Origin of the sequence: Massilia soli, assembly GCF_016809835.1 — a bacterium.
GTDB lineage: Bacteria > Pseudomonadota > Gammaproteobacteria > Burkholderiales > Burkholderiaceae_D > Telluria_A > Telluria_A soli.
The window spans coordinates 56,926-113,131 of sequence record NZ_JAFBIL020000004.1 but is presented as its reverse complement, the minus strand read 5'-3'; the positions used below and the strand labels follow the sequence as shown (position 1 = coordinate 113,131).

Genomic DNA, 56,206 nt, shown 5'->3' with positions numbered 1-56,206 from the left:
ATTCGGGCGCGCGCCTGCTCGAGCTGTTGACCCGCGTGGCCGATCCTTCGGCCTTGATGAACGCACTGCCGCAGTCGGACAGCACGCCCGAGCTGCACCTGCACCTGGCGGAAGGCGAGAACGTCGAGCTGATCGAAAAACTGCGCACCGGCGCGACCTTCACCGGCGCCGAGCGCATCATCACCATCGACGGCCTGCGCGTGGAATACGCCGACGGCTTCGGCCTGGCGCGTTCGTCGAACACGACCCCGGTCGTGGTCATGCGTTTCGAGGCGGAGTCGCCGCAAGCGCTGGACCGCATCCAGGCCGAGTTCCGCCGCGTGATCGTGGCCGCCAAGCCAGACGCGCAATTGCCGTTCTGAGCGCAGCGTGGCGTTGAATATCCTTCTGGTGCGGGTGTCGTCGCTGGGCGACGTCCTGCATAACCTGCCGATGGTGGCCGACATCCTGCGCCGCCACCCCGACGCCAACGTCGACTGGGTGGTGGAGGAGGGCTACGTCAGCCTGGTGCGCCTGAACCCGCGGGTGCGCAAGATCATCCCGTTTGCGCTGCGGCGCTGGCGCAAGAGCCTGGGCGACCAGGCCACGCGCGCCGAGATCCGGGCCTTCTTCGCGCAGCTGCGCGAACAGCGCTACGACTACGTGTTCGATACCCAGGGCCTGCTCAAGACCGGCATCATCATGGGGGCGGCGCGCATCGGCCGGGGCGGGCAGAAAGTGGGCCTTGCCAACGGCAGCGAAGGCTCCGGCTACGAGGGAGTCTCGCGCCTGTTTCACACCAGGAGCGTCCCGCTCGACCAGCGCACCCATGCGGTAGCGCGCGGCCGGCTGGTCGCCGGCGCGGCACTCGGATACCCGGTCGATACGGCGCCCGACTTCGGACTGCCGGGGCCCGACACCGCCAACCGTCCGCACTGGATGCCGGCGCAGGATTACGCGGTGTTCTTCCACGGGACTGCGCGCGAGGCCAAGAAGTGGCCGACCGCGCACTGGATCGCCACCGCCAATGCACTGGCCCCGATGCCGGTATTGCTGGCATGGGGCTCGCCCAACGAACAGCGCGAGGCCGAGGCGATCGCCGCCGGCGCGCCGAACGCGGTGGTGCTGCCGAAGCTGTCGATGGATGAAGCGATCGCACTGGCGCGGAATGCTGGCCTGGCGATCGGCGTCGACACCGGCCTGACGCACATCGCGGCCGCCTTCGTGCGCCCGACCATCGAACTGTACTGCGACTCGCCGAAGTGGAAGACCGAAGGCAACTGGTCGCCGCGCATCATTAACCTGGGTGACAAGAATGACCCGCCGCAGGTGGCCGAGGTATTGGCTGCGGTGGCGCGCCTGAAGGGCCAGCCTTGACGCGCGGCGTGTATTCCGCGCTGTGGCTGCTGGCGCTGCCGGTGGTGCTCGGGCGCCTTTGGTGGCGCGGCCTGCGCGAGCCAGGCTACCGCCAGCACCTCGGCGAGCGCCTCGGCATGTATGGCCACCGCGACGCCGGCTGGCACACGCTGTGGGTGCACGCGGTATCGGTTGGGGAAACGCGCGCCGCCGAACCCCTGATCGACGCGCTGATGAAGGCCTACCCGGACAGCCGCATTGTCCTGACCCACATGACGCCGACCGGCCGCGCCACCGGCAAGGCGCTGTACGCCAAGCATGGCGCGCGGCTGGTGCAAAGCTACCTTCCTTACGATCTCGAATGGCTGGTGCGGCGCTTCCTGCGCTTTTTCGCGCCGCGCATCTGCATCCTGATGGAGACCGAGGTGTGGCCGAACATGGTCGCAGCCTGCCGGCGGCAGCAGGTGCCGGTAGCACTGGTCAACGCACGCCTGTCCGAACGCTCGCTGCGGCGCGGCCAGCGCTTCGGCGGCCTGATGACGGAAGCGGCGCGCGCCATCACGCTGGTGGCCGCTCAGACCGACGAGGACGCGCAGCGCGTGCGCGCGCTTGGCGCCACCGAGGTGGCCGTCACCGGCAGCATCAAGTTCGACGTGGTGGTGCCGCAGGCGGCGCTCGATACCGGCGCATGGCTGCGCACGCGCGCCGGCGAGCGCCCGATGCTGCTGTGCGCCAGCACCCGCGAAGGCGAGGAGGCGCTGATCCTCGACGCCTGGCAGGCGATGGCGTCGCGTCCCGAAGGCATGCTGCTGGCGATCGTGCCGCGCCACCCTCAGCGCTTCGACGAAGTGGCCGCGTTGGTCGGCGCCCGTGGCCTGTCGCTGCAGCGCCGCTCGCAGCTCGGCGAGGCGGAAGTCAGCGCCGACGTGCTGCTGGGCGATTCGATGGGCGAGATGTTCGCCTACTACGCGGCGTGCGACTGCGCCTTCATCGGCGGCAGCCTGCTTCCGCTGGGCGGGCAGAACCTGATCGAAGCCTGCGCGCTGGCGCGACCGGTACTGGTCGGGCTGCACACCTTCAACTTTTCACAGGCGACCGACGAGGCGATCGCCGCCGGCGGCGCATTGCGCGTGCGCGACGCGGCGCAGATGCTCGAACAAGGCGCGCGATTGCTGCAAGACCGTGGCGCGCGCGCCACGATGGGACAACGCGCCGCAGCCTTCGCAGGGGCGCACAAGGGTGCGACCCTGCGCACGCTTGAACTCGTGATGCCGTTAATTCACTAACAATTTGTTACCATGTCCCCATAAGAAAAGCAGGGGAAGTTCATGTTAGGGTACAACCAATCCAAAATGGCGGGCGCCGAGCCGATGACAGTGGCCGAACCGCGCGGCGCGCTTCACATTGCGATGCCGGCGCTCCAGGAACCTGACGCTTGCCTACCCATTCTGCATGACGATCCTGCGCGCGCGCCGATGATCTTCACGGTCCGCTACTCACTGATGGAGTACTCGGGTTTCATGTGGGAGCATGGCGGCTACCTGATTCGGCGCCGCCGCCTCGGCATGCTGCGCACCTACCTGATGCTGCTCAAGACCACCGGTTCGGCGGCGCTGCATTTCGCGGCGGCCGGCCGCGGCAAGCTGACCTATGAATTCACCATCGACGACCATGGCATCGTGCGCAGCTGCGCGCGCGGCGTGACCCTGATATCGTGGGACGACGTGGTGCGGATCCGCCGCTACCGGCGCGGCTACCTGATGGTGCTCAAGCGCGGCACCCTGCCGATTCCTTACCGCTGCCTTGGCGACGCCGAGCGCGCCGGGATGGAGCGCTACACCGAGATGCTGAAGATCGCGGCGCAAGCGGGGCACGCCCTGACGGGCGCCCCGGCTTAATCGAACAGCACCGGCAGCTCCTGCGAGCGCTGGCGCAGCGCCGCGCGGGCGCCGTCATAGTCCGGATACACGGAACCGACCTGCGCCCAGAAGCGCGGGCTATGGTTCATTTCAAGCAGGTGCGCCAGTTCGTGCGCAACCACATAATCGACCAGCGGCAGCGCGTAGTGCACCAGGCGCCAGTTCAGGCGGATCGCGCCGTCAACCGTGCATGAGCCCCAGCGCGTGCCCGCCGACGACAAGCTCATTGCGCTGTAGCGCACCCCGAGCCGGGCAGCGTACAGGTCGAGGCGCTCGGCAAACAGCCGCTTCGCTTCGCCCTGGTACCAGATCTTGACGCGCTCCTTGAGCTGCCATTCGGAAAGGCCTGGCACCACGCCAATGCGCAATTCGCGCGCCTCGGCATCGAAGACGCAGTGGCTGCGCGCGGCGTCTTCGATGCGCAGGGTGATGTCGGCGCCCAGGTAAGGCAGCTGGGCGCCGTCGATCCATTGCACTGGCGGGCGCTCTTCGCGGGTGGCGCGGCGCTCGCCGCGTTCGTGCAGCTTGTTCAGGATCCAGCGCTGCTTGGCGCGGATGGCGGTGTCGATTTCGGCCAGCGTGATGCGGCGCGGCGCGGTGACGCGCAGGCCGTTATCGTCGATCATGAAGCCGATCGAGCGGCGCGTGGAGCGGCGCAGTTCGAATTCGAGGGTGTGGGCGCCAAGCTGGATACGGCGCAGCGGCGGCCCTGCTGGATCGCGCGGCGGCGTGGGAATGGCTGGCCGCGGCGGAACTGGCGGCGCCTTGAACAGCGGTTGCGGCGGCGTAGGCGGGTTTTTCGCGGCCGGTTCAAGCGACGCGAAAAAATCCTGCGCAAATAATTCGAGTTGGTGGCCGTTGATCTTTGGTGACGCCGTGTTCTGCTGCGGTGCCGATGCGCGGATCAGGGCGCCCATCTCGCTTAGCCAGCGTTGTAGACGTGGGGTGAAATGACGCGCATTTCTGATTCTATCCAATTTTCCACCTCTTCCATCATGCTGTCGGCCGTGTGGCCATCCGGAGATATTGGTTTTCCGATCGATACCGTGATGAGGCCGGGCCGCTTGATGAAGGAGTTCTTCGGCCAGCACTCGCCAGAATTATGCGCGATCGGAATGACAACCGTGCCGGTTTCGATGGCGAGGCGGGTGCCGCCGCTCTTGTACTTGCCCTTCTGGCCAACCGGTATCCGTGTCCCCTCGGGGAACATGATAATCCATTGGCCGTCCGCCAGCCTGCGTTTGCCCTGAGTTACAACATGTTTGAAGGCGTTTTTTCCCTGGCTGCGGTCGATCGGGATCATGCGCAGCAGCGCCATGCCCCAGCCGAAGAAAGGTATATACAAGATCTCTTTCTTGAAGACGTAGACCAGCGGGCGTGTCAGGCTCGGAAGCAGCGCGATGGTCTCCCATGCCGACTGGTGCTTCGACAGCACGATGGCTGGCGCGTCGGGCAGGTTCTCGTAGCCTTTGAATTGATAGCGGATGCCGCAAATGACCTTGGCGCACCAGACCACGAACACATTCCAGCGCGAGGTGACCCAGAACCGTTTGGCATAGGGAAGGGGGGCGGCCAGCATGCAGACCCATACCCAGATGACGGTGGCCAGCACCATCACGACGGTGAACAGCAGGGAACGCAGGAACAGGGTGAAGTTACGCAAAATATCTCCGGACTTTTTATGTTGTTATACGGCGCTGGCGTCAGGTGCCGCCTTGAGGAAGGCGTCGACCATGGCGGCCAGGTCGGGGAAGACCTGGGTGCCCGGCGGCAGGCCGCCGGTCTCCAGCGTCTTCTGGCCTTTGCCGGTCAGGACCAGGTAAGGCGCGCAGCCGCTGATGTAGCCGGCCTGCAGGTCGCGCAGCGAGTCGCCCACCGTCGGCATGCCCTTCAGGCTGACCTTGAAGCGTTTCGAGATCTCTTCGAACATGCCGGGCTTGGGCTTGCGGCAGTCGCAGTTGTCGATCGCCGCGTGCGGGCAGAAGAAGATCGCGTCGACGTCGGCGCCGACCTGCTGCGCGCAGCTGTGCAGCTTGTGGTGGATGGCGTTCAGGATCGACATGTCGAACAGCTCGCGCGCGATGCCCGACTGGTTCGATGCGATCACCACGCGGTAGCCGGCCTGGTTCAGGCGCGCGATCGCTTCGAGCGAGCCGGGGATCGGAATCCATTCGGCAGGCGACTTGATGAAGTCGGGCGAGTCATGGTTGATGACGCCGTCGCGGTCGAGGATGACCATCTTCATGACTGCTCCAATCACGATGCCAGTTTCGAAATGTCGGCTACGCGGTTCATCATGCCGTGCAGCGACGACAGCAAGGCCAGGCGGTTATTGCGCAGCGCCAGGTCCTCGTCCATCACCATCACGTCGAGGAAGAACGCGTCGACGTCGTCGCGCAGGCGCGCCAGCGTCTTGAGCGTGCCGGTGAAGTCGCCGGCGGCAAAGGCGGCCTCGACGTCCGGACGCACGCGGCTGATCGCGCCGAACAGCTTGCGCTCCGCTTCTTCCTTGAGAAGGTCTTCCGACACGGCGCCGATGGCGGCGTCGGTCTTCTTGAGGATGTTGGTGATGCGCTTGTTGGCGGCGGCCAGCGAGGCGCTCTCCGGCAGCGCGGCAAACGCCTGCACCGCTTCGAGGCGCTGGACGATGTCGTCGAGGCGGTCCGGGTTCTGCGCCAGCACCGCTTCCACTTCGTTCGGCGTGAAGCCGCGCTCGCGCAGGATGCCGCGCAGGCGGTCGATGATAAAGGCGCTCACTTCCTGCGACGGGTCCTTGAAGCCGGCCCGGGTCTCGAACTGGGCGGCGGCGAACGCCAGCAGTTCGCTGATGCCGACCGGCAGGCGCTTCTCGATCATCATGCGCAGCACGCCGAGGGCGTGGCGGCGCAGTGCGAACGGGTCCTTGTCGCCGGTTGGCTGCAAGCCGATGCTCCAGATGCCGACCAGGGTCTCGAGCTTGTCGGCCAGCGCGACGGCGGTGCCGGTCCGGGTCGCGGGCAGCGCGTCGCCGGCAAAGCGCGGCTGGTAGTGTTCGGAGGCGGCCAGTGCGACTTCCTCGTGCTCGCCGTCGTGGCGCGCGTAGTAGCTGCCCATGATGCCTTGCAGCTCAGGGAATTCGCCCACCATGTCGGTCAGCAGGTCGGCCTTGGCCAGCATGGCGCCGCGTTCGGCCAGCAGCATGTCGTAGCCGAGGCGCCTGGCGATGGCGCCGGCCAGCGCTGCCAGGCGCATGGTGCGTTCGGCCTGCGTGCCCAGCTTGTTGTGATAGACGACGTTGGCCAGCAGCGGCAGGCGCGCTTCCAGGGTCTTCTTCTTATCCTGCTCGAAGAAGAACTTGGCGTCGGCCAGGCGCGGGCGCACCACGCGCTCGTTGCCGCCGATGATGTGCTGCGGCGAGTCGGTGGCGATGTTCGAGACGATCAGGAAGCGCGAGCGCAGCTTGCCTGCCGCGTCGGTCAGCGCGAAGTACTTCTGATTGGTCTGCATCGTCAGGATCAGGCATTCCTGCGGCACCGCCAGGAACTCGTCTTCGAAACGGCATTCGTAGACCACCGGCCATTCGACCAGCGCGGCCACTTCGTCGAGCAGCGATTCAGGCATCAAGACCTTGTCGGCGCCGGCTTTTTCAAGCAGCGAGGCGCGGATGCGGTCCTTGCGCGCGGCCGGGCTGGCGATGACGCGGCCTTCGGTCTCGAGCGTCGCTTCGTAGTGCTGTGCGTGCGCGATGGCGATGTCGCTGCCGTCGGTCAGGAAGCGGTGGCCGAGCGTGATGTTCGATGCCGACAGGCCGAGGGCGCTCAGCGCGATCACCTGGTCGCCATGCAGCGCGACCAGTTTATGCGCCGGGCGCACGAACTGCACGGTATCGCCGTTGGGCCGCTGGTAGCTCATCAGCTTAGGGATCGGCAGCTTGGCCAGGGCATCGGTCAGCGCGGCCTGCAAGCCGGTCGCCAGCGCGCTGCCCTGCGCGGTGTGGGTGTAGAAGAAGCTCTCGGCCTTGCCGTCGACGGCGCGCTCGAGACGCTCGACGGTAACGTCGGCAAAGCCCATCGCGGCGAGCTTCTTGGCCAGCGGCGCAGTCGGGTTGCCGTCGGCGTCGAGCGCGACGCTGACCGGCAGCACCTTGTCGCGGATCGACTTGTCGGGCGAGGTGGCGCGCACGTTGGTGATCGATACCGCCAGGCGGCGCGGGGTGGCGTAGGTGGTGGCGGCGCTGCCGTCATCGAGGAAATCGCGCGACTTGAGGCCGTTGACGATGGCGGCGGCGAAGGCGTCGCCCAGTTTGACGAGGGCCTTCGGCGGCAGTTCTTCGGTCAGCAGTTCGACTAGTAATGTCTGGTTCATGGTTCTTTTCTTGTCGTTCAGGCGGCGGCGTCGAGCGCCTTCGGGGCCATCGGGAAGCCGAGCTTTTCGCGCGAGTCGTAGTAGGCCTGGGCGACCAGGCGCGAGAGCGTGCGCACGCGGCCGATGTAGGCGGCGCGTTCGGTCACCGAAATGGCACCGCGCGCGTCGAGCATGTTGAAGCTGTGCGACGCCTTCATGATCTGCTCGTAGGCCGGCAGGGTCAGCGCCAGTTCGACCAGGCGCTTGGCCTCGGCTTCGTGGTTGGCGAACTGCGCGAACAGCAGCTCGGTGTTGGCGTGCTCGAAGTTGTAGGTCGACTGCTCGACTTCGTTCTGGTGGAAGACGTCGCCGTACGACAGCGATTTTTTCACGCCCTGTTCTTCCCACTCGGTCCACACCAGGTCGTACACGTTCTCGACGCCCTGCAGGTACATCGCGAGGCGTTCGATGCCGTAGGTGATCTCGCCCAGCACCGGCTTGCAGTCAAGGCCGCCGACCTGCTGGAAGTAGGTGAACTGGGTCACTTCCATCCCGTTCAGCCAGACTTCCCAGCCCAGGCCCCAGGCGCCCAGGGTCGGGCTTTCCCAGTCGTCCTCGACGAAGCGCACGTCGTTCTGCTTCAGGTCCAGGCCCAGCGCTTCGAGCGATCCGAGGTACAGGTCGAGGATGTTTTCCGGGGCCGGCTTGAGCACCACCTGGTACTGATAATAGTGCTGCAGGCGGTTCGGGTTCTCGCCGTAGCGGCCATCCTTCGGGCGGCGCGATGGCTGCACATAGGCGGCGCGCCAGGGCTCCGGCCCGATCGCGCGCAGGAAGGTACCGGTGTGGAAGGTGCCGGCGCCCACTTCCATGTCGTAGGGCTGGAGCAGTGCGCAGCCCTGCTTGTCCCAGTAGGACTGCAGGGTCAGGATAATTTGTTGAAATGTGAGCATCGTGAGTGGCCGTCACGCCGGGGCGCGAACGATTGTGAGGTTTGCCAAAAGACCAATTTTAGCGGGTTTTGAGCGGGGACTGGGGGCGTTGTGGCGACGAAGTCACTTTTAAGCCGCCTGCGAACGGGTTTGGCGGTATTTTCTGCCCATCAGCCAGGCCGCGCCCGCCGCCAGCGCGCACCACGCCAGGAACAGCGCGTTACCAAAGCGGATATACGGGGTGGCACCCTGCATGCCCTGGACCGTGGCGGACAGGGTGCCGCGGCTGTGGGTCGGCAGGCTGGCGCTCACGCGGCCCTTGGCATCGATGACGGCGGTGGCGCCGTTGTTCGTCGAGCGCAGCATCGGACGCCCGGTTTCGAGCGACCGCATTTGCGAAATCTGCAGGTGCTGCGGGATCGCGACCGATTTGCCGTACCACGCCAGGTTCGACACGTTGAGCAGCATGGTGGCCGGCGTCGGCGAGGAGCGCAGCTGCAGCGCGATCTCTTCGCCAAACGCGTCTTCGTAGCAGACGTTCGGCAGCACCATCTGGTCCTTGACGGCGAACGGCGCCTGTACCTTGGCGCCGCGGGTGAAGTCGCCCAGCGGGATCGACATCAGGTCGACGAACCAGCGGAAGCCTGCCGGGACGAATTCGCCGAACGGCACCAGGTGCTGCTTGTCGTAGCGGTAGGTGCGGCCGTCCGGCGCAACGCCGGCGACGCTGTTGGCGTACTGGGTCGGGCTGTCGGCCAGCGGTATACCGTAGATCAGGTGGCTGCCGGTGTCGCGCGAGAATGCGGCCAGGCCGTCGAGGTAGCCGGGCGGAAGCTGCTGCGGAAACAGCACGATCGCCGTTTCCGGCGTCGCGATCAGGTCGGCCGGCGCTGCGCGGATCATGCCGTCATAGAGCGTGAGGGCGCGGTCGATATGGGCCGGGCTGAATTTCTCGTCCTGGGCGACGTCGCCCTGCAGCAGGCGCACCGTGATCGGGGCGCCGTTGGGGCGGGTCCAGTCGACGTAGGTCAGGCCGAAGCCGGCGGCCATGATCGCGGCCAGCATGCCGAGCGCCGGCAGGCGCGCGCGCTGGGTCAGCATCACCAGGCAGGCGGCGCACACCGCGACCAGCACGCCGATGCCGAACACGCCGACGATCGGCGCGTAGCCGGCCAGGGGGCTGATGTTGTGCGCGTAGCCGGACGAGGCCCACGGGAAGCCGGTAAACAGCCAGCCGCGCGTCCACTCCGACAAGCCCCAGCAGGCCGGCAGCACGAGCAGCAGGAAGGCCGGCACCGGCAGCGACCAGCGGCGGCGCAGCCAGGTGGCGGCGCCGGTGGCTAAGGCGGAGAACATGCCCATGTAGACTGCCAGCAGGGCGATGGCGAGGGCCGCGACCGGCGCTGGCATGCCGCCATGCACGGTGATGGCGACATACAGCCAGTGCATGCCGGCGACCGACCAGCCGAAGCCGAAGCCCCAGCCAACCAGCAAGCTGCGCCTGGCCGAGGTGTCCATGCCCACCTGGTAGAACAGCCAGGCCAGCGCAAGGATCCCTACCGGCCACCAGGCGAACGGTTCGAACGAGAGCAGGCTGCTGAAACCGGCCAGCGCGGCGGCCAGCATCGGCAGCGCGGTGGCGCGCCGGGTACGGCTGGCCGGGGCCGCGGCCTGGCCTTGCGGGGTGGCGCGGCGACGCAACATCAGTCCTTGTCGTCTTCGGCCGGAGGCAGTTTTTCCACCAGCACCACATGGACCTGGCGCGCATCGGCGCGCAGCACTTCGAAGCGCAGGTGGGCGATGTCGATGACGTCGCCCTTGTGCGGCATGCGTCCGAGCTGGCTTGCCACCAGGCCGCCGATGGTGTCGGCGTCGGTGTCGGGCAGCGAGGTGCCCAGTTCCTCGTTGAACTGTTCGATCTCGGTCAAGGCCTTGACGCGCCAGCGCGGGCCAAGCTGGCCTTCCTTGATCGACAGGATGTTGTCTTCTTCTTCGTCGAAGTCGTATTCGTCCTCGATGTCGCCAACGATTTGCTCGAGTACGTCCTCGATGGTGATCAGGCCGGCCACGCCGCTGTATTCGTCGACCACGATCGCCATGTGATTGTGGTTGGCGCGGAAATCGCGCAGCAGCACATTGAGGCGCTTGGACTCAGGGATGAACACCGCCGGGCGCAGCATGTCGCGCACGTCGAACGATTCTTCGGCGTAGTAGCGCAACAGGTCTTTGGCCAGAAGGATGCCGACCACGCGGTCGCGGTCGCCCTCGACGGCAGGGAAGCGCGAGTGGGCTGTTTCGAGCACATTCGGCATCCAGTCTTCGATCGGCTTGGAGATGTCGATGACATCCATCTGCGAGCGCGGCACCATGATGTCGCGGGCGGACAGGTCGGACACCTGGAACACGCCTTCGATCATCGACAGCGCGTCGGCGTCGATCAGGTTGCGTCCGTGGGCTTCGTGCAGCACCTCAAGCAGCTCGATGCGGTTCTCGGGCTCAGGGGAAATCAGTGCGGTCAGGCGTTCAAACAGTGACCGGTGGGGTTTGGCGTCCGGGCGGACGTCAGTAGGATGCTCTGGCATAGTTGGCATGACGCCGTTGTTACGATGGGGTGTAGGATACACCAAAAGCCGGATTGCCTGTTTTTTAAGCACGCACTCGCGTGCCGTGGACAGGGGCCGGCGGCTTATTCGGGGTAGGGGTCGGGGTAGCCGAGCGCTTCCATGATGTCGCGTTCCAGCTGCTCCATCTCGTCGGCGTCCTCGTCGTGCTCGTGGTCGTACCCTTGCGCGTGCAGCACGCCGTGCACCACCAGGTGGGCGGCATGTTCCTCGACGGTCTTTTCCTGCTCGGCCGCTTCGCGTTCCAGCACGTCGATGCACAGCACGATATCGGCGCGGGTCGGCTCGTCGTCGGCGATGGTCTCGCCTTCGTTGTAGGCGAAGGTCAGCACGTTGGTGGCGTAGTCCTTGGCGCGGTACTCGCGGTTCAGGGTGCGGCCTTCTTCTTCGCCGACGAAGCGCACCGTCAGTTCGGCCGGCGCGAACAGGGCGCCATGCACCCAGCGTTCGACCAGCTCGGGGGTGATGGTCTTTTCGAGGCGTTCGTCGGGGTACTGGACCTCGAGGTCGAGTTTATTTTTTTCGGACATTTTTAGCGGCGGGACGTTTCGGGAGGACGGCGGCCAGGTCGTCAATCGACGCGGCCGATTCATAGGCGTCGACGATGCGCGCCACCAGCGGATGGCGCACCACGTCGGCACTGGAGAAATGGGTAAAGGCGATGCCGCGCACGTCTTTCAGGACGTGGGCCGCGTCGACCAGGCCGCTGCGCAAGGTCTTGTGCAGGTCGACCTGGGTGACGTCGCCGGTGACCACGGCCTTGCTGCCAAAGCCGATCCGGGTCAGGAACATCTTCATCTGCTCGACCGTCGTGTTCTGCGCTTCGTCGAGGATGACGAACGCGTGGTTCAGGGTGCGCCCGCGCATGTAGGCCAGCGGCGCGATCTCGATCACCTGTTTCTCGAACATCTTCTGGGTGCGGTCGAAGCCGAGCAGGTCGTACAGCGCGTCATACAGCGGGCGCAGGTAGGGATCGACCTTCTGCGCCAGGTCGCCCGGCAGGAAGCCGAGGCGCTCGCCGGCTTCGACGGCGGGGCGGGTCAGCACGATGCGCTTGACGGCGTCGCGTTCGAGCGCGTCGACCGCGCAGGCTACTGCCAGGTAGGTCTTGCCGGTACCGGCAGGGCCAACCCCGAAGCTGATGTCGTGCTCGAGGATGGCGCGCAGGTACTGGATCTGGTGGGGCGTGCGGCCGCGCAGGTCGGTGCGGCGGGTCTTGAGGACCGGGCTGTTGATTTCAATCTCGGGCAGGATGTCGGCCGGTTCGGATTCCGGCGTCGACGGGCGCAGGCCGCTGCGCTGCTCGACCAGGGCCAGCTGCACTTCCTCGATCGGCACCACCTTGTTGGCCACCGCGTAGAAGCGCTCGAGAATCTCGACCGCGCGGGCGGCGTTGGCGCCGCTGACGATGAATTTTTCGCCGCGCCGGAAGATGGTGACGTCGAGCGCGGCCGAGATCTGGCGCAGGTTCTCGTCGAGCGGCCCGCACAGGTGGGCCAGCCGCGTGTTGTCGAGCGGCTCGGGGACAAAGTATTCGGGCTGGATAGGAGTCTTGGTTTTCAACGGTGCCTGACGGATGGTGTTGTCTACGTAAATAGATGATTTGACAATGCGTTGGGCCAGTTTACCGCAAATCCTTTTTCGAGGCCGAGACGGCAATAAACACGTGCGTGAGCATTCGCGTTATTTCCATTTGAAAATATTAATTGCTCGTCACCTTTAGTTGCATATTGCCATATGAAAAGATTAACATTCAATGGATTGTGAACTAAGTATTTCCTGTTGCAAATCAATGAGTTCCGAAAGAATCGTCAGGTCGTGAGTGAATCAAATTTATTTCTTCTGTGCGACACAAATCTGATTCATGTGTTGAAATAATTATGTGACAAGCTTTCCGCACGTTAGCTTGATTTCAAACAATGACGGTTATGCGCTGGTCGGATGTACTGATGGCGTATGAGTCTGATAATTTGTTTGAATTACAAGTGGTCGTTGGAAGGCGCGTAGCGCAGGGAGCCTACGAACCGGTCGCGTTGCTTGGACGGATGATCGGACTTGTTCTGTTAATCACGTTGAAGGGCGTTTTCCGGGAACTTCTATGGGCGAATCAAGGTCTTTAGCAAAGTTCGTAACGGAATCATTTCAACCACACTCACGAGGTAAATCATGGCACACCATGCTCTGGCATCACAAGAAAGCTACAACCCCAACCACCTGCTCGATATTCTGCTGGGTAAGATGCAGCTGAAAAACGACGCAGCGCTGTCGCGCATGCTGGAAGTCGCGCCGCCGGTCATCAGCAAGATCCGCCACCACCGCTTGCCGGTCGGCGCCTCGCTGCTGATCCGTATGCACGAAGTCACCGGGATGAGCATCCGCGACCTGCGCGACCTGATGGGCGATCGCCGGACCAAGTATCGTCTGTCCGACGCGCAAGGTCGTCCGAAGCCAGAAGACAAGGCGGCGGCAGAAGCGGCAGCACAGCAACAGCAGCAAACACCTGGCAATTATGCGCACTGACGCCGTTGGCGTGACCGCGATCGCAGTCATGCCTTCGGACCGTGCCGGCGACGGCCCGCCGCATGCTGCGACGGGTGTTGCCGGCGCCTGATTGCTGGTGCAATGCGCCGGCGCTCGCCAGGCGCTCAGCCCATCAGGACAGCAGAAATTTCTTCAAACTGCATTTCCGTTTCGCGAAACGCGTGCAGGTAAGACTCTTCAGTCAACCCCAGCGCGGTCCAGGCGACCGATGAGACTGCGGGGACGAGTTCATCCTCGTCGCGTGCGAGGTCCAGTGCATGGACGATCGCATTCGCCACGTGAACGATCGTGGCAAGAAAGCCCGCGCCGGGCTCTTCTGGATCATGGTGGTGGGCAATGGCCAGCCGCATGGTATCGGAGAAATTCCAGTGTCCGGCCAAGGCGATTCCCGCCGCCACATGGTCGACCCCCAGCACTTCCCGCTCCGCCTCGATCAATTCGCAGTCGCGTTCCTTGCGCAGCGCCAGCGCCTGCGCGTACAGCTCGGGGAAACTGGTGACCAGCACCAGCCTGCCGATGTCGTGCAGCAGCCCGGCGGTAAACGCGTAATCCTGGTTGAACTTCATGCGCCGCGCCAGCACCTTGGCGCACGCCGCGGTAGCGATCGAATGGCGCCAGAATCCCTTGAAGTCGAAGCCGGCGCACTTGCCTTCGGCGAAGCAGCCGGTCACCGCGGCGGCGATGATCAGGTTGCGCGTGGCCTGGAAGCCGAGGAAGGTGATGGCCTGGGTCAGCGTGGTGACCTTGACTTGGAGCCCATACACCGGCGAATTGGCCAGCCGCAAGGTCTTGGCCATCAGCGCCTGGTCATGCGAGACTTTCCGGGCGAGCACCGAGATATCCACGTCCTCGGCGTCGATGCTGCTGAGCAGCTCCATGACCACATCGGGCAGCGACGGCAGCTCAAGCAGGTTGCGCACCACGTCGTCGATCGATAAGGCGGTCATTCTTCCACTCCCCGTTTCAGGCGGTAGTCTTCGACATAGCGGCGCAGGATGCCGGTCGCCCAGTCGTTCTGGTCGTCGATGTCGTTCTTGCGGAACAGGTGCGCCAGGCGCTGCTCGACCGCCGCCAGGTCGGCCTCGGGCTCCTCGGCGCCGCCGGCCACTTGCACGGATACCGATTCGATTCCGTGGCGCAGCAACTGGGCGATGCTCGCCGCCGTCAGCACGGTGCCGTGCGGCAGCAGAACGTGGCCCTGCTCGTCTAGCAGCTCATCATAGAGAATCATTCCGGGCCGTAACTCGGCCAACGCTTGGTGCTGGTACGCGACGCTCATCAATTTCTCCAAGTGAAGTTTCAATACTACCATCGACCTGATGGGCTATTTGAGGCGGCGTAAGTGACCGTCGCGGTTTTGTTGTATTCTCGGCATTTCGCGATCGCCCCGCACAACCTTCTGTCAAAGGACCATCATGAAACTGTATTTCAGCCCTGGCGCCTGTTCGCTGTCGCCCCGTATCGTCCTGCGTGAAGCTGGCCTCGACTTCAGCACCGAGCAAGTCGACCTGCGTACCAAGCAGACCGCCGGGGGCGCCGATTATCGGCTGGTCAATCCGAAAGGGGTGGTCCCGGCGCTAATGCTCAAGGATGGCGCGGTGCTGACCGAAGGCCCGGCGATCATCCAGTTCCTGGCTGACCTGGTCCCGGAAAAAAACCTGGCGCCGGTGGCCGGGTCGTTCGAGCGCTATCGCCTGGCTGAATGGCTCAATTACATCGGCACCGAAGTACACAAGAGCTTCAGCCCGCTGTTCAACCGTGCCGCCAGCCAGGACACGCGCGAGGCGGCGATCGCCGTGCTGGCAACCCGCTTCGATTTCCTGGCGCGTTCGCTGGAAGGGCGCGACTACCTGATGGGCGAGCGCTTCACGGTCGCCGACGCCTATTTGTTTACCGTACTGGGCTGGTGCGGCTTCACCAATGTCGACCTGGCGCAGTGGCCGGTGCTGCACGCTTTCCACGCCCGTGTCGGCATGCGTCCAGCCGTCCAGCAAGCCTTGAGCGACGAAGGCCTGAACAAATGATGATTCCAACCCGAAGGAGAGCACCTGAGATGTCACTGAAACTTCGCGCCCTGTGCGCCAGCCTTGCCATGTTTGCATCCACCGCGATCGCGGCCGACACCAATCCGGCGGTCTCATCGCTGCGCCTGTACGTGTTTGATTGCGGCACCATCAACGTGACGGACATCTCCTTGTTCAGCCCGGGTATCGACAAGGGCAAGAAAAAAACGCTGACCGATTCGTGCTACCTGGTGGCGCATCCGAAAGGCACGCTGATGTGGGATGCTGGCCTGCCTGACGAGATCGCCAAGGAAAAAGGCGGCAAGAAGCTCGACGATGCCTTCCATGTGCGCCTGCGCAAGCCGCTGGCGCAGCAGCTCAAGGAAGCCGGCTACGCCCCGGACGCGGTGACCTACCTCGGGCTGTCGCACATGCACTTCGACCATATCGGCAACGTCAGCCTGTTCCCCAAGGCGACCCTGCTGATGCAGACCGAAGAACATGCGGCCGCCTTCGGTCCCGACAGCGCCAAGTTCGGCAACGACCCGAAGACTTACCCGACCCTGGCGGCCAACCCGGTGACCAAGCTGTCGGGCGACCATGACGTGTTCGGCGACGGCAGCGTGGTCATCAAGCGCGCCATCGGCCACACGCCGGGACACCAGGCGCTGTTCGTCAAGCTGCCGAAGACCGGCAACATCCTGCTGTCGGGCGACCTGGCGCACTTCACCAAGAACTGGAACAACCGCCGGGTGCCAAGCTTTAACTTTGACAAGGAATTGTCGGTGAAGGCGATGGAAGAGCAGGCGCAGTTCATGAGGGCGAACAAGGCAACCCTGTGGATCCAGCATGACCTGGAACAGAACGCCAAGATCCGGCATGCACCGAAGTATTACGAGTAACCCAGCCGCACAAATAACAATCCCGCTCTGGCAGCGGGATTTTTTTCGTTCTGGCTATTCGAATTTTTCATCGCTGTGCCTGCTGGCGCGCCAGCCGATCAGCACCAGTCCCAGCAGCATCATCGCGAACACTTCCGGCTCGGGAAGTTCCGACATCTGGCCCGGCGCAGCGACAGCGCCGCCGGCAACCATCAGGTCGGCCCGCGAGGCGACGCCGGCGATCGGCGCGGCGGTGACGGTGGTGCGCTCGAATTCGACAAGGGCGGCCTGGGCGGTGCCGGTGAGGCCTGCAGCCAATGCAAGACAAAGGGCGAAGTTTTTCACGATGACTACCTCTTGTTGATCTTGGTCGCGCGCCACGCATGGTGCGACGCAGCGAAAAATACCGAAATCGCGTGTCTTTTCTTCGTCGTATTTAACCATAGGGTTTCTGGTTCTCCTACGGCGATTCGATTGAATCCGACGATTTTTCGTCAGAGTTTGCGAGCGGAATTTTTACGCCACGCGCATCGATGATTCACGGGAAAAATCACGGCAGCGTTACTCGCTATCCCGGGTCAACAAGCCGAGGCAGTAGGGGATGTCCGACAAGTCGATCGGCCCGCCCAGATGGTCTTCCTTCGTGGAAATTGGTGTGCCAAACAAGCGTTGAAAAAAGGCGAGAAAGTAAATCATGACAATCGTCCACGAGGTAGTTTCAAGCATGATGAAACGTCATTGCCAACTCATCAACTGCTGAAACAGAGTGTTACGAATGGCGTCAATTTTATCGGTTCGCCAACGAAGTTTGCCACCTTCATAACGCATTCAATTAGCACCTTGCCATGAGGTGTTGCGACGCGCAATTTTTTTGCGAAAACTGTTTGCGTGCGCCTTTTTATTGGGGGTATAGTCTCCATATCCCTCTTGCCTCCAAGCACTAATTTGATGGCAAATGATCACGACAGGCAAAACCTTCCTGTCATTAGCGTGATCTGTATAGCGACGTTGATGAACCAATATCGAGCGTTGCTGTCGCTACCGCGCCCGACGACTGCGCGTTGAAACAGAACTTTTTACGATGTTGCGGTTGCTGCGTCCACTATTCACAAAAGTACACCATGCCTAATCTCGCCAAACTCCAGATAGCCTTCAAGAATGTTTATGTGCGCATCAGCGCCGGTATCCTGCTTGCCACGGTGATCGCGCTGGCGGTCTACAAGAATGACGTGCCGCAAACGACCAGCCCGATCGTGTACTCGCAGAACATTTCCGAGATCACCGGCCTGGCTGCCCAGAAAGGCAAGCTCGAGTACCTGATGGTGGCCCAGCCGCTGTCGGAAACGCCGCGCTATATCTACAAGTTCAAGAATGCCGAGCAACTGCACGTGGTCAAGGTACCGAGCACCTCGCACCTGAGCCTGGAACGCGAAGTGCTGCTCAAGAACGCCATCCCGTATTCGATTGCCAAGGATGACTACCTGGCATCGCACAAGGCGGTACTGCTCGACGAAGGGCAAGACTCGACCAGCGCCGAAGCGCTGGCCTTCCTCAAGCGCCACGCGCTCGACATCACCATCATCCTGCTGCTGATCTATGTGCTCAAGTTTGGCATTCCCGGCATGGGCGTCAGCGCCAACGTGCTCAGCCCGGACAAGCTCAAGGGCAGCATGGACGACCTGATCGGCATGGAAGACATCAAGCAGGAAGTCTTGCACCTGGAAGACATGATCCGCAACCGCGCCGAATACAAGTCGCACAACATCGACAAGCCGTTCAACGTGATGCTGACCGGGCCTGCCGGCACCGGCAAGACCAAGCTGGTCGGCTACCTGGCCAAGCGCCTCAACGTGCCGCTGATCCAGGCCTCGGGATCGGCGCTGGAATCGGGCTATGTCGGCGGCGGCTCCAAGGCGCTCAACGCGCTGTACCGCAAAGCCTGCAAGCAAGGCAGCTGCATCATCTTCCTTGACGAAGCACAAACCCTGTTCACGCCGCGCGGCCGCGGCGAAAAGAAATGGGAAGACGACACCGCCAACACGCTGCTCGGCCTGCTTGACGGCGTCAAGAGCGACAAGGGCGCCAACGTCATCTGGGTGGTGGCCTCCAACTTCGACGACGCCTCGTCCGAGATGGACGAAGCGATGCTGCGCCGCTTCTCGGTCAAGATCAACTTCCGCCTGCCCAACAAGAGCGAGCGCACCGAACTGCTGCGCAGCTTCCTGAAGCGCAAGAAAGAAGGCCTGGTCGACTGGAACAACCTCGACCTCGACCAGGTGGCCGAGATGACCGCCAACCTCAGTCCGGCGCTGCTGGAGACCGTGGTCGAGCGCGCCAGCATGATTTCGATCCAGGAAAAAGCGATCATCGACACCGACCTGATGTTCCGTGCTTTCGAGCGCTCGACCCTGGGCCTGACCGACCGCGCCACCACGGCAGAGAAAGACAAGCAGCGCGAACGCGTTGCGCTGCACGAGCTGGGCCACTTCTTCATGCAGATCGACCCCTACCTGCGCGCCGGCATGACCTTGGCCGAGGTCAAGGAAAAGTCGCACCTGCTCAAGATCAGCACCGAATCGGTGTCGAAGCTGGGCGCGCTCGGCTACGTGCTGCAATCGGGCGACGACGTATCGCTGCGCACGCTGGAAGAACTTGAGCGCGACGTGATCCAGCTCTACGGTGGTGTAGCGGCCGAAGAACTGTTCTACGGCGCGCGCGGCATTTCGGTTGGCAGCCAAAACGACATCGAAAAAGCCACCAAGATGCTGAACCTGATGGTCAACCGCCTGTCGATGTACTCGCGCTCGAAGATCGACTACTCGCAGCTCAAGCAAGAAGGCAGCGACAACCCGACGATCCGCCAGGTGGAAGAAAAATCGGACGAGCTTTACAGCTACACGCTCGGCGCGATCCGCGACTACAAGGCGGTGATTGAATCGCTGAAAGACACCTTGCTGGACCAGTACGTGCTGTCGAAAGACGCGGTGTTTGCGCTGCTCGAAGAGCGCCGCGAACTGCTGATGGCGCACATCCACGTCCCGCGCGTTGGCGGCCTGAAGCTCTGCACCGAAGGCACCGCCGCCTAAGGCCATCCGCCAACGACCAAACGTTCCAAAATCGGGGACAGACCACCATTTTAGAATCTTCTAAAATGGTGGTCTGTCCCCGATTTTGGAATTGTCACTTTTTGAGGCGATTTCGAACGTTGCTTAGCGACCGGCGTCGGTATCTCTCAGGCCTTCAAGCACATGGCGCGCCATGCTGGCGGCGAGCTCGGTTTCGCCGAGGAAGGTCTTGCCCGACGTTTCTTCGCGCAGCAACTGAGCTTCTTCTTCGTTGTGGGTCCGGATTACGATGCGTATCTGCGGATTGAGCGCGCGCGCGGTCTCGCACATCGCCCGCACGTGGAAGGTGTCCGGCGTCGCGATGACCAAGGTGCCGGCGCGCGCGATGTGGGCCTGGATCATCACCGCCGGCTCGCCAGCGTTGCCGGCAACCGCGGGAATGTTGCGCTTGCGTAGCTGGTCGACCAGTTCGCGGTTCTGTTCTGCCACTACGTAGTGCACGCCGTTCGCTTCGAGCGCCTCGGCAATCTTGCGCCCGACCTGCCCGTATCCGACCAGCACAACCTGGCCACTGAGCTTGTGTTGCTCGACCGTCATCGGCAGCTCGGCCAGCGGGTCGGTCGAGCGCTCCAGCTTCCGCGACAGGTGCGACTTGCTTCGCAACCAGCTCTGCAGCGGCGCGATCGCCTTGAAGATCAGCGGATTGAGCGCGATTGAAATGATGGCGCCAGCCAGGATCAGGCTTTGCCCTTCCGCCGACAGCAAGCCGAGCGACATGCCCAGCGCCGCCAGGATGAACGAGAATTCGCCGATCTGCGCGAGGCTGGCCGACACCGTCAGCGCCGTATTGAGCGGGTAGCGCAGCGCGATCACCAGCAGGAAAGCGGCCAGCGACTTGCCGAACATGATGACGGCCACCACCAGCGCGACCCGGCCCGGGCTCTCCACCAGCACCATCGGGTCGAACAGCATGCCCACCGAGACAAAAAACAGCACCGAGAACGCGTCCCGTAGCGGCAGCGATTCCTGCGCGGCGCGGTGGCTCAGCTCGGATTCGCGCAGCACCATGCCGGCAAAGAACGCGCCCAGCGCGAACGACACGCCGAACAATTCCGATGATCCGTAGGCGATCCCGACCGCGGTGGCAACCACGGCCAGCGTGAACAGTTCGCGCGATCCGGTGGCCGCCACGCGCCACAGAAACCACGGAAACAGCTTGCGCCCGATCAGCATCATGAAGGCGATGAAAGCCGCCACCTGGCCCAGCGTGATTGCCAGCGCCGTCCAGAAATTGCCGTCGCCTCCGGGCGCCGCCGTGCCGCCGAGCGAGCCGGCGATGGCCGGCAGCAGCACCAGCATCAGCACGGTGACAAGGTCTTCGACCACCAGCCAGCCGACCGCGATGCGGCCATTGATCGAGTCGACGATGCCCCTGTCTTCCAGCGCCCTCAGCAGTACCACGGTGCTGGCCACCGATAGCGCCAGGCCGAACACGAGGCCGGCGCCGATGCTCCAGCCCCACATGCTTGCCAGTCCGATGCCCATGCCGGTGGCCGCGGCAATCTGCAGGATCGCGCCAGGCACCGCGATCTTCTTTACCTCCAGCAGGTCTTTCAGCGAGAAGTGCAGCCCGACGCCAAACATCAGCAGCATCACGCCAATTTCCGCCAGCTGGCTGGCCAGTTCAATGTCGGCGACAAAGCCTGGCGTCGCCGGGCCGATCACGATGCCGGCTGCCAGGTAGCCCACCAGCGCGGGCAACTTGAAGCGCACGGCGATCATGCCGAAAATGAGTCCGAAGCCGAGCGCGGCCGCGATGGTGGTGATCAGGGTGATGTTGTGGGGCATGCAGGCAGTTCCTCGTGCGCGTCACTTGAAGGTCAAGTATAAGCGCCAGCGCTGTGCCCGATATTTTTTAGCTAGGGAATGGTCGCGAGCGCGGCCAGCGCCTTGCGCACCGAGGCGCGCACCAGCAAGAATTCGTCGGGACGCGCGTTGCGGTCGAGGCGGAACAGCATCAGCCCTTCGACCTGCGCGACGATCAGGATCGCGCGCTGCATGGTGTCGTCGTCGCTCAGGCCAGGGGCCAGCCCGCGGATCAGGTGATAGATGGTTTTGCGTTCGCGCGCCATCATCTTGTCCATCAGCTTCGAGGCAAACGCGTTGCGCGAGGCCAGCGCCCAGATTTCAAAGAAGATCGCGTGCGTGACCGGGTCGGTGAGCTCGTCGAGGAACATGTCGACCGTCGACAAAAAACGGTCGATCGGCGACTCTTCCCCCATGGCCGCCGAAATGGCGTCGATCTTGGCCTGGAACACATCCATCGTGTACAGCAGCACCGCTTCGAGCAAGGCGTCCTTGCTCTGGTAATAGTGCTGTACATTGGACAGGCTGATGCCGACTTCGCCCGCCACCCGGCGCATCGACAGCCCGGCATGGCCTTCCGCGGCCAGCACGGTGCGCGCCGCCTGCAAGATTTCGTGCGCGCGCCCCAGCCCCTTGCCGGTCGTGTTCGACGGCTTGTGCTTGAGTGCGGTAGCGAGGGAGGCGGGCATGGGCGGATTATCGCATGCTGCTTGGAAAAATAGTACGACTGACCTATAATCGTCGCGATAGGTCGCGCGACCTAATCCATTCATTCAGGAGACTTCGATGAGCCGCAACGTTTATGTAACCGGTGTGGGCATGATCCCGTTCGCCAAGCCAGGCGCCAGCGCCCCGTACGACGAGATGGGCGCGCTGGCCGTCCGCCAGGCACTGGACGACGCCGGCCTGTCCTACGACGATATCGAGCAGGCCTACGCCGGCTACGTCTACGGCGATTCGACCAGCGGCCAGAAGGCCTTGTACAAGGTCGGCATGACCGGCATCCCGGTCGTCAACGTCAACAACAACTGTTCCACCGGCTCGACCGCGCTGTTCCTGGCGCGCCAGGCGATCGCCAGCGGCGCGTGCGACTGCGTGCTGGTGCTGGGCTTCGAGCAGATGAGCCCCGGCGCGCTCGGCTCGGTGTTCAACGACCGCCCCAGCCCGTTCGACCCGTTCGACGCGGTGACCGATGAACTGGTCGGCATGCCGGACATCCCGCTGGCGCTGCGCTACTTCGGCGGCGCCGGCCTGTCGCACATGAACAAATACGGCACGCCGTTCGACGCCTTCGCGAAGATCCGCGCCAAGGCCAGCCGCCACGCGGCCAACAATCCGCTGGCGCTGTTCAAAAAAGTCGTGACGCCGCAAGACGTGCTCGATTCGCCGGCCATCTGGCCGGGCGTGATGACGCGCCTGATGGCATGCCCGCCGACCTGCGGCGCCGCCGCCGCGGTGCTGGTGTCGGAAGACTTCGCGAAAAAGCGCGGCCTGAAAGCCGACGTCTACATCGCTGCCCAGGCCATGACGACCGACCGCCCGGGCACGTTCGATTCGAACGACATGATGCGCGTGGTCGGCTACGACATGAGCCGCGAGGCCGCACAAAAAGTCTACGCGCAGGCCGGCATCGGCCCTGACGACCTTGACGTCGTCGAACTGCATGACTGCTTCGCCCATAACGAACTGATTACCTACGAAGCGCTTGGCCTGTGCCCTGAAGGCGGCGCCGACAAATTCATCAACGACGGCGACAACACCTACGGCGGCAAGGTAGTCACCAACCCGTCGGGCGGACTGCTGTCGAAAGGCCATCCGCTCGGGGCGACCGGGCTGGCGCAGTGCTACGAGCTGACCCACCAGCTGCGCGGCAGCGCCGGCGCGCGCCAGGTCGACGGTGCGCGCACCGCGCTGCAGCACAACCTGGGCCTCGGCGGCGCCTGCGTCGTCACCATGTACCGCGCGGCGTGAGCACCATGGAATACACCTCGCCCTGGATGAACGCGGAGCTGGAAGGCTTCCGCGATGCGGTACGCCGCTTTGTCGATACCGAAGTCGTACCCAACCAGGAGCACTGGCGCAAGCAGCAGCACGTCGGCCGCCGGGTATGGGAGAAGGGCGGCGAGATGGGGATCCTGCTTGCCGACATTCCCGAAGAATACGGCGGCTCGGGCGGCACCTTCGCCCACCAGTCGGTGGTGTTCGAGGAGCTTGGGTACGCCGGCGACATGGCCTTCGGCATCCACGTGCATGCGATCGTCGCGCACTACATCCTCAATCAGGGCACCGAGGAGCAGAAGCGCAAGTACCTGCCGAAGCTGGCCAGCGGCGAGATGGTCGGCGCCATTGCGATGTCCGAGCCGGGCGCCGGGTCCGACCTGAAAGGCATCCGCAGCACCGCGGTCGCCGGGGCCGATGGCTACAAGGTCAACGGCTCGAAGACCTTCATCTCGAACGGCTACCTGGCCGACCTGATCCTGGTCGTGGTCAAGACCGATCCGGCCGCCGGCGCCAAGGGCGTCTCGCTGCTGCTGCTCGAAACGAAGGACAACCCGGGCTTCCGGGTCGGCCGCATCCTCGAAAAAGTCGGCCAGAAGGGGCAGGACACCTGCGAGCTGTTCTTCGACGACGCCCACGTCCCGCTCGGGAATGTGCTGGGCGGCGCCGAAGGCAAAGGCTTCGCCCAGCTGATGACCGAGCTGCCCTACGAGCGCACCATCCTCGGGGTGTCCGGGGTCGCCGCCATCGAACGCGCCTTGAAGCTGACGGTCGAACATACCAAGGAGCGCAAGGCCTTTGGCCAGGCGCTGTTCGAGATGCAGAACACCCGTTTCGTGCTGGCCGAGATCAAGACCGAGGCGACCATCGCCCGCATCTTCATCGACCGCTGCATCGACGACATGATCAACGGCCGCATCGACACCGTGCAGGCGTCGATGGCGAAGTACTGGATCTCCGACCTGCAGTGCAAGGTCATCGACCAGTGCGTGCAGCTGTTCGGCGGCTACGGCTACATGCTCGAGTATCCGATCGCCCAGATGTACGTGGACGCGCGCGTCCAGCGCATCTACGGCGGCGCCAATGAGATCATGAAAGAAATCATCGCACGTTCACTGTAGGAGCACATCGCATGGCAGGACCGCTGGCTGGCGTAAGGGTTGTCGAGATGGTTGGGCTGGGGCCGTGCCCCTTCGCCGCCATGATGTTGGCCGATATGGGCGCCGAGGTGATCCGCATCGACCGCAAGGCGGCGCCAGGCGCCGCCAACCCGTTCCCGATGCTGGGCACGAAATTCGACGTGATGGCGCGCGGGCGCCGCTCGCTGGCGCTCGACCTCAAAAGCCCGGAAGGCATCCAGGTGCTGCTCGAACTGGCCGGCAAGGCCGACGTGATCATCGAAGGCTTCCGCCCCGGCGTGATGGAGCGGCTCGGCGCGGGCCCCGAAGCCTGCCATGCGCGCAATCCAAAGCTGGTCTACGGCCGCGTTACCGGCTGGGGCCAGGACGGCCCGCTGGCGCAGGCGGCCGGCCATGACCTGAACTACATCGCGCTGACCGGCATGCTGCAGGCGATGGGCCGCAAGGACGAGCCGCCGGCGCCGCCACTGAACCTGGTCGGCGACTTCGGCGGCGGCGCCATGATGCTCGCTTTCGGCGTGGTGTGCGCGGTGCTTGAAGCGCGCAAGTCCGGGCAAGGGCAGGTGGTCGATGCCGCGATGACCGACGGCGCCGCCCTGCTGGGGGCGATGATGTACGGTTTTCGCGCCTATGGCTCGTGGGACCTCGAACGCGAAGCCAACCTGCTCGATGGCGGTGCGCCGTTTTACGACACCTATGCCTGCGCCGACGGCAGGTTCGTGTCGATCGGTTCGATCGAGCCGCAGTTCTACGCGCTGCTGCTGCGCCTGGCCGGGGTTGCCGACCCCGCGTTCGACGACCAGATGGCGCGCGCCGAATGGCCGTCGCTGAAGCACAAGTTCGCCGCGCTGTTCAAGAGCCGTACGCGCGACGCGTGGTGCGCGCTGATGGAAGGAACCGACGTGTGCTTCGCGCCGGTGCTCGACATGGACGAAGCGCCGCAGCACCCGCACAACCGCGCGCGCGCCACCTTCGCCGAGGTCGACGGCGTCATCCAGCCTGCGCCTGCGCCGCGCTTTAGCCGCACGGCGCCCGAACTTGGCTTGCCGCCAGCGGCGCCGGGACAGCATGGCGGCGATATCCTGGCCGACTGGGGCTGGAGCGGCGAGGCCGTCGCCGCGCTGCGCGCGCGCCAGGTCATCGGCTGACCAAAACCCACAATCCGGGCCGGATGAGGCGCGCACGCTTGGAGCTTGGCATCAAGTTGTGCTAAACATAAGTCTTTGTCAACCCAGGCATATCGAAGGGGGTCACATGGATGGACTGATGCGTATACACCCGGCCGCCCACGCGGGCCAGCGCGAGGCCGACGCGATGCCCGGTCGCGACCTGTTCGCGGTCGCCAAATGCCTGGTGCCGACCGACGCCTTCGTGATCCAGGGCTGCCTGATGGCCTCCGGCATACCGGCGGTCGTGGCCGACGCCAACCACGTGCAGGCCGACCTCTTGATCGCGCCGGCGCTGGGCGGCGTGCGCATCCTGGTTCCGGCCGAGCACATCGACGATGCGCTGCGCGTGCTCGACGATTTCGAGCGCGGCGCCTTTGCGCTGGGCGACGACGCCGACGTCGGCCAGCCCGAATGACCAAGGAACTCGAACTGCGCAAGGCCAAGCGGCTGGCGCTGGCCTTCCTGCTCGGGGCGGCAGGGCTGTTCGTGCTGACGCTGTTCTTGCCGCGCGTGTGGTGGGCCGAGCTGCTGGCAGCGTTTTCCGAAGCGGCGATGGTGGGCGCGCTGGCCGACTGGTTTGCGGTGGTGGCGCTGTTCCGGCGCGTGCCGATACCGCTGGTGTCGCGCCATACCGCCATCATCCCCAAGAATAAAGAGAAAATTGCCGACAACCTGGCGCTGTTCGTGCGCGAGAAGTTCCTCGATACCGAATCGATCGTCGGCCTGGTGCGGCGCCACGACCCCGCCGCCAAGGTGGCGGCCTGGCTGGCGCTGCCCGAACACACGCAGCAGCTGGGCGCCTACCTCGTCAAACTGGCCTCCGGGATGCTCGACTTCATCGACGACGCCCCGGTGCGCGCCTTTATCAGCCGCGCGGTCCGTTCGGCGATCGGCACGGTCGACCTGTCGCGCAGCGCCGGCGTGGTGCTCGAAGCGCTTACCCGCGACGGCCGCCACCAGGCGCTGCTCGATGCCGGCATCGGCCAGCTGGCCGCGGTAATGAGCAACGAGGAGACCCAGGGCTATATCGCCGACGGCATCGTCAACTGGATGAAAGACGCATATCCGTTCGCCGAAAAGGTGCTGCCGTCCGACTGGCTGGGGCGCAAGGGCGCTGAAGTGGCGGTGGCCACCGCCAACCGCATCATCAACGATATCCACAACGATCCCGAGCACCCGGTGCGGATCAACTTCAACCGTTTCACCGCCGAGTTCATCGAGCGCCTGCAGGCCGACCCGGAGTTTGTCGACAAGGGCGAGGAGATCAAGCGCCACCTGCTCGACGACGAGAGCATGAACACCTATATCGGCGCGCTGTGGGACGAGCTGCGCGAGTGGATCCGCAAGGACCTGCACAGCGAAGACTCGGTGCTGCACCGCCGCGTGGCCGGGGCCGGCGCCTGGGTTGGCAAGGTGCTGCAGGAGGATGAGCGCCTGCGCGCCTCGCTCAACGCCCATCTCGAAAGCGCTGCGCGCGGCGCCGGCCCAGAGTTCGCCCAGTTCCTGACCCGGCATATCGCCGACACGGTCAAGAACTGGGACAGCGGCGACATGTCGGCGCAGGTAGAGCTCAACATTGGCAAGGACTTGCAGTTCATCCGGATTAACGGAACCATCGTGGGGGGGATGATCGGCGTGCTGCTGTATCTCGTCTCGCACCTGGCCACGCTGATGCGCTAGCTGGTCAGCGGCGACACATCTGATGGGTTTGACACAAGTTACATTTAACAAACCGGATATAATTGCCTCGGCATCTGATAAGTTGCGGGGCTAGCGCCGTTCCACCTTCTCAGAACCCATCTATAACGAAAACCAGCCTGCATGGAAAAATACGAAGACAAGCGGCCCTCATTGCTGGATGTGGCAATCAGCGAGAGCGCTCCGGGCACTGTCGAGCGCCTGCTGCAACGCTGGCATTGGCTGGCCGAGAAACTGACGCCCCTTGTGGGCGAGCGCGGCTTTTGCGCCTTGTACAGTCGCGCCGTGCGCCTGGTTTTGCCCAGTTTTGGATGGCTGAACACCAGCAAGTCCTGCACCTCCACCACGGTACTGCTCGACAACTTGCGAAGCGACCTGACTTCCGTCGATAGCGGTACCGCCGACGCCGGCAACACGGCTTTATTTACAACCTTTACCAAGCTGCTGACCGCCTTAATCGGCGAAGCGCTTACGAATCGGCTTCTCGCTTCGGAACCTACCGAGCAAAAGCATGTACAGGAGCACAAGTAATGACCGATAAAGTTACCCTGGGAACGTTATCCACCGGCGTTCCAGGGCTGGACATTCTTCTCGGCGGCGGCTTGAGCGAGTTTTCGTTCAACCTGATCGCCGGCGCCCCCGGCAGCGGCAAGACCACCCTGGCGCACCAGATGATGTTCGCGCTCGCCAACCCGTCGCGCAAGGCGCTGTTCTTTACCGTGCTGGGCGAGCCGCCCCTGAAGATGCTGCGCTACCAGCAGCAATACTCGTTCTTCGAGCTCGACAAGGTGGGCGAGTCGATTCGCTACGTCAACCTTGCCGAAGACTTGCGCGCCGGCGACTTCAGCCATGTGCTCGAACGCATCATGAAGGAAGTCGAAGCGTTTTCGCCGAGCCTGGTGTTTGTCGATTCCTTCCGTTCGGTCGCCCAGACCGCCAAGAGCGGCTACGAGGGCGTGGCCGACCTGCAGTTCTTCATCCAGGAGCTGGGCACGCGGATGACCAGCTGGCAAGCCACCACATTCCTGATCGGCGAGTACGCGCACGCCGACCAGGAAGCCAATCCGATCATGACGGTGGCCGACGGCATGCTGGCGCTGGGCCAGGCCCATGAGCAGAATTCCGTCGTGCGCAAAATTCGTGTCGTCAAGATGCGTGGCCAGGCCCATATGGCCGGCTCGCATACTTTCCGTATCACCGGCGACGGGCTGCGCGTGTATCCGCGCCTGCTGCCGCCGATCGCCGAATCGCTGGCCGAAGAGCGCGATGAGCCTGCAGAGGTGCCCCGCTTGTCAACCGGCACCCCGGAACTCGACGCCATGCTGCATGGCGGCCTGCCGCAGGGGCATTCGGTGCTGGTGGTCGGACCTTCCGGCTCCGGCAAGACCATCCTCGGCACCCGCTTCCTGCAGGAAGGCGAACGCAACGGCGAAACGGGCGTGGCGGTGTTCTTCCAAAAAGGCACCTCGCGCCTGCGCAATGCCGCGCTGGCAAAGATGGTCAAGGCTGGCAGTGTCGTCACCATCGAGAGCCGCTCGCTCGACTTGACCGTCGAAGAGTTGCTGGACAATTTAAACCAGGCGATCGACCGCACCCATGCCACGCGCGTGGTGATCGACTCGCTGTCCGAATTTGGACTGTATGTCGCGCCGGAATTCCGCCAGGACCTGCGCTCGGCCGTGTTCCGCATCCTGTCGAGCCTGGCGCAGCGCGGCGTAACGGTGCTCGTGACTATCGGCATGGACGACCGCTACACCGAGTTGCGCTTCAGCGAAGCGGACATCGCCTTCCTGACCGACGCAATTGTCGCGATGCGCTATGCGGAGGCCGACAGCCGCATCGCCAAGCTGATTTCCGTGATCAAGGTACGCGGCAGCGGCCACAGCACAGATTTGCGGGAATACCGCATCACCGATGCCGGCCTCGAGATCGACAGTACGCCGATGCAGTTCGACGGCCTGCTGTCCGGTCGTCCGACCCGACAACAGCCGCGAGGGTAGGGATCGATATGGGAGCGCCAACAGATGCAAGCTCTGGCTCACAACAGCGCTCCCCCCAGGGCAGCGCGCAGGCATCCGGCATCGACGCCCAGGCGCAGATCGCGGCGCTGAAGCAGGAAGTCGAGTCGCTGCGCGAGGCGCTGCACGAGCGCGCCGCACTGGAAGGCATGGTCACGCAGCTGCGCGAAGCCAACGAGAACCTGGTCTTCGCCACCCTCAACGCGCAAAGCCTGCGCGACGACGCCGAGGCGGCCAACCGGCGCCAGAATGAATTCCTGGCGATGCTGGCCCATGAGCTGCGCAACCCGCTGGCACCCATCAGCATGGCCGCCGCACTGCTAGAACGCATTCCCGCGGCCACCCCGCAACTGCTCAACCTGACCCAGGTGATCGGCCGCCAGGTCGACCACATGGCCCACCTGCTCGACGACCTGCTCGACGCCGCGCGCATCAGCAGCGGCAAGATCACGTTGTCGGTCCAGCCGCTGTCGCTGGCCGACGTGCTGGCGCAAGCGGTGGAGACGGTCGAGCCGCGCGTCGCCGAGCGCCACCAGACCCTCACGGTCGAACTGCCCGATCCCGGCCTGATCATCGACGGCGACCACGTGCGCCTGATCCAGTCGTTCTCCAACCTGCTTGGCAACGCGTCGAAGTACACCGGCGAGCGCGGCCAGATCAGCATGAAAGCGGCGCAGGTCGATGGCGCCGTGGTCATCAGGGTAGTCGACAACGGCACCGGCATCGCGCCCGATGTCATTCCGCATATCTTCGACCTGTTTACGCAGGGCCCGCGTTCGCTTGCGCGCTCCGAGGGCGGCCTCGGCGTCGGCCTTAACGTGGTGCGCAACCTGATCACCATGCACGGCGGCAGCGTGGTCGCGCGCAGCGAAGGCATCGGCAAGGGCAGCGAATTTATCGTTACCTTGCCGCTGTCGGCCCAACGCACATTGGCGGCGACTGCGGACGCGATGCCGGAGGACGGTGCAGGCAGCTGCAGCGTGCTGCTGGTGGAGGACAATGTCGACGCCTGCACGACGCTGGCGTCGTTCCTTGAGACCGAAGGCCACACCGTCAGTGCGGCGCACGACGGGTTGGCAGGACTGGCAGCGGCGCTGCAGGGCAGCTTCGACGTGCTGGTTTGCGACATCGGCCTGCCCGGCAAGGATGGCTTCGCGCTGATCGCCGAACTGCGCGGCTCGGGGGCGGCGCGCCAGCCCTATGCAATCGCCTTGTCTGGCTATGGCCAGGACGAGGACCGCGCACGCGCCATCGAGGCCGGCTTCGACGCTTACCTGGTCAAACCGGTCAGCCTGACCGCGCTGCTGACGGCCATCGGCGCCAGCAGCGCCCGCTAACGGCTACTGCCAGGCCATCAGGCTTGGCGGCACCAGCAGCACCAGCGCCAGCACCAGGTAGGCCAGCTGCAGCGGGATCATCCATTTCGCCCAGGTCAGCCAGGGTATGCGCGCCAGCGCCAGCACGCCCACCGTGATGCCCGAGGTCGGGATCATCGGCGTCGAGAACTCGCCGAACTGGAACGCCAGGATGGCGGTCTGGCGCGTCACGCCAACCAGGTCGGCCAGCGGCGCCATGATCGGCATGGTCAGCGCCGCCTGGCCACTGCCCGAGTGGATGAAGAAGTTAATCACCGACTGGATCAGGAACATCTTGTGCGCGGCGAACACGGGGCTGGACGACTGCACCAGCGGCGTGAGCGCGTGCAGCATGGTGTCGATGATATGCGCGTCGCGCGCCAGGATGACGGTGGCGCGCGCCAGCGCCAGTACCAGCGCGGTGCCGATCAGGTCGCGCGCACCCTGGGTGAAGGCGGCCACGAATTCATCCGAATCGAGGCGGCCGACGATGCCCACGCCAATCGCCATGATTAGGAACAGCGCGGCGATCTCCTCGATGAACCAGTTGAACTTGACCACGCCGAACACCATGATGCCGAGCGTGGCGGCAAACATCCACAGCACCGCCTGGTGACGCCCGCTTAATCCGGTAAACCCTTGCAGCGTATCGACCTTCTCCAGGCGGCGCTCGTTATCGAGCGCGAAGGTGGGGCTGCGCGACGGGTCGCGCTTGACGCGCGCGGCGTACCACATCAGGAAGGCGACGGTGACGGCGGTGGCGATGGACCATACGATCAGCCGGTAGCCGATCCCGGAAAACAGCGGTACCCCGGCGATGCCCTGCGCAATGCCGACATTGAACGGGTTGAGGAAGGCGGCGGCAAAGCCAACCTGGGTGCCGACGAACGGAATCGCCACGCCGACGATCGAATCGTATCCAAGCGCCAGTGCCAGCGGAATGAAGATCAGGATGAACGGAATGGCTTCCTCGTTCATGCCGAAGGTGGCGCCGCCGAGCGAGAACATGGTGACGAACAGCGGAATCAGGCTGGCGCGCACCAGCGGCGAGCTGGCATGGGCGAGGGCGATCTTCTTGATCAGCGAATCGATCGCCTCGGTTTTCTGCAGCACCGCGAAGGCGCCGCCGACGATCAGCACGAAGCCGATGATCAGCGCCGACTCGACGAAGCCCTTGATCGGCGCCATCATCAGCGCGTCGAGCCCCTGCGGATTGCTGGCGATCAGGTGGAACGAGGCCGGGTCGACCATTTGCTTGCCGTCGACCAGCCGGGTTTCGTATTTGCCGCCCGGGACCAGCCAGGTGGCGACCATGATCATCACCAGGATGGCAAACAGCAGTACGAAGGTGTTGGGAAGTTTGAAGTTCTTCATGGTTTATTGGCTCAGCAGTTTACCAGCACGGAATGCCACGGTGCCGGCGACCTTGCCGACTGCCATGCCACGCAACACATAGCGGTGCGCGGTGCGCGCAAAGAATACACCGGCCACGCCGGCGCGCAGCTCGGTGGTGGCGCCCGACACCGGGTCGATCAGGTCGGCCAGCGCCTCGCCGGCCGCCACCTGCTCGCCCAGCCGCTTGCGGAACACCAGCACCCCGGCATGCGGCGCGGCGACCGGTTCGACCGCTTCAAGCGGCGTGGCCGCACAGGTGGCCGCGGGCAGCTGTCCCACCTCCGCATCGATGACCCCCTGATGTGCGAGGAAGCGCAGGATCGCCGTGGCGTCGCTGCGCGCCAGGTCGTAGTCCACTTCCATCTCGCCGCGGAGTTCGACGGTGGCCGCCACGCAGGCCGGCGGAATCGCCGCCTCGCCGAAATGGGCGGCCAGGTCCCACCACAAGCGGCTGCAGGCTTCGTCGAACGGCTCTTCGCCCGCTTCCAAGGCCACCAGCAGCGCGCGCGCACCAAGCAGCGCGGCCAGCGGCGCCACTGCCTGCGCCAGCGGGGTGCCCGCATAGATATGCATGACCGCCTCGTTATCGCAGTGCAGGTCGAGCACGATGTCGGCGTCGATCGCCATGCCGAGCAACACCTTCTTGAGCGTCTCCGCATCGGTGCGCGGCGCCCAGTCGCCGACCGCGCTGCGCGCGTGGCGGCGGATCAGCGCAACGTTGGCCGCAGCATCCGCGCCGAGCCGGCCAGCCAGGGTCGCCTTCAGTTCATCGGCGACGTGCTTGTAGGCGCGGTTGAAGTTGGTGCCAGTGGTCAGGTCGAAGCGGCCGAACGGCGCGCCGTGGATCGCCTGCGCCAGCCCGAGCGGGTTGGCGGCGGGGACCAGCACGACTTCGCCGCGGATGCTGCCGGCCGCTTCCAGCGCCAGCAGTTCATTGCGCAGGAACTGGGCCACCAGCATGCCGGGCACTTCGTCGGCGTGCAGCGCGGCCTGCAGGTAAGCCTTCTTGCCGGCGCCGGGCGTGCCGAAATGGAGGCTGGTCAGGTGGTGGGAGGTGCTGCTGCCGGACGGGCAGATGTCGTGTTTTTGAACTTGCATGGCGGCCGATCTGTGAATTGACGAGGCATATTTTGGTGCAGCCAATTATGTATCAATTTTTTCACGAAGTACATCTTTGGAAATTTTTTTACATAAATGTGTTGAGTTTTGTTTTTGATATGGGTACATTGGAAGCATGAAAAAATCGACAACCGACACCAAAGAAGCAAGCAGCGGCAACAGCGAATCGCGCTCGCCGGAAGTGGCATTCGCCGGCTCGGCGCTTGGCGCGACCTTGCGCGGGGTGCTGGCCGACGGCTCTTCATCGCACAAGACCATCGCCGATTATTTGCTGCGCAACCAGGTGCGCGTGACCGCGCTGGGCATCGAAGAACTGGCCGAAGGCTGCAAGGTATCGACTGCCACCATCAGCCGTTTCGCACGCGACATCGGCTTCAAGAACTACGCCGCGATGCGCACGGCGGTGGCGCAGACGCTGCAGTCGGTGCTGCAGCCGGTTGAAAAGCTGCGCAACAATATCGCGCGCCGCCAGGACGCCGGCACCCCTGCCAGCGAAAGCCTGGCCTACGCCGGCGCCAACATCGGCGCCACCGCGATGGCGCTCGCTTCCAACGACATCAACGCGGTGGTCAAGAAGCTGACCCGCGCGCGCGCCGTTTATGTACTGGGCTTCGGCCTGTCGTCGCACCTGGCCGGCATGCTGGTGATGCACCTGCAGCCGTTCTGCCAGCAGGTCGTCGAGGTGGCCGGGCACGGCGGTACCGAGGTGGCCGCAGGCCACCTGGCCAACATCACCGAGCGCGACGTGCTGGTGGTGCTGTCGTTTCCGCGCTATGCGCTCGACGTCATCCGCCTGACCAATTTCGCGCGCGACCATGGCGCCTGCATCGTGTCGATCACCGACGCCCCGGCGTCGCCGCTGGCGGCACTGGGCGACCACGTGCTGTACGCCGAGAGCAGCCACCCGATTTTGCCGAGCAGCGCTACCGCCGCCGTGGCGGTGATCGAGGCGCTGGCGGTGTCGCTGATGGCCTCCAACAAAGACAACGTCGCCAAGGCGGCGCGCCTGACCGAGGCCATTTCCGCCTACCTGGTCGGCGCCGACGCCAGCGCGGCCGCGCCAGGAAAAGGCGCCGCGCGCCGCCCGCGCACCAAGAACAACAACACGTAGTTCACTCAAGGGAGCAGGATAGATGAGACAGCACACCACCACACTGCCGGCACACACGGCATTGGCCCTCGCGCTGGCAGGCGCATTCGCAGTTGGCGCGCAGCCGGCACTGGCGCAGCAGGCGGACGAAAAAATCCAGCGGGTCGAGATCACCGGATCATCGATCAAGCGGATCGACGCCGAGACCGCGCTGCCGGTGCAGGTGCTGCGCCGCGAGGACATCGACAAGAGCGGCGTCACCACCGCCGCCGAACTGCTCAAGAACATCAGCGCCAACACCGCGCCGCTGTCGGACGGCGCCAGCATCACCGACGGCACCTCGGGCCAGCGCGGCTTCAACGGCGCCAACCTGCGCGGAATCGGCGTGTCGTCCACGCTGGTGCTGCTCAATGGCCGCCGCCTGGCCAACTTCGCTTCGCCCGGCGACAACGCGGGCGTCGACCTGAACAACATCCCGGCCGGCGCCATCGCGCGGGTCGAGATCCTCAAGGACGGCGCCTCGGCGATCTACGGCACCGATGCGATCGGCGGCGTGATCAACTTCATCACCCGCAAGGACTACACCGGCGTCGACATGAACGCCTCGGTGGCGGGCACCCAGCACGGCGGCGCCGGCAAGAAGACCGCCAGCATCAGCGCCGGCCACGGCAGCCTGAGCACCGATGGCTTCAACGTGTTCGGCGCGCTCGACGTGCAGAAGCTCGGATCGCTGCGTTCGACCCAGCGCGACTTCATCAAGGAGCGCCCGCTGGCGACCACGCTGCCGGCGCTCATGTCGAGCAATACCTTCCCGGCCAATATCGACATCTCCAGCGCCCAGCGCAATGCGCTGATCGCGGCCGGCGTGCTGCCGGCCGGGACCACCCGCACCCGCATCAACCCGTCGGCGCCGAACTGCAATCCGCCCGCCACCGTCTACGCGCCGCAGGGCCCGGGCGGCCCGCTTGGCTGCAGCTACGACTACATGGAAGACACCGAGCTGTATCCGGAAGCGAGCAAGATCGGCTTCGTCGGCCGCGCCACATTCCAGGTCAACCCGGACACCCAGGTCTTCGCCGAGCTGGTGCAGTCGCGCGCCGAGAGCCGCTACGTGCTCAGCCCGAACCCGCAGCGCATCCGCAACCTGCCGGTGGCGCTGCTGCCGCAGCCTTACCGCGCCGCGCTGTCGGCGCCAGGCCTGCCAACCACCTTCAGCGGTATCCGCTACCGCATGACGGAAGCGGGCAACCGCACCAATGAAGTGACCAGCACCGCGCAGCGCCTGGTGTTGGGCGCCAACGGCATCGTCGCCGGCTGGGACTACGACGTCGGCGTGGCCCGCGCCGAGAACCGCGCGGTCGACAAGTATGTCGATGGCTACGTCTTGTTCGACCAGTTCGACGCGGGTGTCCGCTCGGGCGCCATCAATCCGTTTGGCCCATCGTCAAGCGCCGGCCAGGACCTGATCAACGGCATCAAGGTCAATGATGAAGCGCGCAAGTCGAAAGGCGTGTCGACCTCGATCGACGGCAAGATGTCGAAGTCCTTGATGACCCTGGCCGGCGGCGACCTGGCGATTGCGGTCGGCGCCGAAGCGCGCCGCGAGCACATGACCTTCACCCCGTCGGCGCTGCTGCTGTCGAATAACATCGCCGGCGACCGCGACTCGGGCCTGGCAGCGGGCGACCCGGTCGACCTGCGCGCCACCGACGACAGCCGCCGCGTGACCTCGGTGTTCACCGAGATCAACGCGCCGCTGACCAAGGAACTCGAACTGCAGGCAGCGCTGCGCCACGACCGCTACAGCGAAGTTGGCTCGACCACGAATCCAAAGATCGGCGTGCGCTGGCAGCCTGTGAAGGCGCTGGTGCTGCGCGGCTCGGCCGGCACCGGCTTCCGCGCGCCATCGCTGTCGGACCTGAAGCGCCCGACCACCTTCGGCAGCGCGGCCAGCTTCCTGACCGATCCGCAGTGCGTCTCGACCGGGCTGGACACGATCGACGGCTGTACCGACCAGTATCCGGTCGAGCGCCGTTCCAACCCCGACCTGAAGCCGGAAAAATCGCGCCAGTTTTCGCTCGGCGCGGTATTCGAAGCGAGCAAGCAGACCAACCTGACGCTGGACTACTGGAGCATTCGCAAGACCGATGTCATCAGCACGCTGGGCGAGCAGATCATCGTCGACAATCCGTCCAAGTACAACGGCACCTACATCCAGCGCGATGGTGACGGCTACATCAGCAATATCCTGCTGCAGAAGGAAAACCAGGGCCGGCTGGAGACCTCGGGTATCGACATCGGCGTCGATTACCGCGGCGCCCGCACCGGCGCTGGCCGCTTCGGCGTCAGCATGACCGGCACCCGGGTGCTGAAGTACGACCGCCAGTTCGGCCCGCTCGAAACGGCGCGCAGCAACCTGGGCCTGTTCCTGAACGACCAGGTGATCCAGAAATGGCGCCATCGCATCAGCTTCGACTGGGATGCCGGTCCGGTCAGCCTGACCCTGGCGAACCAATACTCGTCCGGCTACACCGACCAGAACACCACCTACGACCCGGTCGCCAACACCTTGCTGCCGTCGCGCAAGGTCAAGGCCTACTCGCTGTGGGACCTGACCGGCAGCTACGCCATCACCAAGCAGCTGAAACTGCGCGCCGGCGTACTGAACCTGGCCGACACGGCGCCGCCGTTTTCCAACCAGGCGTATTACTTCCTGGCAGGATATGATCCAACGTACACGGACCCGCGCGGCCGCAGCGCATTTGCTAGCGTAAATTATTCGTTCCGGTAAAACCTGGTGAACCAACGAATGGGGCAGGCTGTGATGGCCTGCCCCATTTTTCATGGAGCTTGTATGCGTCATTATTCCTTCATGCTGGGCAGGCTGGCCGGCTTTTTCCTGCTGCTTGTGGCCGTCAGTGCCCAAGCCGCCGCCAAGGGATCATTGGTGATCGCCGGCGGCGCGCTGCGCGCCGATAACGCGGTGGTGTGGCAGCGCATCGTCGCGCTGGCGGGCGGGCAGGGCGCGCGCATCGCGGTCATCCCTGCGGCGGCGGGCAACCCGGAAAGGTCGGGCAAGCAGCTGGTGCAGACCCTGAGCCGTTACGGCGCGGCCGCGTTCGTGCTGCCGGTAGCGCCGCGCCTGCCGGGCGACGTGCGCAAAGCCGCCAACGATCCAGCGCTCGCTGCGGCGGTGCGGTCGGCCGGCGGCGTCTATTTCAGCGGCGGCGACCAGGGCCGCATCACGCAAGCGCTGCGCAACCCCGATGGCAGCAACTCGCTGGTGCTCGACGCGGTGTGGGAAATGTACCGGCGCGGCGGCGTGATCGCCGGCACCAGCGCGGGCGCAGCGATCATGAGCAGCACCATGTTCTACGAAGCCGGTTCGGTACTGGCCACCTTGCAAAACGGCGTTGAAGATGGCCGCGAGATCGCGCCCGGGCTGGGCTTTGTCGGCAACGAGCTGTTCATCGATCAGCACCTGCTGATCCGCGGCCGTTTTGCGCGGATGCTGCCGGTGATGGTCAAGAAGGGCTACCGGCTGGGGCTCGGCATCGACGAGAACACCGCTGCGGTCGTGGGGCCGGACCGGCAGCTGGAAGTGATCGGCTACAAGGGCGCGCTGCTGCTCGACCTGGCGCGCGCGACCGTCGACAGGCAGCAAACAGCCTTCAACGTATCGAACGTCGCCATCAGCTACCTCGATCATGGCGACCGGCTCGACCTCGCCAGCGGCGCTTTGCTGCCGTCCGGCGACAAGGCCGACGGCAAGGTCGATCCCGCGCGCCCTGCCAATTTCGGCGCGGTGTACACGGCGGACATCCTTGGCAATACGACGGTGGTGGACGTGATGGCGAAACTGGTCGACAGCGACCAGACGCAGGCGCTGGGCCTGGCCTTTGGCGGCCCGCCAGCCGCCGCGGGCAAGGCGGGCTTCGAGTTCCGCTTCAGCCGTACCGCCGACACCATCGGCTATGCGTCGGCGACATCGGAAGCGTATTCGGTGTACCGCCTGCGGCTCGACGTGCGCCCGATCGCGCTCGGCTGGCCGCAGTACGACTATCGCTAGAGGCGGCGGCGGGCGAACAGCGCGGCGACAAGGCCAATGCCGAGCAGGGCCAGCGGCCCTGGTTCCGGCACCTGCACCCATTGCCCGCTCGCGCCGCCGCAGTCGTATTCGCAGTCGGCGCCGAAGTAGGACGTATCGCTGCTGAACCATGAGATCAGGTTGTTATCCATGAACAGGGTGGTGGCGCCGCTATTGGCGAACGCGTTCAGCGTGAGGACGCGGCCGCTGATCGTGAAGTCGGCGATGAACCAGTCGCTGACCGGCGTGTGCAGGCCGGTGCCGCTGACCAGGTCGAAGTTGATGTCCGCCGGCGTCGGTGCGGGTGCATTGGCGCGGAATGCGAATTTCAGGACCGGGCTGCCCGGATCGCCATTCACACAATCGGGGTCATCGAACTCGCAGTTGGCCGGCGCGCTGTAGCTGCCGCCCTTGTCGGCCTGGGCCTGCCTGGTGATCTCGATCCGGCCGACCGCCGACTGGATCGTGGGAGAGACCTCGGTTGTCTGCCACTGGTAGACGACACCCGCCGAGGCGATGCCGGAAAAAGCCCACAAAAGACAAGCAGCAGTCAGGTAGCGCATGTTCGTATCCATGAAATGTATTAACAGTTCAAATACTGCACGAAACATGCCCGTCAGAAAAGGACTTCGCAATCAAGGCGTTGGGCTCACTGCAAGCTATTTTTTATCGACACTGTCAAAAAAGACGACGGCCATGACCGTCAACTCCGCTGTACAATCCTTTTTTTGTTGCCGTACGGTCATCGACTCACATCCATCGGGCAGGCGTACTATCAATTCCTCCAACTCTCAATCCGGCCTGCTGCGCCGGCGCCAGGTCATGCGCGCTGCACTCGCCGCCACGCTGCCTCTGGCTGTGCCGTCGCTGGCGCGTGGCGCGGCGCCAGCGCCGCTGGTGGTTGGCGGGCTGCCGGTGACCTGCAACCTGACGCTCCCGGTTGCCTGCGTGGCCAAGGCAACAGCGCTGGTCAAGGGCGGCGGCCAGCCGGTCGGCTTCGAGTACGCGAAGTACAGCGGCTGGGCGGAGATCAAGGAATCGCTGATGACCGGGCGCATCCAGGCGGCCTACATGCTGGCGCCGCTGGTGATGGACCTGGTCGACTACAAGATTCCGCTGAAGATCGTATCGCTCGGCCACCGCTCCGGCGCGGTGATCATGGTGCACACCAATTCGGCCTACCGCTCGTTCAGCGACCTGCGCGGCAAGCTGATCGCCATTCCGAGCCGCTTCGCGGTCGACTACCTGTTCCTTCGCAAAATGCTCGCCAGCGCGGGCATGACGGCGAAAGACATCGAGATCATCGAAATGCCGCCGCCCGACATGCCGGCTGCGCTGTACACCCGCACCATCGACGCCTACTGCACCGGCGAGCCGTTCGGCGCCGCGGCCCAGCGCGCCGGCTACGCACGCCCGCTGGCGATGACGCGCGACCAGTGGCGCAACTACATTTGCTGCGTGCTGACGGTACGCGAGGACCTGATCCGCGACCAGCAGCCGGTCGTGCAGGACCTGGTGAACTACGTGCAGGCGTCCGGCAGCTGGCTCGACGCCGGCGCCGTCAACCGCGAGAAGGCGATCCAGATCGCCGCCCAGCGCAAGTTCTTCAATCAGAACCCGAAGATCCTGCGCTTCGTGATGGACAATCCGCACGACCGCGTCACCTACGGCGACCTGCGCATGCTGCGCCCGGAATTCGACGACCTGATGAAGCTGTCGGTGGAGGCGAAAACCCTGAAGCGCCCAATCGCCTTCGACCGCTATGTCGACGAGCGCTTCGTGAAGAACCTGAAACCTGTCGCCATCCCGCTGTGAGTGCCGCCCATGTTTAAATTGATATTCGTCCTTGCGGCCCTGATGTGCTCCGGCGGCGCCGCAACCGCGCCGATTGCCGGGCTGAAGTCCGGCGCGTTCGAGCCACCGCGCGCCGCACCGGCGATCAGCCTGCAGGCGACCGACGGCAGCGCATTCGACCTGTCCAGGTACCGCGGCAAGGTAGTGGTGCTCGAATTTGGCTACACCCATTGCACCGAAGTCTGCCCGGTCTCTCTGATGGCGCTGGCGCAGGCGCGCAAGCTGCTGGGCGCGGATGCGGCAAAGCTGCAGGTCGTGTTCATTACAGTCGACCCTGCGCGCGACACGCTGGCCCGCCTGAAGGGTTACCTCGCCCATTTCGACCCCGGGTTCATCGGCGTTACCGGCAGCCAGGCCCAGGTCGATGCGGTGCTGAAGGGCTATGGCATCGTGGCCACCAAGCGCACCATGGGCGACAGCGATGCCGGCTACATGATGTCGCACTCGTCCTACCTGTACTTTGTCGACAAGGGCGGCATGCTGCGCGCCCTGATGCCGTTCGGCCGGCCAGCGGCGGACATCGCCCATGACGTCCAGCTTTTGCTGCGCAACTAGATGGCGATGATGCACAGCTTGCGGCGTTATCGACTGGCATGGGCGGTGGCCCTGTGCCTGCTGCTGGCGCTGGCCTGGGCCGCGCTGGCGCCGCCCTACGCCGCTTCGCGCGACCTGCTGTTTGAGATTCCCAAGGGCACCTGGGAGCGCCGTATGGCGGGCGACCAGGTCGAGATCCTGCCGTCGGTAGTGCAATTGACGCTGGGCGTGCAGGACGTGCTCCTGCTGCGCAACAGCGATACCGTGCCGCAGCAGTTCGGTCCGGTGCTGATCATGCCCGGCCAGGATTTCCGGCTGCCGTTCGAGCAGGTGTCGGAAAACCAGTTTGCCTGCACCGCGCATTCGAGCGGCCAGATGACGGTGTCGGTGGTGGCTTTCCCCGATCCTGGCCTTGGCCGCTTGAAGTGGCGCCTCGCGGCACTTGGCGAATTATTTAAAGGACACTCGTGGAAAAATTGAAGCAGGTTATGGCGCCTGCCGCGCTCATCACGGCGGTGCTGGCCATCTGGTGGATCGTGGTGGTGCAAAGCGCTAGCGTGATTTTCCCGACGCCATTGCAAGTACTGACCGGCACGCTCGAGCTGGTGGAAGACGGCACACTGTGGGATCACATCGGCAGTTCGCTTTTCCGGGTAGGCTGCGGTTTCCTGGTGGCCGTGCTGGTCGCGGTGCCGATGGGCTTATGGATGGGGCGCATCGACGGCGTGTTCCGCACCGTTAACCCCTTGTTCCAGATACTGCGGCCGATCTCGCCGATTGCCTGGATTCCGCTGTCGATTCTCTGGTTCGGCGTTGGCAACACCTCGCCTATCTTCCTGATCTTTATCGCCTCGGTGTTTCCGATGATCGTGCAGACTGCCGCCGGCGTGCACACCATCGAGCGGCGCTACCTGGACGCGGCGGAAAACTTCGGCGTCTCGCGCGCCATGCTGTTTCGCCGGGTTGTCATTCCGGCGGTGCTGCCCGAAGTGGTGACCGGCATGCGCATCACGCTTGGCGTTGCCTGGCTGGTAGTGGTGGCGGCCGAGATGATCGCGCCGCGCTCCGGACTTGGCTACCTGATCATCGACTCGCGCAACGCCGGCAACCGCTACGACCTGGTGATCGCCGGGATGATCATCATCGGCCTGATCGGCCTGCTTCTGGATGGCCTGATGCGCCTGCTCGAAGGACTCAACTCGGTAAGGTGGCGTTATGGCCGATAAGATCGTCGTCAGCGGCGTCAAGAAGCACTTCAGGTCCGGCAAGCAGTCGCTGCCGGTGGTGGGCGGCGTCAGCCTGAGCGTGGCCGATGGCGAGTTTGTCGCCATTGTCGGGCCGTCCGGCTGCGGCAAGTCGACCTTGATGAAGATCGTGTCGGGCTTCGAGCGGGCCGACGAGGGGCAGGTACTGATCGACGGCGTGCCATTGCTGCGGCCGAGCCCGAAGGGCATTGTGATCTCGCAGCATGGGTCGGTGTTTCCGTGGCTGACCGTGCAGGAAAACCTGATGTTCGGATTGAATGGCGACGGCCATGGCGACAAGGCGGCGCTGGCCGACCACTACGCGGCCATGGTGGGGCTGAAAGGGTTCGAGAACAGTTATCCGCGCGAACTGTCAGGCGGCATGCTCAAGCGTGTGGAGATCGCGCGGGCTCTCGTGGTAAAGCCCGAGATCCTGTACATGGATGAGCCGTTCTCGGCACTCGACGCGCTGATGAACCTGCGCATGCGCACCGAACTGCTGCGGATTTTGCAGGAAGAGCGGCATACCGTGCTGCTCATTACGCACGATGTGGAAGAGGCGCTGTACCTGGCCGACCGGATTATCGTGCTGTCACCACGGCCGACCGTGATCCAGGCGAGTTTCGCGGTGCCGCAGTCGCATCCGCGCAAATTGTCGAGCCCGGAACTGCAGACCTTGAAAGATGCCATCCTGGCTGAACTCGGGCTGTAGATTCGCGATGCTGGCGGTATGTCGCCAATGTCACAGAGCAATTGCACGCGGTGTTACAAATGCTTTCGATTAAATCGTTTTTCCCCATTCGTGTGCGCGCCCGGGCAAGGTAGTCTATTGGCCTCGGCACCAGTAAGCACAGCTTGGGCTTCTCCTTGGAAACAGTGCTTTCCCGGAGTTAATGCGCCCCCTTAACCTGAGCGTGGCGGCAACCCTATGTGCTGAAGGACGCCCGTCTGGCCGAGCCAAATTCATCAATAGGAGTCTCCCTTGTTCGACACAAATAAAGCTCAACCCGAGACCATCATCAAAGTCATCGGCGTCGGCGGCGCCGGCGGCAATGCCGTTAACCATATGGCTTCCTCCGGCCTGCTGGACATCGAATTCATCTGCGCCAATACCGACGCGCAGGCGCTCGCGAATACCCTGACCGAAAAACGGATCCAGCTCGGCGAAAGCGGACTTGGGGCGGGCAGCGACCCGATCATCGGGCGCGAAGCCGCGATTCGTGAACGCACCATCATCGCCGACGCGCTCAAGGGCGCCAACATGGTGTTCCTCACCGCCGGCATGGGTGGCGGCACCGGCACCGGCGCCGCTCCCGTGGTGGCCGAAGTGGCGCGCGAAATGGGCATCCTCACCGTCGGTATCGTGTCGAAGCCTTTCGAGTTCGAAGGCGCGCGCCGCATGCGCGTTGCGGACGAGGGTATCGCCATGCTGGCGAAGTCGGTCGATTCGCTCGTCATCGTCCTCAATAGCCGTCTCGAGGAAGTGCTGGGCGACGACATCACGCAAAAGCAGGCATTCGCTGCCGCCGACGAGGTGTTGAGCAAGGCGGTGTCCGGCATCGCGGAAATCATCACCGTGCCAGGCATGATCAACGTCGACTTCGAAGACGTTCGCACCGTGATGCGCCAGACCGGCACGGCCATGATGGGTTCGGCCCAGCACGCCGGCGACGACCGTGCCGTCAAGGCAGCTGAGGAGGCAATTTCCTGCCCATTGCTCGATGGTTCGAACCTGCATACCGCGCGCGGACTGCTAGTCAACATCGCGGCATCCGAAGAAACACTGAAACTGCGCGAAACCAAGCTGGTGATGAACGTGATTTGCGCGCAAACCAGCGAAGACGCCATTATCAAGTTTGGTGCGGTCTTCGACGATACCCTTGGCGATGCCATGCGCGTGACGGTGGTGGCCACCGGCTTGAACCGGCCCGTTGAGGTGGCTGCTACCGCGGCGCAATCGCCAATGACGCGCTCAGCGCTAGGTGCCGGCCCGGGTCCGGGCTCGCCAGGCCAGTTCCGCAGCGGCGTGCTGAGGGAGACGCCACCGCCACAATCGATCCAGCGCAGGAATGCGTTCCAGGCAGCTGTGCAGGCGGCCTCGGCTGATCAGGCGCTGCGGCCAGGCATGACGCCGCGTCAGCCTGCCTCGAACGTCAGTGAGGATTCCCCGCATTCGTTGACGGCGGACATGAAGAGGTAGTGGGAAAAGGAGGTCCGTGCGGATATGCGAAGCGCACTCGACCTCCAGCCAGCAGTGCTTGCGGAAGGCGCATGCAAAACAAAAAACCCGCATTCTCTCGAGGAGAGATGCGGGTTTCTGTAAGTCCCTGGAAGCCAGGGACATGTTCTTGGTGATAGGTGGAACTGAATAAAGTCTTGAAACCCGCATGGATGCTGGGTGTTGATGATTTTGCCTGCCGCGATACCGTCAACGGTACCGTCAAATATTTTTGCAGTGTGAGCATTGCGATTCCCGACCAACGGCACTAGGCTCACTTCAAGTTCGATATACGCTTTTTTATGCTGTTGGTGGTTTACAACACGCCGAGATCCGGGATGGGGCCGGTGCCGCCCCGGCTGGGTAGCGCGACTAGCACGACAGGTCGCTTATGTCCCGATGTCGTCTTTCGCGCTTAGGGAGCAGACGTTCAGCGCGCGATCATCGGCAGGCCCCGAAAGGCCCTTCCGTTGCGCCGATTGGTTGGACCCCGTCATTTACCGCCTTTTTTTCGGTTGTCCTCGATACAGAGCATCTGACAATTTTCCGCTTCAGTCTTGCCGCCTTCGTGCCACCGCGTGATGTGGTCTGCCTCCATCTCTTCAATTTTGAAGGCGATGCTGCAGTCCCGGTTGTTGAGGATTTTACCCGTCAACGCCTGGCCAGAGCCACCTTTCCGACGTATAAGGTTAGACGGGTTAAACTCCAAAGTTGATGAACGCTACGCCATCGCGGTAATCCTTATATTCTAAGACTTTCACTTTGAAGGCGGTGTACGCAAAGTCTACTATCGTAGTAATCTCAAGCAGATTTCCGATAACACTCAGTTCAGGCTTTAACCTCATTCTTTCTGCTACGACCTACCTTTTTTAACAACAAGCGATCGATAAATGGCTATCTCTAGAACCGGAAAGTTGCGGGAACGATTTTGATAAAATTTAACTTTCCATCATCGATTATATTTATTTCATATTGGGCGAAATAAAGATTCTTCGTTTATTTTTCAGTTCCGCCGTTTGTTTGAATAATGCGATCAGCAAGTTGTGCGGCGCGGTCGTGCAAGTCAGTATCATCATCAAAAGTTTTTCTTATATTGATAATGGTTTTTTCTACAAATTGAGTTTGACGAAGAGTTAAAACCCCTCCGGAATTCACATAGGCGCTAACCCCTTCTATCGTGGTCCAATATGCTTTCTTGGATCGTCCGCGTTCCCACGTTGCTTCAATTCTTAATGTTTCTTCCATCAAGTCTAATGCTTCATTGAAGTAAGCTTGTCGATCACCTACTCCCTCTTTAATACTCGAAAACAAGACTTTTGCAAGCGTGGTCATCGGGAAAGGGTGGTGTTCGATTGCGACAGCGTATCGAGCGTGCTGGATCGAGAGCACTCTGTCCCGGTCGCTGATGAAAAGCGCACGTTGCTCCCAGTAGCGGCTATTCCATTTCCATTTCTCGTGGGTTAGCTCGTAGAACTTATCCACATTTGCCTTCAAAAGTTCAGGCATTAATCCGTCTGCATCGAAGAGTCGTCCAGCTAGCCGTGCTTCTGGCGAACGCTGTTTGATCGTAGCGCGAGTGACAAAGGGAGCTAGCTCGTTGGCAAGCTCAACAACAATCTCCAGTAGACGGGAGGATTTTTTGCTCGCCATTTCTTCGACTAACAAAGCGGCAATTGATCCATTGGCGGGCAACAGGTAATCGCTATTGTCCGGATGCTCAACCACCCGCAGTGGGGCATCAGCCGCATTCAAATCTTTGAGTAGATCATCGCTGGCCATCGCGAGAATAATCTCGCGGTGCACGCCAACTGGATGACAGTAATAGGCGACAGCGGTTGCCAATAGAGCAGGACGTCCAGTTGCAATTGTATCGTTCCATAGGGATCGAACTATCGCTCGAAGTGGTCTAAAATCATTTAGAATCCGGCACACACTTTCTGCAGCAGTGTTTTCTGCGAGTTGATTGGCAAAAGAACGTGGATCAGTGACTGCCGCCGCGTTACCTATCAGCCCCAAATCGGAGTAACGGCGGATAAGTTCCACACTCTCTTCAATTCGCCATTGTTCATCAGGAATAATCCGATTTGGAATACCCTCAAGAATATCCTTCACTAGCCGCATTCTGTATTGACGCTCCTCCGCCAAAATACAGATTCGTTTGGTGCCCCCCATTTCCGCAATAATGTCGAGCAGTTGCTCGCCGTGTTCCGCGAATGAATCTGTTGTCAATAGAATAGGATCGGCTACAGTAGACAAGAAGCGAACCGCAGAATCGGTATCAATACCGCCGCGAGCCTTTAGGTGAAAGACCTGTATCCCATGACTCGCTAACTCAACTGCTACCCTTCGAATTGTTGTGGTTTTCCCTGCCCCCGCGCGGCCGGCCAAACATAGAACCTGATTCTGTTCACTGCTTGCCTGCCATCTGCGAACCTCATCTATTAGCCGAAGTTGTGAGTGCAACGGTACATCCCGCTTCTGCGCGATATCATCCCAATCTGGTGGGCGGCCGAACATAAAGCTGCTAGGCTTGTCTGGCGGTGTGCTTGATTCGGCCTGCGACGGCTGTACGAAGTCGAATTCAGACCAAAATGCCGTACTAGTGAAAACTGGTGTGCCGCCCACGACTCGCGGTCTTACTTGCGGCTCTCGCAGCGCCAGGGGAGTCGGAGGTGGGCCATATTCGGCAGTAAGCCACGCGAGAAAATCCTCCAAAGTCGCCTCAACAAGCACTAAGCGCAGCCGTTCGCAATCCTTACGCGTGCCGGTATCAGGGTAGGGTTCGACAAGTATGGATGGTGCGCGGGCGAGTACCTCCGCATTGCTGGGGCGATGCGCAAAAAAGTATTCGAGGTCAGGTTCAAACAGCGCAGTACCAGCGATTATAAAGGGCTCCGACACTATGAGTCCTGAAAGTACCTGCACCCAGGGATTTAGGCCGCGCTGTAGGGTTGCATATTCCTGTAGCGAAAAAATGAATTTATCTTCAGGTTTTCTTACAAACCCATGGAGATGAACTAACGGTAACTCTTGCGGATTACGGAAAATCTCGTATTCCCGCGTATAGTTCACTGAAACTATAGATTGTAGGCGGCCTGGCTCGGTTTCGTATGCGTTTTCAAGGGCATCGTCAATGTTTAGCGTAAACGCAGTTTTCCAAGAGAACTTGGTAATTGCGCGAACCGTAGGACCGCCCTTGCAACCATGAAAGGGTTTTCTAAGATGCGTTTCGACCTGTTCAGGCGTTAGATGCCCTGCAACGCGCCACAGTGGCGAACTAGCGCGAGAGCCGGTCAGTTCGCAGAGGCTAGTCCTGAGCGCCTCAGCCCCCATTATTGGGTCATTATTGCGGTCATTCGAGTCAAGTGAAACACCAGCCCCAAGCAGCAAATTGTATTTTTGAGCGAACAGTGCGTCTCGGACCCGGCTAGCGGTTTCGGCATCTAACATTAGAACTCCAGTTGGCGAAATTAGATTCTACCGCCGCGAATACTACAGAAACCTCCCGACGAGTATATTATGAGATCGCCGCGAGGGGCGCTTTCCCATCAGCGAACATTCTACCAGTCATGGGTACACTAGTTGGCAAAGTTAGGGCGGAAGCGGAGCGTTCGTTTTCCTGATTGTCGCATCGGGTTAGGGATGCTCAGCGATTTGGCACTCGCATGAGCGCGTTGGATTGAAGTATTAGGAGCAGGATGGAGGTGGACAATAAGGGATTAGGCGGAGGATGGGAGGTGCGATGATTGTTGCAAACGCGTCAAGCTACCTGTGGTCAGTGCTTGCAGAAAACTGCTGTCGATGGGCTGATTCTCAGATTGTGCACACGGAAACATGTTCAACCAATAGGTTTCCACGTTGCTTTCGTTCAGTCTGTGGTTGATCCGGGTGTGACGATTGGCCCTGGCTGAAGAGGATAGAACTGGACCGCGCGGGTTAAGCGTTATTTCTCGCCAGGTGCAACTATCGGGTGACCACAATTCGCGTTTGAGGGGCGACGATTGGGCATTTTCGTCACCGGTCGGACTCACCTCGTTTGGTCACCCCTCAACGGCGTTTATTCTCCGGGCGTGGCGCAGAGTTTGATGGGTAACCAGGGCAATCCAAAGCTAACGCTTTGGAAAAAGGACACGTCCCACCCAAGTCGTCTTCTTTTTAAATCATAAAGTCATCTCCTTTTTTGCTCAGCACGGACCGCACTTTTTTGAGCTGTTTTGCGGCAGCCTGTCGAGTGATCGGTGTGCCAGTCATTTGATGGTAGCGTGCTGCAATCTCGGTCGGACTTTTATACTAACCATGCGGGAGCAGCGCCACAGTGCGTGGCGGCGGGCAAGGGTTGTCGCCGACTCGGCCTCACCAAACGTTGCTGTTCGGCGGGTCGTTCGCAGGTCGTCAAGCAATGCCAGTTGCACCCGCTCGCTAAGGATGGCTGTGGCTTCAGCCTCACTTTTGGTGGGCGTCGAGCGCAGATATGCCGATTCCCACTGCTGGCGCTCCGTCATGCTTAGTGAACCGACGATCTTCCAAGCTGGGCGCTTGCCTTCGAAGATAGCGAACCCAGCTTCACGGTGAAATACGGCATCTGTGCCGATCAATAGCGCCTTACCTCGTTGATATCGCACGGCGCTTGCATGACCGGGGTGCCAGCGGCGCAACCAAGCCAAGTCGGTGAACGCGAGGTCAGCGCGCTGGTTGACGCTGCACCTATCCAGCGCCAGCATTTCATGCCAAAAGCATGGCGGGACGCCGCGCTCTACCAACTCCCCCGCGAGGACGTAGGCAGTCAGCCGCCTCCCGTCCGTAAATGCCGTACGGTATCGCCGGATCAGGTCGGCCCTGCCGAGTTTCGTCACCCTCCGCCGCGCTTCGTCCAAGGCATCAGGCGTGACCGCGTTCCACAGAGACGAGAACGGCGTGTATGTCGTTGCCGATCGTTCGGCGGCTGCTGGTGCATCCCGTTGCATCAGGAGGCCGCAGACCGGTTCTTGAGTTCCACCAGCAATTCGTCAAGCGCGGCGTCTGTGCTCTCGCCCAGGCACAGATAGACAGGCACTACACGCTTGATGCAGTCCAGGATACTTTCCCCGCTGGTGCCGCCAAGTCGCAGTCGTTCGGCCAGTGCGGTATGCGCCTCGGTCCCTTTCGGGAACTCTTTCAGGAACGCGGCGGCCTCGAAGATTTCGCCAATGTGATAAGCGGCGGCGGTGACGACTGCCGTCAGAGTTTCAGCTTCATCGGCAAGCCAGAACACGGCGTGCTTAGTGGTCGGGTCGAGGTTGGAGAATTTGATATTCCGCATGGTCGCTCGCTTCGTCACTGGCCGTCATCAAACCAGACGCCGGACAGCTCGTCGGCCTGCTGGTCGTGGTGCTCGGCGATGAGGATGGGTGCGCCGTGGCGGATACCATGATGGAGCGTGAAGCCGCCCATATGGTAATCCCCCCATTTTTAGAGCATGCTAAAAGTAGAGGTTAAGCGGCAAGGGCCAATTTCTGTTTTGGCGTAATTCCGCCGAGTGCCATGTTGGGCCGGTCGTGATTGTAGGTCCACAACCAGTTGGTGGCAAATTCCTGGATTTCGTCGAGCGTCTCGAACAGGTGATGGGCAAGCCAGTCGTAGCGAACCGTCCTGTTGTAACGCTCGACGTAAGCGTTCTGCTGCGGCTGGCCGGGCTGGATGAAATCGATGCGGATGCCGCGCTTTGCAGCCCACCCCAGGGTCACTGCGCTGATGTATTCAGGACCGTTGTCGCAGCGGATCGCTTCGGGCTTGCCACGCCATTCGATGATGCGGTCGAGCGAGCGGATCACGCGTTCGGACGGTAGCGAGAAATCGACTTCGATCCCCAGGCCTTCGCGGTTGAAGTCGTCGATCACATTGAACAGCCGGATGCTGCGCCCATCGGCGAGCTGATCGTGCATGAAGTCCATCGACCAGCTCTGGTTGATCGCGGCCGGCACCGCCAGCGGCAACGGTTTTTCGCGCACCAGGCGATGGCGCGGCTTGATCCGCAGGTTCAGCTCGAGTTCACGGTAAATCCGGTAGACGCGCTTGTGGTTCCATTTGAAGCCTTTCACGTTGCGCAGGTACAGGAAGCACAGCCCGAAGCCCCAGTTGCGCTGGTTGTTCGTCAGCCTCACCAGCCAGTCGGCAATGAGGCCGTTTTCCGCGTCCAGCTTGGCCTTGTACCGGTAGCAGGTCTGACTGATGCCGAACGCCTGACATGCCAGCTTGACCGTGGCTGATCGCTCCAACACGGCCCATTGCGCCATCTCCCGCCGCTGAGGCGCTACCATTTTTTTGTGAGCGCCTCCGCAACGATCTCGGCTTTAAGGCGCTCTTCGACGTACATCTTCTTGAGGCGTCGGTTCTCCTCCTCCAGCTCCTTCATGCGTGCCATCAGCGAGGCATCGATGCCGCCGAACTTGGAGCGCCACTTGTAGAACGTAGCGTTGCTGATGCCGTGCTCGCGGCACAGCTCCGGTACCGGGCTGCCGGCTTCGGCTTGCTTGAGAATGGCGATGATCTGGCTGTCGGTAAAACGGGAGGTCTTCATGTAGAGCTTTCTGTTTCTTAAGTAGAAAATTCTACTTCTGAACGCGCTCTTTATGTGGGGGGATTACCATATCAATCGAGTAGTCGAGCTGTGATTCGGCCATCGTCTGTTTACAGGTGTCGGCGTCCACAGCGTGAAAATTCTCGACGGTGAGCGGATCGGCATAGGCTTTGCGCTCATTGGGACACCTGCTGGCGGCTGGCGTGCACGCGGGCGGCGATAAAGTCGTCCGTATCGGTGGACAGCCACCCGACAGAACGAGGGCCAAGTTTTACCGGGGCTTTGAAGTCGCCCCGCTGGATCAATTTATACAAGGAGCTGCGGCTGACGCCGAGCCGATGAAGAACGGTAGGGAGTCGTTCGATGGTGGATTCTGACATTCGGTAAAGCTCCATAATGGGTTAGATAGTGTCGAGAGGTATCTCGCTAGCCAATTATAGTAAGAATGAAAGTTACTTCTGAGGCGGAAACTCCACGTGACACCCAAGCACCAAGTGTGTCGTGCGGCAAATATACCAAATGTATCTGTTGCCACCCTGTGTTGTGTCGAGGTAATCGGCGCAGCGCTGCATCATGCTGCCCGCCTCCCGAACCTGCCAGCGATAACCTTGCCGCTGGCGGCGGTGTCGAGGTAGTCGGCATACTGCTGCATCATCACCTTGCGCTCGTCGAGGAACAGGGCGCGGTCGTAGGCTTCCCCATATGTATCGCCTAAAGCATGGGAGAGTTGGCGGTCTACGACTTCATGCCGATAGCCTAAACGCTCTTTGATGACGCCCATTGCAAGCGAGCGGAATCCGTGGCCGGTCATCTTTCCGGCGTAGCCCATGCGCTTGAGTGCTGCCAGGATGCCGAAGTTCGTCGCGGGCTTCTCGTGGTCGCGCTGGTTCGGGAAGAGGTATTTGTTGTTGCCAGTGATAGCGTGCAGTTCGCGCAGAAGTTCCCATCCTTGACGGGGCAAGAACACATGATGGTTTACCTTGCGAGGGTTGACCTTCTTTTTGCCCATCTTCATTCGGTGCCAGTCGATTACCCATGATTCGTTTTCAAGGTCGATTTCTGACCACGGCGTTTCGGTCAGCTCGCTGGTGCGAACGAACGTCAGCATCATCAGCCGGAACATGACTTTTGTCGGGACGAATATGCGGCCTTCGATCTTTTCGAAGGCCCGAATGAATTTCGGCAGGTCGTCGGGAGTGATCGCGGCATGGTGGCCCTTTGCGGTGGCCTTGAGCGCGCCCCGCAGACTTGGGACGGGGTCGGTTTCCGCTTTGCCTTCGGCAATGGCGAATCTGAAAATTTGTCCACACACTTGCCCCTGGCGCTTCGCCATATCAACCGCGCCGCGTTACTCGATCTGGCGCAGTACGTCCAACATGATCGGTGCCTTGATTTCGGTAATCGGATATTTTCCGATCAGTGGAAACACGTCTTTTTCGAGCCGGTGAAGGACGTTCTTGGCGGTACGTTCCTGCCAAGTCTCTAGCTTGTTGGCGTGCCATGCCGCGCCACAGCTTCAAAGGTGTTTGCCGCTGCCGTTTTCCTTGCGGCCTTCTCGATGCGTTTGGCTTGCGACGGCTCAATGTCACGGTCGAGTAGTTTGCGGGCCTCTGCGCGCTTCTCGCGGGCCATCGCCAGCGTGACATCTGGATACTTGCCAAAGGCTAGTGTTCGGCGTGCGTCGCCGAACCTGTAATCCATGCGCCAATATCTCGCGCCGTCGGTATTGATTAGCAGGTAAAGACCGCCGCCGTCCGTCAGCTTGTAAGGCTTGTCTTTCGGTTTGGCGTTGCGTGGCTGGATGTCGGTGAGGGGGACGGCAAGTTTCGGCATGGTGACGGTATCTGTTTTGGCGGTATGTTTCGATACCGTCAACCATACCGTTAAGTGTGCTGGATTTCAATGGACGCTAAAAACGCTTCGCAAACAAAAAACCCGCGTTCTCGAAGGGAGAAGGGCGGGTTTATGTACGTTACTGGACTTCTTGAAACGTGTTCTTGGTGGTGATAGGTGGACTTGAACCACCGACCCCAGCATTATGAATGCTGTGCTCTAACCAACTGAGCTATATCACCCGACAGCCGAGCATTATCCAGATTTTCATCCGGTCTGTCAAGGTTTTGCAAAAAATCTGCAAGACATCGACAGTGCTTGTCGGAATACTATTTCTTCGTTTCCGCCAGCTTGTCCAACATGGTACCAGCAACGTTGGGGCTGAGGCAATCGATAACGACGCGTGCAGGCATCGAGCGCAGCCAGGTCAGCTGGCGCTTGGCCAGCTGGCGCGTGGCGATGATGCCGGTTTCGCGCAGCGCAGCGCGGTCGATCACGCCGTCCAGATAATCCCACGCCTGGCGATAGCCGACGCAGCGCATCGACGGCAGCGTTGGATTCAAATCGCCGCGCGCGCGCAGGCGGGCCACCTCGGCCACCAGGCCCTGGTCGTCGCTCAGGCCCAGCATCTGGTCGAAGCGGGTGGCGATGCGTGCGTGCAGCACAGCGCGGTCGGACGGCTCCAGCGCAAACGACAGCAGCTCGAACGGCAGTTCGGTCTTGGCGCGCTTGGCCAGCAGTTCGGACATCGGCTTGCCGCTCAGTTCAATGATCTCCAGCGCGCGGTTGATGCGCTGGGCGTCGTTGGGGGCCAGGCGGTCGGCGGTCGGCGGGTCGAGCGTGCGCAGCTTGTCATGCATGGCCGGCCAGCCGATACGCGCAGCTTCTTCATCTATCCGCGCGCGCACGTCGGCGTCCGCTGTCGGCAAGTCATCGAGGCCGTCGGTCAGGCCTTTAAAGTACATCATCGTGCCGCCGACGAGCAGCGGCAGCTTGCCGCGCGCGCTGATCTCGGCCACCAGCCTGATCGTATCGCTGCTGAACTGGGCCACCGAATAGGACTCGGTCGGCTCGATGATGTCGATCAGGTGGTGCGGTACGCTCGCCAGTTCTTCAGCGGTCGGCTTGGCGGTGCCAATGTCCATCTCGCGATAGACCAGCGCCGAATCGACCGAGATGATTTCGGACGGTATCTCGCGCGCGATCGCCAGCGCCGCCGCCGTTTTTCCGGACGCGGTTGGCCCCATGATGGCCACTGCCAGCGGCTTCATGGCGCCTCCTTGTGCGCAACCAGGCGCACCGATGCGAAGATCGCCGCGCCGAGGCCGCACGCGGTGAAGGCCAGCGGGAACAGCGTGCCGTCGTATGTGGCGCCGACCACGGTGCCCACGCAGAACGCCGCCAGCATGACGATGGCGCCCATCAGGCCGGCCGCGGTGCCAGCCTGCTGGGGGAAGGGCGTGACGGAGCCGGACTGCGACACCGGGAAGTTAAGTCCGTGCGCGCCCATCGTCATGAACATCGCCACCACCACCACCGACCAGTGCGCGAAACCCAGCGCCACGGCGGCCAGGAACAGCGCGCCGGCGGCGAGCGACATCGTGCTGCCGATACGCAGCGTGGTGGATGCGCCGAAGCGCGGCAGCAGGCGGCGGCAGATAATGGTGCCGCACAAATAGCCGGACACGCCGAACGCGAAGCAGTAGCCGAAGAATTCAGTCGGCACGCCAAGCACGCGGATTAGCACCAGCGACGAGCCGGAGATGAACGCGAAGATCGAACCGTACGACAGCGCGCCAGGCAGCACGTGCGCCCAGAAGGCGCGCGAACCGAGCACGTGGCGGTAGTTGGCCATCAGGCCGCGCAATTCGGTGGCGCGCGGGTTCTTGTGGACGTTGGTTTCGGGCAGGCGCAGGATGACCGCGCCAAGCACGATGGCCGACAGGATCGACAGCGCGACGAACGCCGCGCGCCAGCCGAACGCCACTTGCAGATAGGAGCCGAGGATAGGGCCGGTCAGCGGCGCCAGCGACAGCCAGCTGCTGGCACGTGCGATCACCCGGGCGCTGTCGGCCGGCGCATAGGCGTCGCGCACGATCGCGCGGGCGATGATGATGGCCGAGCAGCAGCCCAGCGCCTGCAGGAAGCGCGCGGTGATCAGCACCTGGATGGTTTGCGCGGACGCGCACAGCAGGCTCGCTGCGACGTACAGCGCGAGGCCCCACATCAGCACCGGGCGGCGGCCGTATCGGTCCGACAGCGGGCCGATAATCAGTTGCGCGCCGCCGAAGCCGATGACGAATACCGACAGCGTCAGCTGCACCGTGGACGCTGGCACGCCGAACACGGTGGCCAGGCTTGGCAGCGAGGCGAGATACAGGTCCGTCGACAGCGGCTGCAGCATCATGAAGCCGATAATCAGCAGCAGGATCGGCGCGTGCGCGTACTCGGGAAGAGGGCGCGGGGTAGGGCTGTGATCCGACATCATTGACCGCGCAGGAAAAGCTTGTCGAGCGCGGAGATTTCGAGCTGGACCCAGGTAGGGCGTCCGTGGTTGCACTGGTCGGCGCGTTCGGTGCTTTCCATCTGGCGCAGCAGCGCGTTCATCTCCGGTACCGTGAGGATGCGGTTGGCGCGCACCGCCGTGTGGCAGGCGAGGGTGCCAAGCAGCTCGTTGCGCCGCTCGATCAATACGCGTGAGCCGCCGAATTCGCGCACGTCGCGCAGCACGTCGCGCGCCAGGGTCTGGGCGTCGGCATTCTTCAGCAGCACCGGCACCGAGCGTACCGCCAGCGTGGTCGGCGACAAGGCGCCAATGTCGAAGCCAAGCTTGCGCAGCGTGTCCTGGTTCTCCTGCGCGGTGCCTACTTCCACCGCATCGGCGAAGAACGTCACCGGAATCAGCAGCTGCTGTACTTGCATGTCCTGGCCGTCGACCTGCGCGTCGAGCGCCGTCTTGAGCTGTTCGTACAGGATGCGCTCGTGGGCGGCGTGCATGTCGATCAGCACCAGCCCCTTGGTGTTCTGCGCCAGGATGTAGATGCCGTGCAGCTGGGCCAGTGCGAAGCCGAGCGGGTATTCGTCGTTCGACATCGCCTGCGCAGAGACAATCGGCTGCTGCATTTGGGTGATCGGCTGGCCTGGCGTCGATGCGAACAGCGCGCCATAGCTGTCGGTGGTCTGCGCCACGCCGGGCGCGTCCCAGCGGCTGCCGGCCGGGTAAGGCGATGGCGAGAATGTAGCCAGCTGCGCGCCGAACGAGGTTTGCTCGTGTTCGCGCCGCCAGGTGGAGGTGCCGCCGCCGATGTCGCCGGCGGTCAGCGGAGCAGGGACGCTGCCGAATGCCGTGGCCGATGTCTGCGCCAGCGCGCGCTGCACGGCGTGGAATACAAACTGGTGCACCGCGCGGCTGT

54 protein-coding genes, 1 tRNA gene and 1 pseudogene (2 of these 56 running past the window's edge) are annotated in these 56,206 nt (G+C 62.9%); 25 read left to right on the top strand and 31 right to left on the bottom strand.

Features of this window, described 5'->3' with window-relative positions:
- The 4 genes in view from I4X03_RS10685 to I4X03_RS10670 are tightly spaced (at most 42 nt apart) and all read left to right on the top strand, a layout consistent with a single transcriptional unit that may run on beyond the window.
- Window positions 1–362, top strand: partial view of a phosphomannomutase/phosphoglucomutase gene (locus I4X03_RS10685; RefSeq protein ID WP_223468211.1) — the 3' end only. 1,021 nt of this gene lie to the left of the window's left edge; the window shows 362 of its 1,383 coding nt (coding positions 1,022–1,383); the start codon falls outside the window, past its left edge; the stop codon is at window positions 360–362.
- 13 nt (window positions 363–375) lie between these two features.
- Window positions 376–1,356, top strand: coding sequence for a lipopolysaccharide heptosyltransferase I (waaC, locus tag I4X03_RS10680; RefSeq protein ID WP_223468210.1), 981 nt, complete (start codon window positions 376–378; stop codon window positions 1,354–1,356).
- Entirely contained in the window at window positions 1,353–2,621 is a 1,269-nt protein-coding gene (waaA, locus tag I4X03_RS10675; protein ID WP_223468209.1) for a lipid IV(A) 3-deoxy-D-manno-octulosonic acid transferase, read from the top strand. The genes waaC and waaA overlap by 4 nt, the downstream gene beginning before the upstream one ends.
- A 42-nt stretch (window positions 2,622–2,663) precedes the next feature.
- Window positions 2,664–3,233, top strand: a complete 570-nt coding sequence (locus I4X03_RS10670; protein ID WP_223468208.1) for a YcxB family protein — start codon at window positions 2,664–2,666, stop codon at window positions 3,231–3,233.
- On the opposite strand, the gene I4X03_RS10665 is transcribed toward I4X03_RS10670, so the two are convergent.
- The 9 genes from I4X03_RS10665 to I4X03_RS10625 form a co-directional block, all read right to left on the bottom strand.
- On the bottom strand, window positions 3,230–4,171 hold the full coding sequence (locus I4X03_RS10665; protein ID WP_223468207.1) for a M48 family metallopeptidase: 942 nt from the start codon (window positions 4,169–4,171) through the stop codon (window positions 3,230–3,232). The two genes, I4X03_RS10670 and I4X03_RS10665, sit on opposite strands and share 4 nt — an antisense overlap.
- 5 nt (window positions 4,172–4,176) lie before the next feature.
- The gene (locus I4X03_RS10660) at window positions 4,177–4,917 is read right to left on the bottom strand and encodes a lysophospholipid acyltransferase family protein (protein WP_223468206.1); all 741 of its coding nucleotides are present in this window, start codon (window positions 4,915–4,917) and stop codon (window positions 4,177–4,179) included.
- A gap of 24 nt (window positions 4,918–4,941) precedes the next feature.
- Window positions 4,942–5,499: a D-glycero-beta-D-manno-heptose 1,7-bisphosphate 7-phosphatase gene (gmhB, locus tag I4X03_RS10655; protein ID WP_223468205.1), complete on the bottom strand. Its 558-nt coding sequence runs from the start codon at window positions 5,497–5,499 to the stop codon at window positions 4,942–4,944.
- 11 nt (window positions 5,500–5,510) lie between these two features.
- Window positions 5,511–7,598 carry a glycine--tRNA ligase subunit beta gene (glyS, locus tag I4X03_RS10650; protein WP_223468204.1) on the bottom strand — a complete coding sequence of 696 codons (2,088 nt, stop codon included), beginning with the start codon at window positions 7,596–7,598 and terminating at the stop codon, window positions 5,511–5,513.
- 17 nt (window positions 7,599–7,615) lie between these two features.
- Window positions 7,616–8,530: a glycine--tRNA ligase subunit alpha gene (gene glyQ, locus I4X03_RS10645; RefSeq protein ID WP_223468203.1), complete on the bottom strand. Its 915-nt coding sequence runs from the start codon at window positions 8,528–8,530 to the stop codon at window positions 7,616–7,618.
- Between the two features lie 108 nt (window positions 8,531–8,638).
- Window positions 8,639–10,213: an apolipoprotein N-acyltransferase gene (gene lnt / locus I4X03_RS10640; RefSeq protein WP_223468202.1), complete on the bottom strand. Its 1,575-nt coding sequence runs from the start codon at window positions 10,211–10,213 to the stop codon at window positions 8,639–8,641.
- On the bottom strand, window positions 10,213–11,091 hold the full coding sequence (locus I4X03_RS10635) for a CorC family transporter (protein WP_223468569.1): 879 nt from the start codon (window positions 11,089–11,091) through the stop codon (window positions 10,213–10,215). Before I4X03_RS10635 ends, lnt begins: the two co-directional genes overlap by 1 nt.
- A 104-nt stretch (window positions 11,092–11,195) precedes the next feature.
- Window positions 11,196–11,660: an rRNA maturation RNase YbeY gene (gene ybeY, locus I4X03_RS10630; protein WP_223468201.1), complete on the bottom strand. Its 465-nt coding sequence runs from the start codon at window positions 11,658–11,660 to the stop codon at window positions 11,196–11,198.
- Window positions 11,644–12,693, bottom strand: a complete 1,050-nt coding sequence (locus I4X03_RS10625; RefSeq protein WP_223468200.1) for a PhoH family protein — start codon at window positions 12,691–12,693, stop codon at window positions 11,644–11,646. The genes ybeY and I4X03_RS10625 overlap by 17 nt, the downstream gene beginning before the upstream one ends.
- Before the next feature lie 603 nt (window positions 12,694–13,296).
- Here I4X03_RS10625 and I4X03_RS10620 point away from each other — a divergent pair.
- Window positions 13,297–13,650, top strand: coding sequence for a hypothetical protein (locus tag I4X03_RS10620; protein ID WP_223468199.1), 354 nt, complete (start codon window positions 13,297–13,299; stop codon window positions 13,648–13,650).
- A 125-nt stretch (window positions 13,651–13,775) separates the two neighbouring features.
- Here I4X03_RS10620 and I4X03_RS10615 read toward each other — a convergent pair whose 3' ends face one another.
- Window positions 13,776–14,618 (bottom strand): HDOD domain-containing protein, encoded by an 843-nt coding sequence (locus I4X03_RS10615; protein WP_223468198.1) that lies wholly within the window; start codon window positions 14,616–14,618, stop codon window positions 13,776–13,778.
- Window positions 14,615–14,950, bottom strand: a complete 336-nt coding sequence (locus tag I4X03_RS10610) for a hypothetical protein (protein WP_223468197.1) — start codon at window positions 14,948–14,950, stop codon at window positions 14,615–14,617. The genes I4X03_RS10615 and I4X03_RS10610 overlap by 4 nt, the downstream gene beginning before the upstream one ends.
- Before the next feature lie 136 nt (window positions 14,951–15,086).
- Here I4X03_RS10610 and gstA point away from each other — a divergent pair, with 136 nt between their 5' ends.
- Entirely contained in the window at window positions 15,087–15,695 is a 609-nt protein-coding gene (gene gstA / locus I4X03_RS10605) for a glutathione transferase GstA (protein WP_223468196.1), read from the top strand.
- Between the two features lie 29 nt (window positions 15,696–15,724).
- Entirely contained in the window at window positions 15,725–16,576 is an 852-nt protein-coding gene (locus I4X03_RS10600; RefSeq protein WP_223468195.1) for an N-acyl homoserine lactonase family protein, read from the top strand.
- A gap of 54 nt (window positions 16,577–16,630) precedes the next feature.
- Here I4X03_RS10600 and I4X03_RS10595 read toward each other — a convergent pair whose 3' ends face one another.
- Both I4X03_RS10595 and I4X03_RS10590 read right to left on the bottom strand, forming a co-directional pair.
- Window positions 16,631–16,900, bottom strand: coding sequence for a PEP-CTERM sorting domain-containing protein (locus I4X03_RS10595; RefSeq protein ID WP_223468194.1), 270 nt, complete (start codon window positions 16,898–16,900; stop codon window positions 16,631–16,633).
- A 216-nt stretch (window positions 16,901–17,116) separates the two neighbouring features.
- Window positions 17,117–17,281, bottom strand: coding sequence for a hypothetical protein (locus I4X03_RS10590; RefSeq protein ID WP_223468193.1), 165 nt, complete (start codon window positions 17,279–17,281; stop codon window positions 17,117–17,119).
- 395 nt (window positions 17,282–17,676) lie between these two features.
- On the opposite strand from I4X03_RS10590, the gene I4X03_RS10585 reads away from it, so the two are divergent.
- The gene (locus I4X03_RS10585) at window positions 17,677–19,641 is read left to right on the top strand and encodes an AAA family ATPase (protein ID WP_223468192.1); all 1,965 of its coding nucleotides are present in this window, start codon (window positions 17,677–17,679) and stop codon (window positions 19,639–19,641) included.
- A gap of 123 nt (window positions 19,642–19,764) precedes the next feature.
- On the opposite strand, the gene I4X03_RS10580 is transcribed toward I4X03_RS10585, so the two are convergent.
- The gene (locus tag I4X03_RS10580; protein ID WP_223468191.1) at window positions 19,765–21,468 is read right to left on the bottom strand and encodes a cation:proton antiporter domain-containing protein; all 1,704 of its coding nucleotides are present in this window, start codon (window positions 21,466–21,468) and stop codon (window positions 19,765–19,767) included.
- A 71-nt stretch (window positions 21,469–21,539) separates the two neighbouring features.
- Window positions 21,540–22,175, bottom strand: coding sequence for a TetR/AcrR family transcriptional regulator (locus I4X03_RS10575; protein WP_223468190.1), 636 nt, complete (start codon window positions 22,173–22,175; stop codon window positions 21,540–21,542).
- Window positions 22,176–22,272: 97 nt separating this feature from the next.
- Here I4X03_RS10575 and I4X03_RS10570 point away from each other — a divergent pair, with 97 nt between their 5' ends.
- The 8 genes from I4X03_RS10570 to I4X03_RS10535 all read left to right on the top strand — a co-directional run bounded on the left by I4X03_RS10570 (window position 22,273) and on the right by I4X03_RS10535 (window position 30,845).
- Entirely contained in the window at window positions 22,273–23,457 is a 1,185-nt protein-coding gene (locus tag I4X03_RS10570; RefSeq protein ID WP_223468189.1) for a lipid-transfer protein, read from the top strand.
- 5 nt (window positions 23,458–23,462) lie between these two features.
- Window positions 23,463–24,605: an acyl-CoA dehydrogenase family protein gene (locus I4X03_RS10565; protein WP_223468188.1), complete on the top strand. Its 1,143-nt coding sequence runs from the start codon at window positions 23,463–23,465 to the stop codon at window positions 24,603–24,605.
- Between the two features lie 11 nt (window positions 24,606–24,616).
- Entirely contained in the window at window positions 24,617–25,771 is a 1,155-nt protein-coding gene (locus I4X03_RS10560) for a CaiB/BaiF CoA transferase family protein (RefSeq protein ID WP_223468187.1), read from the top strand.
- Between the two features lie 118 nt (window positions 25,772–25,889).
- A complete protein-coding gene (locus I4X03_RS10555; protein WP_223468186.1) occupies window positions 25,890–26,207 on the top strand; it encodes a putative signal transducing protein in 318 nt (105 codons plus the stop codon).
- On the top strand, window positions 26,204–27,472 hold the full coding sequence (locus tag I4X03_RS10550; protein ID WP_223468185.1) for a DUF445 domain-containing protein: 1,269 nt from the start codon (window positions 26,204–26,206) through the stop codon (window positions 27,470–27,472). The genes I4X03_RS10555 and I4X03_RS10550 overlap by 4 nt, the downstream gene beginning before the upstream one ends.
- Before the next feature lie 141 nt (window positions 27,473–27,613).
- The gene (locus I4X03_RS10545; protein ID WP_223468184.1) at window positions 27,614–28,021 is read left to right on the top strand and encodes a hypothetical protein; all 408 of its coding nucleotides are present in this window, start codon (window positions 27,614–27,616) and stop codon (window positions 28,019–28,021) included.
- Window positions 28,021–29,490, top strand: coding sequence for a DUF7125 family protein (locus I4X03_RS10540; RefSeq protein WP_229428156.1), 1,470 nt, complete (start codon window positions 28,021–28,023; stop codon window positions 29,488–29,490). Before I4X03_RS10545 ends, I4X03_RS10540 begins: the two co-directional genes overlap by 1 nt.
- Window positions 29,491–29,498: 8 nt before the next feature.
- Window positions 29,499–30,845: a hybrid sensor histidine kinase/response regulator gene (locus I4X03_RS10535; RefSeq protein WP_223468183.1), complete on the top strand. Its 1,347-nt coding sequence runs from the start codon at window positions 29,499–29,501 to the stop codon at window positions 30,843–30,845.
- A gap of 3 nt (window positions 30,846–30,848) precedes the next feature.
- Here the strand turns inward: I4X03_RS10535 and I4X03_RS10530 are convergent, their stop codons facing one another.
- Together I4X03_RS10530 and I4X03_RS10525 are read right to left on the bottom strand one after the other, a co-directional pair.
- Window positions 30,849–32,237 (bottom strand): YfcC family protein, encoded by a 1,389-nt coding sequence (locus tag I4X03_RS10530; protein WP_223468182.1) that lies wholly within the window; start codon window positions 32,235–32,237, stop codon window positions 30,849–30,851.
- A 3-nt stretch (window positions 32,238–32,240) separates the two neighbouring features.
- Window positions 32,241–33,356: a succinylglutamate desuccinylase/aspartoacylase family protein gene (locus I4X03_RS10525; RefSeq protein WP_223468181.1), complete on the bottom strand. Its 1,116-nt coding sequence runs from the start codon at window positions 33,354–33,356 to the stop codon at window positions 32,241–32,243.
- 136 nt (window positions 33,357–33,492) lie between these two features.
- Between I4X03_RS10525 and I4X03_RS10520 the strand changes: the two genes are divergently transcribed.
- From I4X03_RS10520 to I4X03_RS10510, 3 genes are all read left to right on the top strand, one after another.
- Window positions 33,493–34,488, top strand: coding sequence for a MurR/RpiR family transcriptional regulator (locus I4X03_RS10520; RefSeq protein ID WP_223468180.1), 996 nt, complete (start codon window positions 33,493–33,495; stop codon window positions 34,486–34,488).
- Between the two features lie 22 nt (window positions 34,489–34,510).
- Window positions 34,511–37,258: a TonB-dependent receptor gene (locus tag I4X03_RS10515; RefSeq protein WP_223468179.1), complete on the top strand. Its 2,748-nt coding sequence runs from the start codon at window positions 34,511–34,513 to the stop codon at window positions 37,256–37,258.
- A 63-nt stretch (window positions 37,259–37,321) separates the two neighbouring features.
- Window positions 37,322–38,536: a cyanophycinase gene (locus I4X03_RS10510; protein WP_223468178.1), complete on the top strand. Its 1,215-nt coding sequence runs from the start codon at window positions 37,322–37,324 to the stop codon at window positions 38,534–38,536.
- Here I4X03_RS10510 and I4X03_RS10505 read toward each other — a convergent pair.
- Entirely contained in the window at window positions 38,533–39,117 is a 585-nt protein-coding gene (locus I4X03_RS10505; RefSeq protein ID WP_223468177.1) for a PEP-CTERM sorting domain-containing protein, read from the bottom strand. The genes I4X03_RS10510 and I4X03_RS10505 overlap by 4 nt on opposite strands.
- A 259-nt stretch (window positions 39,118–39,376) precedes the next feature.
- Here I4X03_RS10505 and I4X03_RS10500 point away from each other — a divergent pair, with 259 nt between their 5' ends.
- The 6 genes from I4X03_RS10500 to ftsZ all read left to right on the top strand — a co-directional run bounded on the left by I4X03_RS10500 (window position 39,377) and on the right by ftsZ (window position 44,386).
- Window positions 39,377–40,369: an ABC transporter substrate-binding protein gene (locus I4X03_RS10500; protein ID WP_223468176.1), complete on the top strand. Its 993-nt coding sequence runs from the start codon at window positions 39,377–39,379 to the stop codon at window positions 40,367–40,369.
- Window positions 40,370–40,378: 9 nt separating this feature from the next.
- Window positions 40,379–40,963 carry an SCO family protein gene (locus I4X03_RS10495; protein ID WP_223468175.1) on the top strand — a complete coding sequence of 195 codons (585 nt, stop codon included), beginning with the start codon at window positions 40,379–40,381 and terminating at the stop codon, window positions 40,961–40,963.
- 6 nt (window positions 40,964–40,969) lie between these two features.
- Window positions 40,970–41,422 (top strand): hypothetical protein, encoded by a 453-nt coding sequence (locus tag I4X03_RS10490; protein ID WP_223468174.1) that lies wholly within the window; start codon window positions 40,970–40,972, stop codon window positions 41,420–41,422.
- Window positions 41,410–42,168 (top strand): ABC transporter permease, encoded by a 759-nt coding sequence (locus I4X03_RS10485; protein ID WP_223468173.1) that lies wholly within the window; start codon window positions 41,410–41,412, stop codon window positions 42,166–42,168. The genes I4X03_RS10490 and I4X03_RS10485 overlap by 13 nt, the downstream gene beginning before the upstream one ends.
- On the top strand, window positions 42,158–42,898 hold the full coding sequence (locus tag I4X03_RS10480) for an ABC transporter ATP-binding protein (protein ID WP_223468172.1): 741 nt from the start codon (window positions 42,158–42,160) through the stop codon (window positions 42,896–42,898). Before I4X03_RS10485 ends, I4X03_RS10480 begins: the two co-directional genes overlap by 11 nt.
- A gap of 270 nt (window positions 42,899–43,168) precedes the next feature.
- Window positions 43,169–44,386 (top strand): cell division protein FtsZ, encoded by a 1,218-nt coding sequence (gene ftsZ / locus I4X03_RS10475; protein WP_223468171.1) that lies wholly within the window; start codon window positions 43,169–43,171, stop codon window positions 44,384–44,386.
- A gap of 511 nt (window positions 44,387–44,897) precedes the next feature.
- Here ftsZ and I4X03_RS23320 read toward each other — a convergent pair.
- The 13 genes and pseudogenes from I4X03_RS23320 to mutL form a co-directional block, all read right to left on the bottom strand.
- Complete coding sequence (locus I4X03_RS23320; protein WP_223468170.1) at window positions 44,898–45,059, bottom strand: HNH endonuclease; 162 nt, start codon at window positions 45,057–45,059, stop codon at window positions 44,898–44,900.
- Between the two features lie 341 nt (window positions 45,060–45,400).
- On the bottom strand, window positions 45,401–47,854 hold the full coding sequence (locus tag I4X03_RS10465) for a P-loop NTPase (protein ID WP_223468169.1): 2,454 nt from the start codon (window positions 47,852–47,854) through the stop codon (window positions 45,401–45,403).
- A 797-nt stretch (window positions 47,855–48,651) separates the two neighbouring features.
- On the bottom strand, window positions 48,652–49,368 hold the full coding sequence (locus tag I4X03_RS10460; RefSeq protein WP_223468168.1) for a hypothetical protein: 717 nt from the start codon (window positions 49,366–49,368) through the stop codon (window positions 48,652–48,654).
- Window positions 49,368–49,703: a hypothetical protein gene (locus I4X03_RS10455; protein ID WP_223468167.1), complete on the bottom strand. Its 336-nt coding sequence runs from the start codon at window positions 49,701–49,703 to the stop codon at window positions 49,368–49,370. Before I4X03_RS10455 ends, I4X03_RS10460 begins: the two co-directional genes overlap by 1 nt.
- 172 nt (window positions 49,704–49,875) lie before the next feature.
- A protein-coding gene (locus I4X03_RS10450; RefSeq protein WP_223468166.1) for an IS3 family transposase occupies window positions 49,876–50,960 on the bottom strand; the annotation gives its coding sequence in 2 pieces (ribosomal slippage) (window positions 49,876–50,708 and window positions 50,708–50,960; 1,086 coding nt in all).
- A 176-nt stretch (window positions 50,961–51,136) separates the two neighbouring features.
- Entirely contained in the window at window positions 51,137–51,340 is a 204-nt protein-coding gene (locus tag I4X03_RS10445) for a helix-turn-helix transcriptional regulator (protein WP_223468165.1), read from the bottom strand.
- Between the two features lie 191 nt (window positions 51,341–51,531).
- On the bottom strand, window positions 51,532–52,272 hold the full coding sequence (locus tag I4X03_RS10440) for a tyrosine-type recombinase/integrase (protein WP_441295278.1): 741 nt from the start codon (window positions 52,270–52,272) through the stop codon (window positions 51,532–51,534).
- Window positions 52,255–52,410, bottom strand: a pseudogene (locus I4X03_RS23415) (phage integrase central domain-containing protein); the annotation flags it as partial. The pseudogene I4X03_RS23415 and the gene I4X03_RS10440, both read right to left, overlap by 18 nt.
- A gap of 32 nt (window positions 52,411–52,442) precedes the next feature.
- A complete protein-coding gene (locus I4X03_RS10435; protein WP_223468163.1) occupies window positions 52,443–52,793 on the bottom strand; it encodes an Arm DNA-binding domain-containing protein in 351 nt (116 codons plus the stop codon).
- 165 nt (window positions 52,794–52,958) lie between these two features.
- A tRNA-Met gene (locus tag I4X03_RS10430) sits at window positions 52,959–53,035 on the bottom strand.
- An 87-nt stretch (window positions 53,036–53,122) separates the two neighbouring features.
- Entirely contained in the window at window positions 53,123–54,064 is a 942-nt protein-coding gene (miaA, locus tag I4X03_RS10425; protein WP_223468162.1) for a tRNA (adenosine(37)-N6)-dimethylallyltransferase MiaA, read from the bottom strand.
- Window positions 54,061–55,281, bottom strand: coding sequence for a multidrug effflux MFS transporter (locus tag I4X03_RS10420; protein WP_223468161.1), 1,221 nt, complete (start codon window positions 55,279–55,281; stop codon window positions 54,061–54,063). The genes miaA and I4X03_RS10420 overlap by 4 nt, the downstream gene beginning before the upstream one ends.
- Window positions 55,278–56,206, bottom strand: partial view of a DNA mismatch repair endonuclease MutL gene (gene mutL, locus I4X03_RS10415; RefSeq protein WP_223468567.1) — the final stretch only. Its footprint extends 940 nt past the window's final position; only the last 929 of its 1,869 coding nucleotides appear in the window; its start codon lies off the right edge, out of view — the gene reads right to left on this strand; the stop codon is at window positions 55,278–55,280. Before mutL ends, I4X03_RS10420 begins: the two co-directional genes overlap by 4 nt.

What these genes read in the sequence shown, in the direction of transcription:
- I4X03_RS10670 (WP_223468208.1), top strand. Translation starts at nt 2,664, where the DNA reads ATGTTAGGGTACAACCAATCCAAAATGGCGGGCGCCGAGCCGATGACA.
- I4X03_RS10665 (WP_223468207.1), bottom strand. Translation starts at nt 4,171, where the DNA reads ATGGGCGCCCTGATCCGCGCATCGGCACCGCAGCAGAACACGGCGTCA.
- gmhB (WP_223468205.1), bottom strand. Translation starts at nt 5,499, where the DNA reads ATGAAGATGGTCATCCTCGACCGCGACGGCGTCATCAACCATGACTCG.
- glyS (WP_223468204.1), bottom strand. Translation starts at nt 7,598, where the DNA reads ATGAACCAGACATTACTAGTCGAACTGCTGACCGAAGAACTGCCGCCG.
- glyQ (WP_223468203.1), bottom strand. Translation starts at nt 8,530, where the DNA reads ATGCTCACATTTCAACAAATTATCCTGACCCTGCAGTCCTACTGGGAC.
- lnt (WP_223468202.1), bottom strand. Translation starts at nt 10,213, where the DNA reads ATGTTGCGTCGCCGCGCCACCCCGCAAGGCCAGGCCGCGGCCCCGGCC.
- I4X03_RS10635 (WP_223468569.1), bottom strand. Translation starts at nt 11,091, where the DNA reads ATGCCAGAGCATCCTACTGACGTCCGCCCGGACGCCAAACCCCACCGG.
- ybeY (WP_223468201.1), bottom strand. Translation starts at nt 11,660, where the DNA reads ATGTCCGAAAAAAATAAACTCGACCTCGAGGTCCAGTACCCCGACGAA.
- I4X03_RS10620 (WP_223468199.1), top strand. Translation starts at nt 13,297, where the DNA reads ATGGCACACCATGCTCTGGCATCACAAGAAAGCTACAACCCCAACCAC.
- I4X03_RS10615 (WP_223468198.1), bottom strand. Translation starts at nt 14,618, where the DNA reads ATGACCGCCTTATCGATCGACGACGTGGTGCGCAACCTGCTTGAGCTG.
- I4X03_RS10610 (WP_223468197.1), bottom strand. Translation starts at nt 14,950, where the DNA reads ATGAGCGTCGCGTACCAGCACCAAGCGTTGGCCGAGTTACGGCCCGGA.
- gstA (WP_223468196.1), top strand. Translation starts at nt 15,087, where the DNA reads ATGAAACTGTATTTCAGCCCTGGCGCCTGTTCGCTGTCGCCCCGTATC.
- I4X03_RS10600 (WP_223468195.1), top strand. Translation starts at nt 15,725, where the DNA reads ATGTCACTGAAACTTCGCGCCCTGTGCGCCAGCCTTGCCATGTTTGCA.
- I4X03_RS10590 (WP_223468193.1), bottom strand. Translation starts at nt 17,281, where the DNA reads ATGCTTGAAACTACCTCGTGGACGATTGTCATGATTTACTTTCTCGCC.
- I4X03_RS10585 (WP_223468192.1), top strand. Translation starts at nt 17,677, where the DNA reads ATGCCTAATCTCGCCAAACTCCAGATAGCCTTCAAGAATGTTTATGTG.
- I4X03_RS10580 (WP_223468191.1), bottom strand. Translation starts at nt 21,468, where the DNA reads ATGCCCCACAACATCACCCTGATCACCACCATCGCGGCCGCGCTCGGC.
- I4X03_RS10575 (WP_223468190.1), bottom strand. Translation starts at nt 22,175, where the DNA reads ATGCCCGCCTCCCTCGCTACCGCACTCAAGCACAAGCCGTCGAACACG.
- I4X03_RS10570 (WP_223468189.1), top strand. Translation starts at nt 22,273, where the DNA reads ATGAGCCGCAACGTTTATGTAACCGGTGTGGGCATGATCCCGTTCGCC.
- I4X03_RS10565 (WP_223468188.1), top strand. Translation starts at nt 23,463, where the DNA reads ATGGAATACACCTCGCCCTGGATGAACGCGGAGCTGGAAGGCTTCCGC.
- I4X03_RS10560 (WP_223468187.1), top strand. Translation starts at nt 24,617, where the DNA reads ATGGCAGGACCGCTGGCTGGCGTAAGGGTTGTCGAGATGGTTGGGCTG.
- I4X03_RS10555 (WP_223468186.1), top strand. Translation starts at nt 25,890, where the DNA reads ATGCGTATACACCCGGCCGCCCACGCGGGCCAGCGCGAGGCCGACGCG.
- I4X03_RS10550 (WP_223468185.1), top strand. Translation starts at nt 26,204, where the DNA reads ATGACCAAGGAACTCGAACTGCGCAAGGCCAAGCGGCTGGCGCTGGCC.
- I4X03_RS10545 (WP_223468184.1), top strand. Translation starts at nt 27,614, where the DNA reads ATGGAAAAATACGAAGACAAGCGGCCCTCATTGCTGGATGTGGCAATC.
- I4X03_RS10540 (WP_229428156.1), top strand. Translation starts at nt 28,021, where the DNA reads ATGACCGATAAAGTTACCCTGGGAACGTTATCCACCGGCGTTCCAGGG.
- I4X03_RS10535 (WP_223468183.1), top strand. Translation starts at nt 29,499, where the DNA reads ATGGGAGCGCCAACAGATGCAAGCTCTGGCTCACAACAGCGCTCCCCC.
- I4X03_RS10530 (WP_223468182.1), bottom strand. Translation starts at nt 32,237, where the DNA reads ATGAAGAACTTCAAACTTCCCAACACCTTCGTACTGCTGTTTGCCATC.
- I4X03_RS10525 (WP_223468181.1), bottom strand. Translation starts at nt 33,356, where the DNA reads ATGCAAGTTCAAAAACACGACATCTGCCCGTCCGGCAGCAGCACCTCC.
- I4X03_RS10520 (WP_223468180.1), top strand. Translation starts at nt 33,493, where the DNA reads ATGAAAAAATCGACAACCGACACCAAAGAAGCAAGCAGCGGCAACAGC.
- I4X03_RS10515 (WP_223468179.1), top strand. Translation starts at nt 34,511, where the DNA reads ATGAGACAGCACACCACCACACTGCCGGCACACACGGCATTGGCCCTC.
- I4X03_RS10510 (WP_223468178.1), top strand. Translation starts at nt 37,322, where the DNA reads ATGCGTCATTATTCCTTCATGCTGGGCAGGCTGGCCGGCTTTTTCCTG.
- I4X03_RS10505 (WP_223468177.1), bottom strand. Translation starts at nt 39,117, where the DNA reads ATGCGCTACCTGACTGCTGCTTGTCTTTTGTGGGCTTTTTCCGGCATC.
- I4X03_RS10500 (WP_223468176.1), top strand. Translation starts at nt 39,377, where the DNA reads ATGCGCGCTGCACTCGCCGCCACGCTGCCTCTGGCTGTGCCGTCGCTG.
- I4X03_RS10495 (WP_223468175.1), top strand. Translation starts at nt 40,379, where the DNA reads ATGTTTAAATTGATATTCGTCCTTGCGGCCCTGATGTGCTCCGGCGGC.
- I4X03_RS10490 (WP_223468174.1), top strand. Translation starts at nt 40,970, where the DNA reads ATGATGCACAGCTTGCGGCGTTATCGACTGGCATGGGCGGTGGCCCTG.
- I4X03_RS10480 (WP_223468172.1), top strand. Translation starts at nt 42,158, where the DNA reads ATGGCCGATAAGATCGTCGTCAGCGGCGTCAAGAAGCACTTCAGGTCC.
- I4X03_RS10465 (WP_223468169.1), bottom strand. Translation starts at nt 47,854, where the DNA reads ATGTTAGATGCCGAAACCGCTAGCCGGGTCCGAGACGCACTGTTCGCT.
- I4X03_RS10460 (WP_223468168.1), bottom strand. Translation starts at nt 49,368, where the DNA reads ATGCAACGGGATGCACCAGCAGCCGCCGAACGATCGGCAACGACATAC.
- I4X03_RS10455 (WP_223468167.1), bottom strand. Translation starts at nt 49,703, where the DNA reads ATGCGGAATATCAAATTCTCCAACCTCGACCCGACCACTAAGCACGCC.
- I4X03_RS10445 (WP_223468165.1), bottom strand. Translation starts at nt 51,340, where the DNA reads ATGTCAGAATCCACCATCGAACGACTCCCTACCGTTCTTCATCGGCTC.
- I4X03_RS10435 (WP_223468163.1), bottom strand. Translation starts at nt 52,793, where the DNA reads ATGCCGAAACTTGCCGTCCCCCTCACCGACATCCAGCCACGCAACGCC.
- miaA (WP_223468162.1), bottom strand. Translation starts at nt 54,064, where the DNA reads ATGAAGCCGCTGGCAGTGGCCATCATGGGGCCAACCGCGTCCGGAAAA.
- I4X03_RS10420 (WP_223468161.1), bottom strand. Translation starts at nt 55,281, where the DNA reads ATGATGTCGGATCACAGCCCTACCCCGCGCCCTCTTCCCGAGTACGCG.